This window comes from Micromonospora sp. CA-248089 (assembly GCF_050948515.1).
GTDB lineage: Bacteria > Actinomycetota > Actinomycetes > Mycobacteriales > Micromonosporaceae > Micromonospora.
This window is the reverse complement of record NZ_CP192016.1, coordinates 4,711,999-4,768,426: the sequence shown is the minus strand read 5'-3', so window position 1 is coordinate 4,768,426 and position 56,428 is coordinate 4,711,999. Positions and strand designations below refer to the sequence as shown.

Annotated in this window: 54 protein-coding genes (2 of these 54 running past the window's edge); 30 read left to right on the top strand and 24 right to left on the bottom strand. The window is 73.7% G+C overall.

What is annotated here, in order from left to right; all coding sequences use genetic code 11:
* Positions 1-1,035: the 5' portion of a WG repeat-containing protein gene (locus ACQP26_RS22255; protein WP_433493892.1), read on the bottom strand. Its footprint begins 885 nt before the window's first position; the window shows 1,035 of its 1,920 coding nt (coding positions 1-1,035); it begins with the start codon at positions 1,033-1,035; its stop codon lies off the left edge, out of view.
* 19 nt (positions 1,036-1,054) lie between these two features.
* Here ACQP26_RS22255 and ACQP26_RS22250 point away from each other — a divergent pair, with 19 nt between their 5' ends.
* The 5 genes from ACQP26_RS22250 to ACQP26_RS22230 all read left to right on the top strand — a co-directional run bounded on the left by ACQP26_RS22250 (position 1,055) and on the right by ACQP26_RS22230 (position 7,608).
* Positions 1,055-1,741, top strand: a complete 687-nt coding sequence (locus ACQP26_RS22250; RefSeq protein WP_433493891.1) for a hypothetical protein — start codon at positions 1,055-1,057, stop codon at positions 1,739-1,741.
* Between the two features lie 888 nt (positions 1,742-2,629).
* Entirely contained in the window at positions 2,630-2,905 is a 276-nt protein-coding gene (locus ACQP26_RS22245; RefSeq protein ID WP_433493890.1) for a hypothetical protein, read from the top strand.
* Positions 2,906-4,971: 2,066 nt separating this feature from the next.
* Positions 4,972-5,823 carry an ABC transporter permease gene (locus ACQP26_RS22240; protein ID WP_269704811.1) on the top strand — a complete coding sequence of 284 codons (852 nt, stop codon included), beginning with the start codon at positions 4,972-4,974 and terminating at the stop codon, positions 5,821-5,823.
* 1 nt (position 5,824) lies between these two features.
* Positions 5,825-6,625 carry an ABC transporter permease gene (locus ACQP26_RS22235; protein ID WP_433496181.1) on the top strand — a complete coding sequence of 267 codons (801 nt, stop codon included), beginning with the start codon at positions 5,825-5,827 and terminating at the stop codon, positions 6,623-6,625.
* Positions 6,622-7,608 carry an ABC transporter ATP-binding protein gene (locus ACQP26_RS22230; protein ID WP_433493889.1) on the top strand — a complete coding sequence of 329 codons (987 nt, stop codon included), beginning with the start codon at positions 6,622-6,624 and terminating at the stop codon, positions 7,606-7,608. The genes ACQP26_RS22235 and ACQP26_RS22230 overlap by 4 nt, the downstream gene beginning before the upstream one ends.
* Here the strand turns inward: ACQP26_RS22230 and ACQP26_RS22225 are convergent.
* Positions 7,592-8,152 carry a helix-turn-helix domain-containing protein gene (locus ACQP26_RS22225; RefSeq protein WP_269704813.1) on the bottom strand — a complete coding sequence of 187 codons (561 nt, stop codon included), beginning with the start codon at positions 8,150-8,152 and terminating at the stop codon, positions 7,592-7,594. The two genes, ACQP26_RS22230 and ACQP26_RS22225, sit on opposite strands and share 17 nt — an antisense overlap.
* A gap of 67 nt (positions 8,153-8,219) precedes the next feature.
* Here ACQP26_RS22225 and ACQP26_RS22220 point away from each other — a divergent pair, with 67 nt between their 5' ends.
* Positions 8,220-9,065 carry an AzlC family ABC transporter permease gene (locus ACQP26_RS22220; RefSeq protein ID WP_433493888.1) on the top strand — a complete coding sequence of 282 codons (846 nt, stop codon included), beginning with the start codon at positions 8,220-8,222 and terminating at the stop codon, positions 9,063-9,065.
* The gene (locus ACQP26_RS22215) at positions 9,059-9,367 is read left to right on the top strand and encodes an AzlD domain-containing protein (RefSeq protein WP_269704815.1); all 309 of its coding nucleotides are present in this window, start codon (positions 9,059-9,061) and stop codon (positions 9,365-9,367) included. Before ACQP26_RS22220 ends, ACQP26_RS22215 begins: the two co-directional genes overlap by 7 nt.
* Before the next feature lie 68 nt (positions 9,368-9,435).
* On the opposite strand, the gene ACQP26_RS22210 is transcribed toward ACQP26_RS22215, so the two are convergent.
* The 3 genes from ACQP26_RS22210 to nadA all read right to left on the bottom strand — a co-directional run bounded on the left by ACQP26_RS22210 (position 9,436) and on the right by nadA (position 12,869).
* Entirely contained in the window at positions 9,436-10,044 is a 609-nt protein-coding gene (locus ACQP26_RS22210; protein ID WP_269704816.1) for a DUF3043 domain-containing protein, read from the bottom strand.
* Positions 10,045-10,123: 79 nt separating this feature from the next.
* The gene (murA, locus tag ACQP26_RS22205; protein ID WP_332367314.1) at positions 10,124-11,479 is read right to left on the bottom strand and encodes a UDP-N-acetylglucosamine 1-carboxyvinyltransferase; all 1,356 of its coding nucleotides are present in this window, start codon (positions 11,477-11,479) and stop codon (positions 10,124-10,126) included.
* Between the two features lie 214 nt (positions 11,480-11,693).
* The gene (nadA, locus tag ACQP26_RS22200) at positions 11,694-12,869 is read right to left on the bottom strand and encodes a quinolinate synthase NadA (protein ID WP_269704818.1); all 1,176 of its coding nucleotides are present in this window, start codon (positions 12,867-12,869) and stop codon (positions 11,694-11,696) included.
* Positions 12,870-12,912: 43 nt separating this feature from the next.
* On the opposite strand from nadA, the gene ACQP26_RS22195 reads away from it, so the two are divergent.
* From ACQP26_RS22195 to ACQP26_RS22180, 4 genes are all read left to right on the top strand, one after another.
* Positions 12,913-14,073 (top strand): glycerate kinase family protein, encoded by a 1,161-nt coding sequence (locus ACQP26_RS22195; protein WP_433493887.1) that lies wholly within the window; start codon positions 12,913-12,915, stop codon positions 14,071-14,073.
* Between the two features lie 140 nt (positions 14,074-14,213).
* Positions 14,214-14,582 carry an iron-sulfur cluster insertion protein ErpA gene (gene erpA / locus ACQP26_RS22190; protein WP_269704820.1) on the top strand — a complete coding sequence of 123 codons (369 nt, stop codon included), beginning with the start codon at positions 14,214-14,216 and terminating at the stop codon, positions 14,580-14,582.
* A 177-nt stretch (positions 14,583-14,759) separates the two neighbouring features.
* Positions 14,760-15,734: a carbohydrate kinase family protein gene (locus ACQP26_RS22185; protein ID WP_269704821.1), complete on the top strand. Its 975-nt coding sequence runs from the start codon at positions 14,760-14,762 to the stop codon at positions 15,732-15,734.
* Positions 15,731-16,273 (top strand): AAA family ATPase, encoded by a 543-nt coding sequence (locus ACQP26_RS22180; protein ID WP_269704822.1) that lies wholly within the window; start codon positions 15,731-15,733, stop codon positions 16,271-16,273. The genes ACQP26_RS22185 and ACQP26_RS22180 overlap by 4 nt, the downstream gene beginning before the upstream one ends.
* A 59-nt stretch (positions 16,274-16,332) precedes the next feature.
* On the opposite strand, the gene ACQP26_RS22175 is transcribed toward ACQP26_RS22180, so the two are convergent.
* Both ACQP26_RS22175 and ACQP26_RS22170 read right to left on the bottom strand, forming a co-directional pair.
* On the bottom strand, positions 16,333-16,560 hold the full coding sequence (locus ACQP26_RS22175; protein ID WP_318334996.1) for a sulfurtransferase TusA family protein: 228 nt from the start codon (positions 16,558-16,560) through the stop codon (positions 16,333-16,335).
* A complete protein-coding gene (locus ACQP26_RS22170) occupies positions 16,557-17,708 on the bottom strand; it encodes a cysteine desulfurase family protein (protein ID WP_433493886.1) in 1,152 nt (383 codons plus the stop codon). Before ACQP26_RS22170 ends, ACQP26_RS22175 begins: the two co-directional genes overlap by 4 nt.
* Before the next feature lie 171 nt (positions 17,709-17,879).
* On the opposite strand from ACQP26_RS22170, the gene ctaC reads away from it, so the two are divergent.
* The 3 genes from ctaC (at position 17,880) to ACQP26_RS22155 (ending at position 20,879) form a co-directional block, all read left to right on the top strand.
* Complete coding sequence (gene ctaC, locus ACQP26_RS22165) at positions 17,880-18,851, top strand: aa3-type cytochrome oxidase subunit II (RefSeq protein WP_269704825.1); 972 nt, start codon at positions 17,880-17,882, stop codon at positions 18,849-18,851.
* A 10-nt stretch (positions 18,852-18,861) separates the two neighbouring features.
* The gene (locus ACQP26_RS22160; protein WP_433493885.1) at positions 18,862-19,290 is read left to right on the top strand and encodes a cytochrome c oxidase subunit 4; all 429 of its coding nucleotides are present in this window, start codon (positions 18,862-18,864) and stop codon (positions 19,288-19,290) included.
* A 404-nt stretch (positions 19,291-19,694) separates the two neighbouring features.
* A complete protein-coding gene (locus ACQP26_RS22155; protein ID WP_433493339.1) occupies positions 19,695-20,879 on the top strand; it encodes a DDE-type integrase/transposase/recombinase in 1,185 nt (394 codons plus the stop codon).
* 411 nt (positions 20,880-21,290) lie between these two features.
* Here ACQP26_RS22155 and ACQP26_RS22150 read toward each other — a convergent pair whose 3' ends face one another.
* From ACQP26_RS22150 to ACQP26_RS22135, 4 genes are all read right to left on the bottom strand, one after another.
* Complete coding sequence (locus ACQP26_RS22150; RefSeq protein WP_269704826.1) at positions 21,291-21,500, bottom strand: hypothetical protein; 210 nt, start codon at positions 21,498-21,500, stop codon at positions 21,291-21,293.
* Positions 21,501-21,654: 154 nt separating this feature from the next.
* Positions 21,655-22,701, bottom strand: coding sequence for an anthranilate phosphoribosyltransferase (trpD, locus tag ACQP26_RS22145; RefSeq protein WP_433493884.1), 1,047 nt, complete (start codon positions 22,699-22,701; stop codon positions 21,655-21,657).
* A gap of 80 nt (positions 22,702-22,781) precedes the next feature.
* Positions 22,782-23,180 carry a hypothetical protein gene (locus ACQP26_RS22140; protein ID WP_091421042.1) on the bottom strand — a complete coding sequence of 133 codons (399 nt, stop codon included), beginning with the start codon at positions 23,178-23,180 and terminating at the stop codon, positions 22,782-22,784.
* Positions 23,181-23,284: 104 nt separating this feature from the next.
* Complete coding sequence (locus tag ACQP26_RS22135; RefSeq protein ID WP_433493883.1) at positions 23,285-24,238, bottom strand: cytochrome c oxidase assembly protein; 954 nt, start codon at positions 24,236-24,238, stop codon at positions 23,285-23,287.
* Positions 24,239-24,346: 108 nt separating this feature from the next.
* Here ACQP26_RS22135 and ctaE point away from each other — a divergent pair, with 108 nt between their 5' ends.
* From ctaE to ACQP26_RS22110, 5 genes are all read left to right on the top strand, one after another.
* Entirely contained in the window at positions 24,347-24,946 is a 600-nt protein-coding gene (gene ctaE / locus ACQP26_RS22130) for an aa3-type cytochrome oxidase subunit III (protein WP_269704828.1), read from the top strand.
* Positions 24,947-25,018: 72 nt separating this feature from the next.
* On the top strand, positions 25,019-25,852 hold the full coding sequence (gene qcrC, locus ACQP26_RS22125; RefSeq protein ID WP_269704829.1) for a cytochrome bc1 complex diheme cytochrome c subunit: 834 nt from the start codon (positions 25,019-25,021) through the stop codon (positions 25,850-25,852).
* A 67-nt stretch (positions 25,853-25,919) separates the two neighbouring features.
* A complete protein-coding gene (gene qcrA / locus ACQP26_RS22120) occupies positions 25,920-27,008 on the top strand; it encodes a cytochrome bc1 complex Rieske iron-sulfur subunit (protein ID WP_269704830.1) in 1,089 nt (362 codons plus the stop codon).
* Entirely contained in the window at positions 27,005-28,636 is a 1,632-nt protein-coding gene (gene qcrB / locus ACQP26_RS22115; RefSeq protein WP_281577148.1) for a cytochrome bc1 complex cytochrome b subunit, read from the top strand. The genes qcrA and qcrB overlap by 4 nt, the downstream gene beginning before the upstream one ends.
* Before the next feature lie 210 nt (positions 28,637-28,846).
* Positions 28,847-29,515, top strand: a complete 669-nt coding sequence (locus ACQP26_RS22110; RefSeq protein WP_433493882.1) for a DUF4142 domain-containing protein — start codon at positions 28,847-28,849, stop codon at positions 29,513-29,515.
* A gap of 61 nt (positions 29,516-29,576) precedes the next feature.
* Here ACQP26_RS22110 and ACQP26_RS22105 read toward each other — a convergent pair whose 3' ends face one another.
* The 5 genes from ACQP26_RS22105 to ACQP26_RS22085 form a co-directional block, all read right to left on the bottom strand.
* Complete coding sequence (locus ACQP26_RS22105; protein ID WP_269704832.1) at positions 29,577-29,864, bottom strand: Lrp/AsnC family transcriptional regulator; 288 nt, start codon at positions 29,862-29,864, stop codon at positions 29,577-29,579.
* Positions 29,865-29,916: 52 nt separating this feature from the next.
* Positions 29,917-30,792 (bottom strand): nucleotidyltransferase family protein, encoded by an 876-nt coding sequence (locus ACQP26_RS22100; protein WP_433493881.1) that lies wholly within the window; start codon positions 30,790-30,792, stop codon positions 29,917-29,919.
* Positions 30,789-31,316 carry an NUDIX hydrolase gene (locus tag ACQP26_RS22095; protein ID WP_269704834.1) on the bottom strand — a complete coding sequence of 176 codons (528 nt, stop codon included), beginning with the start codon at positions 31,314-31,316 and terminating at the stop codon, positions 30,789-30,791. Before ACQP26_RS22095 ends, ACQP26_RS22100 begins: the two co-directional genes overlap by 4 nt.
* A 39-nt stretch (positions 31,317-31,355) precedes the next feature.
* Entirely contained in the window at positions 31,356-33,143 is a 1,788-nt protein-coding gene (locus ACQP26_RS22090; protein ID WP_269707043.1) for a RelA/SpoT family protein, read from the bottom strand.
* A gap of 128 nt (positions 33,144-33,271) precedes the next feature.
* Positions 33,272-35,026, bottom strand: coding sequence for a DEDD exonuclease domain-containing protein (locus ACQP26_RS22085; RefSeq protein ID WP_433493880.1), 1,755 nt, complete (start codon positions 35,024-35,026; stop codon positions 33,272-33,274).
* A 127-nt stretch (positions 35,027-35,153) separates the two neighbouring features.
* Between ACQP26_RS22085 and ACQP26_RS22080 the strand changes: the two genes are divergently transcribed.
* From ACQP26_RS22080 to ACQP26_RS22065, 4 genes are all read left to right on the top strand, one after another.
* Positions 35,154-36,551, top strand: coding sequence for an NYN domain-containing protein (locus ACQP26_RS22080; RefSeq protein ID WP_269704836.1), 1,398 nt, complete (start codon positions 35,154-35,156; stop codon positions 36,549-36,551).
* Positions 36,552-36,756: 205 nt separating this feature from the next.
* On the top strand, positions 36,757-36,987 hold the full coding sequence (locus tag ACQP26_RS22075; RefSeq protein WP_269704837.1) for a hypothetical protein: 231 nt from the start codon (positions 36,757-36,759) through the stop codon (positions 36,985-36,987).
* Positions 36,988-37,239: 252 nt separating this feature from the next.
* Positions 37,240-38,499, top strand: coding sequence for a M48 family metallopeptidase (locus tag ACQP26_RS22070; protein WP_433493879.1), 1,260 nt, complete (start codon positions 37,240-37,242; stop codon positions 38,497-38,499).
* Positions 38,496-39,620 carry a glycosyltransferase family 4 protein gene (locus ACQP26_RS22065; RefSeq protein WP_269704839.1) on the top strand — a complete coding sequence of 375 codons (1,125 nt, stop codon included), beginning with the start codon at positions 38,496-38,498 and terminating at the stop codon, positions 39,618-39,620. Before ACQP26_RS22070 ends, ACQP26_RS22065 begins: the two co-directional genes overlap by 4 nt.
* A 58-nt stretch (positions 39,621-39,678) precedes the next feature.
* Here ACQP26_RS22065 and ACQP26_RS22060 read toward each other — a convergent pair whose 3' ends face one another.
* The 5 genes from ACQP26_RS22060 to ACQP26_RS22040 all read right to left on the bottom strand — a co-directional run bounded on the left by ACQP26_RS22060 (position 39,679) and on the right by ACQP26_RS22040 (position 46,629).
* Entirely contained in the window at positions 39,679-41,355 is a 1,677-nt protein-coding gene (locus ACQP26_RS22060; protein ID WP_269707044.1) for a putative bifunctional diguanylate cyclase/phosphodiesterase, read from the bottom strand.
* 76 nt (positions 41,356-41,431) lie between these two features.
* A complete protein-coding gene (locus ACQP26_RS22055) occupies positions 41,432-42,244 on the bottom strand; it encodes an SAM-dependent methyltransferase (protein WP_269707045.1) in 813 nt (270 codons plus the stop codon).
* A gap of 197 nt (positions 42,245-42,441) precedes the next feature.
* A complete protein-coding gene (locus tag ACQP26_RS22050; protein ID WP_013287678.1) occupies positions 42,442-43,110 on the bottom strand; it encodes a response regulator transcription factor in 669 nt (222 codons plus the stop codon).
* 7 nt (positions 43,111-43,117) lie between these two features.
* Positions 43,118-44,812 carry a sensor histidine kinase gene (locus ACQP26_RS22045; RefSeq protein ID WP_281577154.1) on the bottom strand — a complete coding sequence of 565 codons (1,695 nt, stop codon included), beginning with the start codon at positions 44,810-44,812 and terminating at the stop codon, positions 43,118-43,120.
* 14 nt (positions 44,813-44,826) lie between these two features.
* Positions 44,827-46,629, bottom strand: a complete 1,803-nt coding sequence (locus ACQP26_RS22040) for an AMP-dependent synthetase/ligase (protein ID WP_269704841.1) — start codon at positions 46,627-46,629, stop codon at positions 44,827-44,829.
* A gap of 166 nt (positions 46,630-46,795) precedes the next feature.
* Here ACQP26_RS22040 and ACQP26_RS22035 point away from each other — a divergent pair, with 166 nt between their 5' ends.
* The 6 genes from ACQP26_RS22035 (at position 46,796) to ACQP26_RS22010 (ending at position 52,259) form a co-directional block, all read left to right on the top strand.
* Entirely contained in the window at positions 46,796-47,263 is a 468-nt protein-coding gene (locus tag ACQP26_RS22035; protein ID WP_433493878.1) for an SRPBCC family protein, read from the top strand.
* Between the two features lie 30 nt (positions 47,264-47,293).
* Positions 47,294-47,929, top strand: a complete 636-nt coding sequence (locus ACQP26_RS22030; protein ID WP_433493877.1) for a hypothetical protein — start codon at positions 47,294-47,296, stop codon at positions 47,927-47,929.
* Between the two features lie 73 nt (positions 47,930-48,002).
* Positions 48,003-48,950, top strand: a complete 948-nt coding sequence (locus ACQP26_RS22025; RefSeq protein ID WP_026267860.1) for an ROK family glucokinase — start codon at positions 48,003-48,005, stop codon at positions 48,948-48,950.
* 1 nt (position 48,951) lies between these two features.
* Positions 48,952-49,650: an endonuclease/exonuclease/phosphatase family protein gene (locus ACQP26_RS22020; protein ID WP_269704844.1), complete on the top strand. Its 699-nt coding sequence runs from the start codon at positions 48,952-48,954 to the stop codon at positions 49,648-49,650.
* Positions 49,651-50,028: 378 nt separating this feature from the next.
* Positions 50,029-51,435, top strand: a complete 1,407-nt coding sequence (locus tag ACQP26_RS22015) for a flavin-containing monooxygenase (RefSeq protein WP_269704845.1) — start codon at positions 50,029-50,031, stop codon at positions 51,433-51,435.
* On the top strand, positions 51,432-52,259 hold the full coding sequence (locus ACQP26_RS22010; protein ID WP_433493876.1) for an alpha/beta hydrolase: 828 nt from the start codon (positions 51,432-51,434) through the stop codon (positions 52,257-52,259). Before ACQP26_RS22015 ends, ACQP26_RS22010 begins: the two co-directional genes overlap by 4 nt.
* A 15-nt stretch (positions 52,260-52,274) precedes the next feature.
* Here the strand turns inward: ACQP26_RS22010 and ACQP26_RS22005 are convergent, their stop codons facing one another.
* Together ACQP26_RS22005 and ACQP26_RS22000 are read right to left on the bottom strand one after the other, a co-directional pair.
* Positions 52,275-53,693, bottom strand: coding sequence for an alpha,alpha-trehalose-phosphate synthase (UDP-forming) (locus ACQP26_RS22005; RefSeq protein WP_269704847.1), 1,419 nt, complete (start codon positions 53,691-53,693; stop codon positions 52,275-52,277).
* A gap of 174 nt (positions 53,694-53,867) precedes the next feature.
* On the bottom strand, positions 53,868-54,707 hold the full coding sequence (locus ACQP26_RS22000; protein ID WP_433493875.1) for a DUF308 domain-containing protein: 840 nt from the start codon (positions 54,705-54,707) through the stop codon (positions 53,868-53,870).
* A gap of 185 nt (positions 54,708-54,892) precedes the next feature.
* Here ACQP26_RS22000 and ACQP26_RS21995 point away from each other — a divergent pair, with 185 nt between their 5' ends.
* The gene (locus ACQP26_RS21995) at positions 54,893-55,588 is read left to right on the top strand and encodes a lysophospholipid acyltransferase family protein (RefSeq protein WP_269704849.1); all 696 of its coding nucleotides are present in this window, start codon (positions 54,893-54,895) and stop codon (positions 55,586-55,588) included.
* 3 nt (positions 55,589-55,591) lie between these two features.
* Here the strand turns inward: ACQP26_RS21995 and ACQP26_RS21990 are convergent, their stop codons facing one another.
* Positions 55,592-56,428: the 3' portion of an ATP-binding protein gene (locus ACQP26_RS21990; RefSeq protein WP_433496180.1), read on the bottom strand. It continues 2,631 nt past the right edge of the window; only the last 837 of its 3,468 coding nucleotides appear in the window; the start codon falls outside the window, past its right edge; the stop codon is at positions 55,592-55,594.

Here is a 56,428-nt window from a genome sequence, read left to right as displayed (position 1 = left end):
GCCCTGGTCGTAGCAGCACCGTCCGGCGTGCTCGTGCAGCAGCGCGCGCAGCCGGTCCGGCAGTTCCGACGAGTTCGCCTCGGCGAACATCCGGTCGGCCTCCGCGTGGTCGCCCCGCCACCGCAGCGCCTCCGCGAGGCGCGCGCGGGCCAGCGCGGTCCGCCGGAACTCGCCGGTGGCCTCGGCGTACGTGACCGCCAGCCGCGCGTCCCCGAGCGCGTCGTCCAGGTCACCGAGGATCCGGGACGCCACCGCGCGCAGGCTCAGCAGCCGGGCCCGGCTGCGATTGTCGAGTGTGGTGTCCAGTTTGCCGGTCAGCCCGTCCCGGATCACCCGCAGCTGCGCCGGGTCGGGCGCCTGCTCGCGCAGCGTACGCGGATCCAGTTCCCAGCCGACCGCGGCGAGCGCCTGCTCCGGGTCGACCGGAGGCGGCGGCTCGGCGTCCGCCGCCGGATCCGCGTCGTCGTCGGTTGCGGCTTCGGGGGTACGCCGATCCTGCGCCTCGTCAGCTTGCTCGGTGCCGGCCGGGGCGCCGTCGCCGGTGTGGGCCTGCGCCTCTTGGGCGGGCGTGGCGTCGGCCGCGGTGCCGGTCTGCTCCTCGGTGGATGGGGAGAGCCCGGCGTGGTCGGCGCCGTCGATCGTCGTCGGTTCCCCGGCCGTGTCCTCGGCGCCGGTTTCCGGTGCCGTCTCGTCTGCGGTGTCCGGTGTGGTGTGCGGTGCCGTCGCGTCGACGGTGGTTCCTGGTGTCGCGCCGGTGGTGGTTCCTGGTGTCGCGCCGCTGTGCTGCCGGGCTTCGGTGGTGGTTTCCGGCGTCGCGCCGCTGTCCTGGCGGGCTTCGAGGCAGGCTTCCGATGCCGCGCTGCTGTCCTGGCGGGCTTCGACGGCGACTTCCGGTGTCGTGTCGTCGTCCTGGCGGGCTGCGGCGGCGGTGACATCGTTCGGAGCGCGCTCCGGGCCGGGACCGGGCCGGTCGGGTGCCGTCGCCACCGCGACCTGCGGCTCGGGATCGGCGGCCGGACTGTCGGGTGCGGTCACGGGGGCGCCGGCCTCCGCCGTGGTCCGCTCGACCGTCGGGGTGATCTGCGCGTCCACGGATGCGGCCGACGAGCCGGTGGCCGCTGCGGCAACGGCGGATGCGTCCACGGTCGATGCGTCCACGGCGGACGCGGAGGCGATCGGTGCCGGCGCGGGCGGGGACGGCGCCGGTGTGGGCGATACGTCGACGGGGCTCGCGGGCCTGCCGAAGCTGCCGGGCGAGGCCGTGTTCGGGTCGGTGGCCGGGGCGGTACCGGCCTTCGGCGCGGTCGGCGTGCCGTTCGTGATGCCGTCGTCGTCGGCTTGCCGGACGGCGCCGGTTGACGGGGTGGAGTCGATTGACGGTGTGGAGCCGATTGGCGGGACCGTGCTGGTTGACGGGGTGGAGTCGACTGGCAGGGCGGCGTCGGTGGACGGAGCGGCGGGGAGCGACGAACTGGCGTCACGCGGCGCGACGGCGGGAGGTGTCGTGCTCTCCGGGGACGGTGCGGTGGCGGAGGCGCTCCCGTCCGCCGGACGTGATGCGGCGGCGGGGTGGGGCGTGGCGGGGTCGGCAGTGGACGCCGGTGCCGGACCGGCACCCGGACCGGGCACGGCCAGCACGGAGGCGCCGTCCCCCGGCACCGTGGCATCGATTCCCGGCGCCGTCGTCACGGCGTCCGGCGTCTCCGTTGCCGCTTCCGGCTCGCCGTCGTGGCCCGGCTGAGATCTTGGTACGAAATGGCCCTCAGGGGGGCCGAAATCGTCCAAGATCTCCGGCGGTTCCGGATCTCCTGCGGGCCGGGAGGGCTGGAACCATGCCTCGGCACCGGGGGAGGGCGGCGGTGTCGTCCTCGACGGGCCGCCGTTCTCCGACGGCTCGTCGGCCGGGCCGGGGGATGTGTCGGCTCCGAGGCGGTCCGCGCCCGGTGTGGGCTGCGGGTTGCGGTCGGCGCCGGGACGGGCGATGGCCGTGTCGGACGCGGCTCGGGAGCCCTCGGTATCGGGCCGGTCACCGTCCGAGCGGGACTCGGGCCGGATGCCCGCGTCGACTCTGAGGCTGCCGGTTCCCGTGGCGGGAACGTCGACACCGGCCTCGGGCCGACCGGTGTCCGCGTGCGGCGTGACCGGAGCACCCGTGCGGGGCGTCGTCTCGATGCGCGCGTCAGCACCGTGGACGTCCGTGTCCGGCGCAGGCGGGGTGCTCGCCCGGGACGCCGCCTCAGCGTCGGCCCGGGGACGGTCGGCGTCCGTGCCGGGGACGGGCCGGGTGCCCGTGCCCGCCGTGGGCCGGGCGTCCGCGTCGGCTGTTGGGCGGCCGGGCGTACCCGGCTGCGGCGCGACGACGGGCCGCTGCTCGGGCTGTGCTTCCGACGTGGCGGGGTGGCTCGACGGGCCGACCGGTGGTGGCGCGGCCGGCCGGACCGGGGCGGGGCCGGGATAGGTGGGCGGTGCCGGACGTGCCGGCGCGGCCCGGGGCGGCTGGAACGGCGGCGGACCCTGGCGTTCCTCGACCCGGCCCTGCGCCGGCGCTGGCGACGGCGTCGGGCGAGGGGGCTCCTCGCTTCGCTGCACCGGTCCGCCGACGACCGGAGCCTGTACACCGCCGCTGGATGTGCCGACCACCGGCGCGTCCGACGGCGTCCGGGGCTCGCTGGGCCGCGTCGCCCTGGACTCGTTCGGCGGCGTCGTCCGGGGCTCGTCCGGCCGCGTCGCCTTGGAGTCGTTCGGCGGCGTCGTCCTGGGTTCGGCCCGCGGCGTCGTCCTGGGTTCCGCCGGCGGCGCCACCCTGGGCTCGGCCGGTCGCGTCGCCCTGGGCTCGGCCGGCGGCGTCACCCCGGGTTCGGCCGGCCGCGCTGTCCGGTGCTCGTCCGGGTTGGCAACCGCCTGATCCGGGGCCGCCGGCCGGCGCTCGTCGGGCCGTACCGGCCAGTGCTGCGGCCGGGCCTCGGAACGCGCGGCGGCACCGTCGGGCCGGCGGCGGTCCTGCTCCGGTTGCTCCTGGCCGACCGCTGGGCGGGACGGGGCGGTGGGCGGCCGGATGGCGTGGGCACGTGGGCCTGCGGCATCGGGCTGGGTGCCCGGACCGGCCGGCCTGACGTCGCGGGCGTCCGGGCGTGCGGAGCCGTCCTGCTCGGGGCGGCGTGCCTCGGGGCGCGGGCCGTCGGCGGGCGCGGCCGGGTGCCGGGGCGGCATCGGCCGGTCCGCCGGAGGGCGGTACCGCTCGTCGGGCCGGTGCGCGTCGGGCTCGGGCCGGGGGCGGGGCTCGATGATCGGCCATTCGCCCTGGTGCGGACGGGCCCGGTCGGCAGGCGGACGCTGCCGGCGCGGGTCGGCGCCGGGACGCGGCGGGGCGACGGTGTGTGGGTCGGACGGGCGGGGTCCCTGCGCGCCGTACCGGTCGGGTTCGCTCTGCTGCGCGGGTCGCGCGTTCTCGGGCGCCCGGCGCTGGGTCTCGGAGTACGCGGCGGCCTCGCGGCCCGGCGCACGGTCGTCCCACCGTCCACCGGCCGGCTCGCGCCGGTCCGCCGGGGGACGTGGGCCGGGCTCGCGGCGGCTGTCCCGTCCGGGCTCACGCCGGCCGTCGCGGCCCGGCTCGCCCCAGCCGGTTTCACGCCGGCCGTCGTGGCCCGGCTCGCCCCAGCCGGTTTCACGCCGCCCGTCGTGGCTCGGCTCGCCCCAGCGGGGTTCACGCCGATTCGGCTCGCCCCACCCGGCCGCGGTCCGCTCCGACGGCGGCACGGCGTCGTCGCGCCGGCCGGTGCCGGGACCGCGCCGGTCCCGGCCGGGATCAATCGGTGACGGCTCCGGGAACGCACCGCGGCGGCCGTCGGGCAAGGGCTCGCGACGCCCGGCGGGGGAGTGCTGGTCCCGCCGGGCGTCGGGTGGCGTGCCCCATCGCTCGCCTGCGGCCGCCGGACGGCCGTCGACCGGGGCGCGCCTGCCGTCCTGGCGGTCGGTCCGGTGCGGGGCGGGGTGCGGGGACTCGTTCGGCTCCGGCATCCAGCCCGGCTGCGCGGTCCGGCGCGGTGCGCCGTCGGGGCGTACCCAGCGCTGGTCGAGCCGCTCCGGCGGCGGGCCGGGCCGGCGGCCGTCCGCGCCGGGGCCGTCGGAATGCCCACGCCGGTCGTCCGGCACGGCGGGGCGCTGTCCGGGCCCGGCAGGACCCGTCGGGTACGCCCCGCGTGGGGTTGCCGGGCTGGTCGGGTACGTGCCGTGCGGCCCGGCCGGGCTGACCGGGTACGCGTCCGGGCGACCGGACGGCCTGCCCCGGTGCGCCTCGTGCGGACCCGCCGGGCTGACCGGGTCCGTCCAGCGTGCACCGGCCGGGCTCGTCGGATGCGCGCTCCGTGGACCGGCCGGGCTGACCGGGTATGTGCCGTGCGGCCCGGCGGGGCTGACGGGCTCGCCGCCACGCGGCCCGGCGGGGCTGACCGGGTACGTGCCGTGGGGACCGGCCGGGCTGACCGGTTCGCCGCCACGTGGGGCGGCGGGGCTGACCGGGTACGCGTCGCGTGGGGACGCCGGGCTGACCGGGTAGGCGTCACGCGGGCCCGCCGGACTCACCGGGGGCCGGGAACCCGCGGGGCTCACCGGGTACGTGTCCACGTCGGGCGCGGGGCTGACCGGGCGCACCTCGGCGCGGCCGACCACGGCACGCGGGCGCGGCGTCAGGTTCTCGATGCCGATGTCACCCGGGTAGCGCTGCCCGGGGAACTGCGGCTGCCACTCGTGGGTGGGCTCGGCGGCCCAGGCCGGTTCGGCCGGCTCACGCCAGCTGCCCCAGCCGCTCATCGGCAACCCCTCCCGCCGCTCGCGCGGGACGGCCCCGGGGCCGGCTCGCGTCGCTCGCTCACGGCGGTGTCACCTCATTGGAAATTCTCGCGCTGGGGCGCCGGACGTGCCGGTAGAGTCGCCCGGTCCAGCACGTCGTGGCTGCGGAAGGAGGGTAACGGCGTGGGCTCGGTCACCGCCACTGTGGCACCACCCACCGGCGCACACGTTACCCCATGGTTTCGGACATTCGGCGCGATCGCGGCGGCCGGGTTCCGGCGGCACGCGACCTACCGGCAGGCCGCCGTGGCGGGGTTGTGCACCAACACCGTGTTCGGCTTCCTGCGCTGCTACATCTTCCTCGCGGCGGCGGGCGCGACGGGCGTCGTGGCCGGCTACGACCGGGCACAGCTCGCCACCTTCGTCTGGGCCGGCCAGGGGCTGCTGGCGGTGATCGCCGTCTGGGGCTGGACCGATCTGGCGGACCGGATCCGTACCGGCGAGGTGGCCGCCGACCTGCTGCGGCCGGTGCATCCGGTGACCAGCTACCTCGCCACCGACCTGGGCCGGGCCGGGTTCGCGTCGCTGGTCCGGCTGGTGCCGCCGCTGGTGATCGGCCCGTTCTTCTTCGCGGTGTACGTGCCCCGGCACTGGGCCACGGTGCCGCTGTTCCTGCTCTCCGCGCTGCTCGCGGTGGTGGTCTGCTTCGGCTGCCGCTACCTGGTCAACGCGACCGCGTACTGGCTGCAGGACGTCCGGGGCCCGATGATCCTGTGGACGCTCGGCTCCGGCGTGCTGGCCGGCCTCTACTTCCCGCTGGGCTTCCTGCCCGGCCCGCTGGAGGCGGTCCTGCGGTACGCCACCCCGTTCCCCAGCATCCTCCAGGTGCCGCTGGACGTGCTCGTCGAGCGGGAGCCGATGGCCACCGGCCTCACCCTGGTCGGCGTGCAGGCCGTCTGGGCGGTGCTGCTGCTGGCGCTGTGCCGGCTGGTGCAGAGTCGCGCCGAGCGCCGTCTGGTGGTCCAGGGTGGCTGATCTGGCTGAACTGCGCGCGTACCGGGCGTTGCTCGGTGCGCAGGCGCGCTCGCAGGCCGCGTACCGCACCTCGTTCGTGGTGGACCTGGTCGGCAACGTGGGCGCCACCGTGTTCGACGTGGTCACCGTCCTGGTGATCTTCGGCGTGACGCGGGAGCTGGGCGGGTTCACGCTGCGCGAGACGCTCGTCGTGGTCGGCCTGTCGTCGTGCGGCTTCGCCACCGCCGACCTGCTGGTCGGCAACATCGAACGGCTTCCCCGGTACGTGCGCACCGGCCTCTTCGACGCCGTGCTGGTACGCCCGCTCGGGGCGCTGCCGCAGCTGCTGCTGATGGACCTGCCGCTGCGCAAGCTGTCCCGGGCCGTGTTCGGGCTCGCCGTGCTGCTGTTCGCGCTGGCCTCGGCGGGGATCGACTGGACACCGGCCCGGGTGGCGCTGGCAGTGGTCGCCCCGCTGGCGGCAGTGGTCTTCTTCGGCTCGGTCTTCGTGCTGACCGCCACCGTGTCGTTCTACTGGGTCGACTCGGGCGAGCTGGCGAACGCGGTCACCTACGGCGGGCGGGACTTCACCTCGTACCCGGTCACCGTGTACGGCGGGTGGTTCCGCGCGCTGTTCGCGTACGGGATGGGGTTCGCCTTCGTCAGCTACCACCCGGCGCTGGCGCTGCTGGGCCGCGCCGACCCGCTCGGCCTGCCGCAGTGGGCGGGCTGGGCCGCGCCGGGCGTCGCGGTGGTCGCCGCGGCGCTGGCCGCCCTGGCCTGGCGCGTCGGGGTCCGTCACTACCGGAGTACGGGGTCATGAGCGTCATCGAGATGGACGGTCTGCGCAAGGAGTTCACGGTCCGGGTAAAGGCCGGGCCGCTGCGTCGGGAGAAGCGGACGGTGACCGCCGTCGACGGGGTGGACCTGCGGGTGGAGCGCGGCGAGATGCTCGGCTACATCGGCCCGAACGGCGCCGGGAAGTCGACCACGCTGAAGATGCTGACCGGCGTGCTGACGCCGTCGGCGGGGCGGGCCCGGGTGTGCGGGCTGCGCCCGGTGGCCGACCGGACCCGGTTGGCGCTGCGCATCGGGGTGGTGTTCGGGCAGCGCTCGCAGCTCTGGTGGGACCTGCCGCTGCGGGACTCGTTCGACCTGCTGCGGCACGTCTACCGGGTGCCGTCCGGCGAGCACGCGGCCCGGCTGGCCCGCTGCCGGGACCTGCTCGACCTGGACGGGTTCCTGGACACCCCGGTCCGGCAGCTCTCGCTGGGTCAGCGGATGCGCGGCGAGCTGACCGCGGCGCTGCTGCACGGCCCGGAGGTGCTGTTCCTGGACGAGCCGACGATCGGCCTGGACGTGGTCAGCAAGCAGGCGGTACGCGGCTTCCTGGCCGAGCTGGGCCGGGCCGGGGACACCACGCTCGTGCTCACCACGCACGACCTGGCCGACATCGAGCGGTTGTGCCGGCGGCTCGTGGTGATCGACCACGGGCGGGTGGTGCACGACGGGTCGATCGCGGAGCTGCACCGCCGGTACGGCTCGCGCCGGATGGTGGTCGCCGAGCTGGACGCGGCGCTGCCCGAGCCGCCGGTGCTGCCCGGCGCGCCGGTGCAGCGGGTGGAGGCGGACGGGCGGCGGCTGGTCTTCGCGCTGGAACGGGCGAGCGTGGCCGAGGTGGTGGCCGGGCTGGCCGGCCTGACCACGCTGCGGGACATCTCGATCGTGGAGCCGGACATCGAGGAGGTGGTGACGCGGCTCTACCGCGCCCCGGCCGGGCCGTCCGCCGTCACGGGTGCTCCATGACGAGTACGGCGAACGTGCCCGGGGCCAGCGCCTCGTAGCGGTGCGGGGTGTCGCCCGGGAAGGTGGCGTAGTCGCCCGGTTCCAGCTCGACCAGGTCGGTCTCGGGGCCGACGCGCATCCGGCCGGCGGCGACGACGACGTGCTCGACGCTGCGCGGGGTGTGCGCCTCGGCGGTCCGTACCGCGCCGGGTTCCAGCTCCATCACGTAGACGTCCCGCCGGGCGTGCGGCGCTCCGGCGGCGAGCAGGGTGGCGGAGAAGTCGGCGTGCTCGGACCGGATCCGCGGCCCCTGCCCGGCCCGTACCACCCGGACGGCGGCGGTGGGCGGTTCGACCAGGCGGCTGAACGGTACGTCGAGCGCCACGCCGAGCGCCCAGAGCGTCTCGACGCTGGGGTTGCCGGACCCGGACTCCAGCTGGGACAGGGTGGACTTGGCGATCCCGGCGCGGCGGGCCAGCTCGGTGAGCGACAGGCCCGCCCGTTCGCGCTCGCGGCGCAGCGCGGCGGCGATGGTGGCGAGTGGGGGAGCGGGGTCGATCGCCATGTGTTCGCTCCATCGGTCGTTTTGTTCGGTTTGACGAACCAGCGGGCTCCCGTTCAGGATAATGGACATGCGTACGGCATACCGAACGGGCGACGCCCGGGTGCTCCGCGACGTCGCCGCCATCGGCGCGGCGATGCTCGCCGTGGGCGCGTCGTTCGGTGCCGTGGCGGTGGCCGCCGGCCTACCCGTCTGGGCCACGCTCGCCATGTCCGCGGTCGTCTACGCCGGTGGCGCCCAGTTCATGGCCGTGGGCCTCGTCGCGGTCGGCAGCCCGCTCGCGGCGGTCTTCGCCGGCCTGCTCCTCAACGCCCGGCACCTGCCGTTCGGCTTGGCCCTCGGTGGCGCGCTCGGCACCCGCCGCTGGCAGCGGCTGCTCGGCAGCCACCTGATGACCGACGAGGCGACCGCGTTCGCGCTGGCCCGCCCGGCCGGTCCGCAGCGGCGGCGGGCGTTCTGGCTGGCCGGGGTGCTGCTGTTCCTGGCCTGGAACGCCGGTACCGCGCTCGGCGTGCTGGCCGGCGGCGCGGCCGGTGACCCGGCCGCACTGGGACTCGACGCCGCCTTTCCGGCCGGGCTGGCCGCCCTGCTGCTGCCCAGCCTGCGCGACCGGGAGACGCGCCGGGTGGCGCTCCTCGGCGCCGGCCTCGCCGTGCTGGCGACACCGCTGCTGCCGGCCGGGCTGCCGGTGCTGCTCGCGCTCGCCGCGCTGGCCCTGCCGCTGCTGGCCCGCCGCCGCTCACCCATCCCGCCGGGCGACCCGGACGCCGCGCCGGATGGTGACCCCGGCCGCGTGCGCGACGGCGGCTCGGTCGCCGTGCCGGCCGGTTCCGGCGCTGCGCCGGACGGCATCGGCGGACCGATGGACGCCGGTGGGGCGAGGCGTCAGGTGAGCGCCGGGGAGGGCTCGTGCTGATCGCCGTGATCCTCGCCCTGGCCGCCGGCACCTACGGCTTCCGGGTCGCCGGGGTGCTGCTGCGGGACCGGCTGGACCTGCCCGAGTGGGCCCGGCACCTGTTGCCGGTCGGCGCCGCCACGCTGCTGGCCGCGCTCGCCGCCACCGCGGCGCTCACCGAGGCCGGTGGCTTCGCCGGTTACGCCCGGCCCGCCGGGGTGCTGGTCGGCCTGGTGCTCGCCTGGCGGCGGGCGCCGTTCGTGCTGGTCGTGGTCGCGGCGGCGGCCACCACCGCGGTGCTGCGCCTGCTCGGCGTGGCCTGACACCGGCCCGGCACGAGAGCGGCCCCGCACCGCCGGGGCGGGGAGGGGCCGTTTCGGAGCCGGTCCGGTCAGACCTTGTCGCCGATGTTCACGCGGGGCGCGGGAGCGCGCATCCGGCGGAACGTGATCGACCGCATGATCGCGTAGAAGTAGAGCGAGCCGAGCTTCTCGGTGCTCTTCGGGAAGCGCTCGCGGACCAGCCGCTTGATCTTCCGGGAGATCAGGATCGAGTCGATCAGCACACCGAGGGCCAGCGCGCCCCAGAGCACGTTCGACAGCAGCCGCACGATCGGCGGCATGGCCTGGTTGGAGCCGAACAGCACGATCAGCGCGCCACCGAAGAACCAGGTGCCGATCGTCCGCCGGGAGTCGACCACGTTACGGGCCAGCAGCCGCTCGGGGCCCCGGTCACGCGGGCCGCCCTCGCGGCGGAACTCGGCGGCGGCCTCGGCGCGCGCGGCGCGGCGCTGCGCGCGGGCCTCCTCCTTGGTCAGCGGCTTGGCCGGCGCGGTCGGCCGGCGGCCGGCGACCGGGCGCTTCGGCGTGACCTGCCCGAGTTCCTTCTTGCTGGGCGTGTAGCCCCGGGGGCGGGCGGCGGCGGACTCCTCGTCGGTCGTCACCGTGGTGACGGACTCCTCGACGAGGTCGGCGGACTTGCGGCGAAACAGCGACGGCACGCGGCAAGGGTAGCCAACCGGCCGCGCCCGGTGCACATCACGGGTGCACCGGGCGCGGACGGTCGGCTGAACGGGACGGTCAGGGACGCTCGACGTGCGCGCCGAGGTCGGCCAGCTTGGCCTCGAAGTCCTCGTAGCCGCGGTTGATCAGGTCCACGCCGTACACCCGGGAGGTGCCCTCGGCGGCGAGCGCCGCGATCAGGTGGCTGAACCCGGCCCGCAGGTCCGGGATGACCAGGTCGGCCGCGTGCAGCTTGCTCGGCCCGGCGATGACCGCGGAGTGCTTGAAGTTGCGCCGGCCGAAGCGGCACGGGGTGCCGCCGAGGCAGTCCCGGTAGACCTGGATGTTGGCGCCCATCGTGTTCAGCGCCTCGGTGTAGCCCAGCCGCTGCTCGTAGACCGTCTCGTGGACGATCGACAGGCCCCGGGCCTGGGTGAGCGCGACCACCAGCGGCTGCTGCCAGTCGGTCATGAAACCGGGGTGCACGTCGGTCTCCAGCGCGACCGCGTTCAGCTCGCCGCCCGGGTGCCAGAACCGGATGCCGCCCTCCTGGCCCGGGCTGCCGCCGCGCGGCGGACGCAGGTCGGTGACCTCGTACTCGCCGCCGACCGACCGGAAGATGTTCAGGAAGGTCATCATGTCGGCCTGCTGGGCGCCCAGCACCTCGACGTGCCCGCGGGTGGCCAGCGCCGCCGCCGCCCAGCTGGCCGCCTCGATCCGGTCCGGGATCGGCCGGTGGGTGTAGCCGTGCAGCTTCTTGACGCCCTGGATCTCGATCACCCGGTCGGTGTGGACCTTGATGATCGCGCCCATCTTCTGCAGCACGCAGATGAGGTCGATGATCTCCGGCTCGACGGCCGCGTTGCGCAGCTCGGTGACGCCCTCGGCCATCACCGCGGTGAGCAGCACCTGCTCGGTGGCGCCCACGCTCGGGTACGGCAGCGCGAACTTCGTGCCGTGCAGCCCGTTCGGCGCGGACAGGTGCAGACCCTCCGGGGTCTTCTCGACGGTGGCGCCGAACTCGCGCAGCGCCTGGAGGTGGAAGTCGATCGGGCGCGGGCCGATGTGGCAGCCGCCCAGGTCGGGGATGAAGGCGTGGCCGAGCCGGTGCAGCAGCGGGCCGCAGAACAGGATCGGGATCCGGCTGGACCCGGCGTGCACGTTGATCTGGTCGGTGCTGGCGCTCTCGACGTTCGACGGGTCGAAGACGAGCTCGCCCTCCTCGTCGCCGTCGCTGACCTTGACGCCGTGCAGGCCGAGCAGACCGCGGACCACCTCGACGTCACGGATACGCGGCACGTCGAACAACCGGCTGGGTGTGTCGCCCAGCAGGGCGGCCACCATCGCCTTGGACACCAGGTTCTTCGCGCCGCGCACGCGGATCCGCCCTTCAAGCGGAGTGCCTCCGTGTACGACCAGGACGTCGTCGGTCAACGCAACCTCCAGCGCGTTGGGTGCTGCCGTGTCTAGTGATGGGTGCACGAAGTTCATCGCTACCCGGAACGCGGTCATGGGAAAACGGGCCGCGTGTGTCGTCGCCCCGGCAGCATAGCCCTCCGTGACGGGAATGGAATCGGTCACATCGCCAGCGAGGGCACGAACCGGGGTGTCAGGCGCGTTTCCGTGCCAGCGGCGTCACCGACGGTGATCAAGCTCCCGGAAGGGCGAGCATCTGGTCCAGCGCCGACCGGGCGTGTCGGGCGGTCTCCGGATCGACGGTGATCTGGTTGACCACGCGGCCCGCGACCAGCTCCTCCAGCGCCCAGACCAGGTGCGGCAGGTCGATCCGGTTCATCGTCGAGCAGTAGCAGACCGCCCGGTCGAGGAACATGATCTGCTTGTCCGGGTGGGCCAGGGCGAGCCGGCGTACCAGGTTCAGCTCGGTGCCCACCGCCCACGCCGAGCCGGCCGGTGCCGCCTCGATGGTCCTGATGATGAACTCGGTCGAGCCGACCAGGTCGGCGGCGTTCACCACCTCGTGGCGGCACTCCGGGTGCACCAGCACGTTCACGCCCGGCACCCGCTCGCGGACGTCGTTGACGCTCTCGAGCGTGAAGCGGCCGTGCACCGAGCAGTGGCCGCGCCACAGGATCATCTTCGCGTCCCGCAGCTGCTCCGCGGTCAGCCCGCCGTTCGGCTTGTGCGGGTCGTAGAGCACGCAGTCGTCGAGCGAGAAGCCCATCTCCAGCACCGCGGTGTTGCGGCCGAGGTGCTGGTCGGGCAGGAACAGCACCTTGCGGCCCTGCTCGAAGGCCCAGTCCAGGGCCCGCTTGGCGTTCGACGAGGTGCAGACCACGCCGCCGTTGCGGCCGACGAAGCCCTTGATGTCGGCCGAGGAGTTCATGTACGTCACCGGCACGGTCTCGGCCGCGATGCCCAGGTCGGTGAGCGTGTCCCACGCGGCCTCGACCTGCGACAGCACCGCCATGTCGGCCATCGAGCAGCCGGCGGCGAGGTCGGGCAGGATCACCTTCTGCGCGTCCGAGGTGAGGATGTCCGCGCTCTCGGCCATGAAGTGCACGCCGCAGAAGACGATGTACTCCGCGTCCGGGCGGGCCGCCGCCTCCCGGGCCAGCTTGAACGAGTCGCCCGTCACGTCGGCGAACTGGATCACCTCGTCGCGCTGGTAGTGGTGGCCCAGGACGAACACCTTCGTGCCGAGCGCGGCCTTCGCGGCGGCGGCGCGGGCCACCAGGTCGGGGTCGCTCGGCGCGGGGAGATCACCCGGACACTCCACGCCACGTTCGGTGGCGGGGTCGCTGCCGCGGCCGAGGAGCAGCAGCGCCGTGGCGGTGTTGGACGGCTCAACCCAGGTCGAAGTCACGACCCCATGGTCCCACAGCGCGACCACCGCGCAGCCGTCCCCGATGTGGCCTGCCACACTGCTGCGCATGCGCGTGCTGCTCTGCCCGGACAAGTTCGCCGGCACGCTGTCGGCCCCCGACGTGGCCGCCGCCGTGGCCGACGGCTGGCGTGACGTCGCCCCCGACGACGACCTGCTGGTCCGGCCACTCGCCGACGGCGGACCGGGGTTCGTCGAGGTGCTCGCCGGGGCACTCGGCGGGCGCCGGGTGCCGGTACCCACAGTCGACCCGCTGGGCCGCCCGGCCGCCGGTGAGATCCTGCTCACCGACGACGGCACGGCGTACCTGGAGAGCGCCCAGGCGTGCGGCCTGCACCTGCTCACCGCCGCCGAACGCGACCCGAAGGCCACCACCTCGTACGGGCTGGGGCTGCTCGTCGCCGCCGCGGTCGAGGCGGGCGCGCGCACGGTGGTGGTGGGGCTGGGCGGCTCGGCCACCAACGACGGCGGCGCCGGGATGCTCGTCCCGCTCGGCGTCACGCCGCTGGACGGCGCCGGCCGGGCCCTGCCGTACGGCGGCGCGGCGCTGGCCGAGGTGGCCGCGCTCGACGGCGAGCCCCGGCTGCGCGGCGCCACACTCGTCGCCGCCACCGACGTGGACAACCCGCTGCTCGGCCTGCACGGCGCGAGCAGCGTCTTCGGCCCGCAGAAGGGCGCCGACCGGGCCGACGTGCTGCTGCTGGACGCCGCGCTGACCCGCTGGGCGGAGGTGCTGACCGACCGGCTGCCGGGCTGCCCACCCGGCCTGGGCGCGCTTCCCGGCGGCGGCGCGGCCGGTGGCCTCGGCGCCGCGGTGCTGGCGCTCGGCGGCCGGTGCGAGTCCGGCATCGGCCTGGTCACCCGCGCGGTCCGGCTGGACGCCGCGCTCGACGACGCCGACCTGGTGATCACCGGTGAGGGCTCGTTCGACCACCAGTCCCTGCGCGGCAAGGTGGTCGCCGGCGTGGCCGGGGCCGCCCGGGACCGGGGCGTGCCCTGCGTGGTGCTGGCGGGACGGGTGAGCACCGGACGGCGGGAGGCCGCCGCGGCCGGCGTGACCGAGGCGCACAGCCTGGTCGAGCACTTCGGCGGCGAGGAGCACGGGGGAGTGGACGCGGCGATGACCCGCCCGGCCGAGGGGCTGCGCGCGCTCGGCGCCCGCCTGGCGCGGCAGTGGAGCCGCTGACCGGTTCCGCTGGTCACGCCGCCGGGTGGTGACGCCGGAGGCGGCGTACGATCGAAAGACGGACCACACCGGGAATCACTGGCGGACGTGCGGCGTTGGCCAGGACGTCCGGACCTCATACCGCGCAGGGAGACTTCCACGTGACCACGCCAGCGCAGACCGAGTCGACCGAGGCCAAGGCCCCCAGCACCGTCGTCCTCACCGACGTCGCGGCGCAGAAGGTCAAGGCCCTGATCGAGCAGGAGGGCCGCGACGACCTGCGGCTCCGGGTCGCCGTGCAGCCGGGTGGCTGCTCCGGCCTGCGGTACCAGCTGTTCTTCGACGAGCGCTCGCTCGACGGTGACGTCGTCACCGACTACGACGGTGTCGAGGTCGTCGTCGACCGGATGAGCGCCCCCTACCTGACCGGCGCCACCATCGACTTCGCCGACCGGATCGACGCCCAGGGCTTCACCATCGACAACCCGAACGCGGGCAACTCCTGCGCCTGCGGCGACTCCTTCAGCTGAGTCGACGGACGACCGAAAGCGGCGGGCCGCCCCGATTGGGGCGGCCCGCCGCTTGTCGTACCCCGTGGGTGTGACGCCCGGTTGTGCGCTGATCGACCGGTTGGCCACCGACCGTCGTCCGTACGGCCCGGCGGCCGGTAGGCTGACCGCGCCGTGCTCCCGACCCCGAGGGCTGACATGAAGATCGCCGTGACCGGCTCGATCGCGACCGACCATCTGATGAGCTTCCCCGGCCGGTTCGCCGACCAACTCATCGCTGACCAGCTCGACAAGGTCTCGTTGTCCTTCCTCGTCGACGAGCTGGTGCTCCGGCGCGGCGGCACCGCGGCGAACATCGCCTTCGGCATGGCCCAGCTCGGGCTGCGCCCGGTGCTGCTGGGCGCGGTCGGCGCCGACTTCGCCGACTACCGCTCCTGGCTGGAGCGCCACGGCGTCGACTGCGACTCGGTACACGTCAGCGAGGTCGCGCACACGGCCCGCTTCGTCTGCACCACCGACACCGACATGTGTCAGATCGCCTCCTTCTACGCCGGGGCGATGAGCGAGGCCCGCAACATCGAGCTGGCCCCGGTGGCGCAGCGCCTCGGCGGGCTGGACCTGGTCCTGGTCAGCGCCAACGACCCGGCCGCGATGATCAGGCACTCCGGCGAGTGCCGGGACCGCGGCTACTCCTTCGTCGCCGACCCGTCGCAGCAGCTCGCCCGGATGGACGGCGCGGACGTGCTCGGCCTGGTCGAGGGCGCCGACTACCTGATGACGAACGAGTACGAGAAGTCGCTGCTGCAGAGCAAGGCCGGCCTGACCGACGAGCAGCTGCTGGACCAGGTCAAGGTGCGGGTCACCACGCTGGGCAAGGACGGTGTGGAGATCGCGGGCCGGGACGTCGGCACGATCCGGGTGCCGATCGCGCGGGAGATCGAGGCGGTCGACCCGACAGGTGTCGGCGACGGCTTCCGGGCCGGCTTCTTCGCCGCGCTCGACTGGGGCGTCGGCCTGGAGCGCGCGGCCCAGGTCGGCTGCCTGCTGGCCACGCTGGTGCTGGAGAACTTCGGCGGCCAGGAGTACGAGGTCCGCCGGGACCTGTTCGTGAAGCGACTCGCCGAGTCGTACGGTGACGCGGCCGCCGAGGACGTCCGGCCGCACCTGCTGTGACCGCCCCGGCCGGCGGGGTGGACCCGGAGGTCCGCCCCGGCTCCGGCGGGCCCGTGCTGGTCGCGTTCGCCGGGCTGCCGGGCGTGGGCAAGACCACGCTCGCCGCCCGGGTCGGCGCCGCGCTACGCGCCCCGGTCCTGCCGGTCGATCCGGTCGAGCGGGCCCTGCACCGCTACGGCCTGACCGGCGACGTACCCGGGATGGCCGCGTACGGCGCGGTCGCCGGGCTGGCCGAGGTGCAGCTCGGGCTCGGGCTCAGCGTGGTGGTCGACGCGGTGAACCCGGTCGCCAGCGCCCGAGGCCTCTGGCACGACGTGGCCGAACGGGCCGGCGTGCCGCTGCGGGTGATCGAGGTGCACTGCGGTGACGAGGAAGAGCACCGCCGCCGGGTCGAGGCACGCCCGCCCGAGGAGCACGGCACCTGGGAGCAGACGCTGCGCCGCCGCGCCGAGTACGAGCCGCTGATCGGCCCGCGCCTGGTGGTCGACACCGCCGTGTCGGCCGACCCGCTGCCCGGCATCCTCGCGTACCTGCGCTGAGCGCTGGGTGTTAAGAAGGGCCCCTTCCTCTACCTCAGGCGTTAACAAGGGGCCCTTCCTTACACCCGGACGTCGTAGGCGGGGCCCTCGTGCGCGGCGAGGAACTCGTGGCCGCGCATCCGGCACCACGCCGGGATGTCGACAGCCGCCGCCGGGTCGTCGGCCAGCACCCGCACCACCGCACCGGCCGGCAGACCGGGCACCAGCCGGGCGAGATTGATCACTGGTAGCGGGCAGCGCTGCCCCCGGCAGTCCAGCACCTCGTCCGGCTCGCTCCTCGCGCTCACAGGTCCGTCACCCCCGCCTCCGCCCGCAGGTCCGCCACGATCCCGGGCAGCTCGTCCAGGAACCGTTCCACGTCCGCCTCGGTGGTCTCCCGGTGCAGAGACACCCGCACGTTGCCGTGCGACAGCACCCCCATCGCCTCCAGCACGTGTGACGGGCGCAACGTCGACGACGTGCACGACGAGCCGGAGGACACCGCGAACCCGCGCCGGTCCAGCGCGTGCAGCAGCGCCTCGCCGTCGACGTACAGGCAGGAGAACGTCACCAGGTGCGGCAACCGGTCCACCGGGTCGCCGACCACCTCCACGTCCGGCACCTCGGCCGCGACCCGGGCCCGGATCCGGTCCACCAGCGGCCCCAGCCGGGCCGCCTCCGCCGCCGCGTCGGCCGCCGCCGCGCGCAGGCTCGCCGCCGCCGCGACCACCGCCGGCAGGTTCACCACCCCCGGGGTACGCCCCGACTCCCGCTCGTCGGCCGGGTACGGCGACTCCCACCGGGTGCCCTTGCGCACCACGAGCAGCCCGACGCCGGGCGGCCCGCCCCACTTGTGCGCGCTGGCGGTCAGCACAGACCAGCCCGACGGCAGCGGCGACCGGCCGGCCAGTTGCGCCGCGTCCACGTACAGCGGCACGCCCGCCTCGGCGCACAGCTGGGCCGCCGCGGGCACCGGCTGCACCGTGCCCACCTCGTGACTGGCCCCGATCAGTGCGGCGAGAGCCACGCCGGGCGCGGTCACCGCCGCCGCCCAGGCGTCCAGGTCCAGCCGGCCGAACCGGTCCACGGGTACGGACACCGCCGCGCCGCCTGAGGCCGTGTGCCGCTGCGCGGCGTGCAGCACCGCCGAGTGCTCGATCGCCGAGTGCACCAGCGTCGCCCCGGCCCGCCGCCGCCCGGCCAGGCCACCGAGCACGGCGGCGTGCGCTGCCGCCGTACCGCTGGGGGTGAAGGACAACTCGTCGGCGCGGACGCCGAGCGTCTGCGCGGCGGCCTCCCGCGCGGCGTCGAGGAGCTGACGGGCCCGGCGGGCCGGCGCGTACAGCCGGGCCGGGTCGGCCCAGCCGTCGTCCAGGGCGGCCAGCATCGCCTGCCGCGCGACCGGATGCAGCGGCGCCGCGCTGGCGGCGTCCAGGTAGACCGGGGAGACGCTCATGACGCTCCACGCTATCGCCCGGTTACGCCCAAGATCCCCCCGATGGGGGTGGACAGCGACCCCAAGACGGCCTGGCCGGTCATGGTCGAGTAATCTGCGACCGTCGGTGACGCCTTTGCCGTCGGTGTCAAAAGGAACAACCGCCGCGGCGCGCTAGGGAGGCAGGACCAGGTGGTCGCAAGGAGTTCGGAGGTACGGCGCTCGGCCGTACGGCACAGCGCTTCCCCGGGGGCCGGTGGACGCCGGCGGCGTGGTGCTGGTCGAATCGCCGGGCTCGGTCTCGGCGCGGCGGCGCTGCTTGTCTCGCTCACCGGCTGTGACGTCGGCAAGACGTTCGGCGGGTTCGGCTGGCCGCAGGGCGGCATCACGCCCGAGTCGCACCGCATGTATGACCTGTGGATCGCGTCCTGCATCGCGGCGCTCGCGGTCGGCGTGTTCGTGTGGGGCCTGATCTTCTGGTGCGTGGTCCGCTACCGCAAGCGCGGCAACGAGCTGCCGGTGCAGACCCGCTACAACCTGCCGATGGAGTTCCTCTACACCATCGCGCCGATCCTCGTGGTCTCCGTGCTCTTCTACTACACGGCGGTCGTGCAGACCGACGTGAACAAGGAGTCGAAGAACCCGGACGTCACCGTCGAGGTCGTCGCGTTCAAGTGGAACTGGCAGTTCAACTACCGCGACGGTCAGGGCCCGGAGGCCAACACCGTCGCCTCGGTGCTCGGCACCAGCGAGGTCATCCCGGTGCTGGTGCTGCCCAGCGGCCGCTCGATCCGCTTCGAGGAGACCAGCCGCGACGTCATCCACTCGTTCTGGGTGCCGGAGCTGCTGTTCAAGCGGGACGTCATGCCGGGCAACGTGCGCAACACGTTCGAGGTCTCCAGCATCGACCAGGAGGGCGCGTTCGTCGGCCGCTGCGCCGAGCTGTGCGGCAGCTACCACGCCTTCATGAACTTCGAGCTGCGGGTCGTGTCGCCGGAGAAGTACGACCAGTTCCTGGCGGCCAAGAAGGCCGGCAAGTCGACCCAGGAGGCGCTCGGCGCGATCGGTGAGGAAGAGTACGCCACCGAGACGAAGCCGTTCGACACCCGGCGCGACGTGAACAACTTCAACCCGTCCGACGCGTCGGCCGGCGCGGGAAGCTGAGGGGTTCGGCATGAAGACCGAGTGGAAGATCTTCCTGACCATCGCCACGTTCCTCCTCGGCGCGACGATCCTCTACGGCGCCTGGACGTACGGCGACAGCGGCGGTCACGTGGAGTGGATCGGCACTGTGGCGCTGCTGCTGTCCTTCCTGCTCTGCGCGATGTGCGGTGGCTTCTTCTGGTTCGTCTCCCGCCGTATCGACCTGCGCCCCGAGGACCGGCCGGACGGCGAGATCGCCGACGGCGCCGGTGAGGTCGGCTTCTTCAGCCCGGGCAGCTACTGGCCGTTCGGTCTGGCGCTGGCCGCCGCGATCGCCGGTCTCGGCCTGGTGTTCTGGCAGTTCTGGCTGCTGGGACTGGGCCTGGTGGCGGTCGTCTTCGCCACCTGCGGGCTGCTGTTCGAGTACTACTCGGGCACCCGCCGTACCGCCGAGCACTGACCCGAAGCACCGTCGCAGGCCCGCACCCCTCCCGGGGTAGCGGGCCTGCCGCGTTCCCTGCGCCTGCCTGCGGCCCCCCGCGCGCCCTCCCCTGCGCCTGCCTGCGTCGATCATGAAGTTGACGGCACCGGCGGTCCCTTTTGTCCCCGCCAACCTCATGATCACCGCCCGTCAGTTCGGCTTCTCGCTCTCCCGCTCCCCGCCGGCGCGCACCGCCCGGCTCACGCGCTCTCAGCTGTTCCATTCATCGAGAGCGCCGTTCCACCTGCCAGGACCACAAGAGATCTTGGTAGGAAAGTGCCCCTATGGGGGCTGTTCAGTCCCATGACATCTGTCAGCGTTGAAGTCCCGATACATGTGTCAGGTGGTAGGGATCTTGGGTCGGGTGGTATGTGCTGCCGGGCATGGCTTCTCGGCGGCATGTGATGAACCTGCTGGACGCGCTGCTGGCGGCGGGGGTTCGGGTGAACGCGGCCGAGTTCGCGCGTGAGCACGGGGTGTCGGTGCGCACGGTGTACCGGCACCGCGCACGTATCCGGGCCGAGGGTCAGTGGCAGGAACGATCCCGGCGTCCGCGTAGTAGTCCGCGGGTCACGCCGCCGGAGGTGGACGCGTGGATCTGCAAACTGCGTGTTGAACTGGGCCCGGACAACGGGGCGGACTTCATCCGAGACGCGTTGGGCGAGGTGCGCCGGCGCATCGGCGCGTCCTGGTCGGTGCCGTCACGCTCGACGGTCAACCGGGTGCTGGCCCGACATGACCTGCTCGTGGCTACTCCGGCTAAACGACCGCGTAGTTCGTGGCGGCGTTTCAGCTATGCCCGGCCCCGCGACTGCTATCAGATCGACGCCACCGAAGTGAAACTCGCCGACGGCCGCACGGTTGTCGTCTTCGACGTCCTGGACGACTGCACCCGCACCCTGGTCGCCTGCCACGCCGCCGCCGCGGAGACCGCCCGAGCCGCGATCACCGCGATCAGACAGGCGTTCACCGCCTACGGCGTGCCAGCCATCGTGCTCAGCGACAACGGCATCGCGTTCACCAGCCGCCGGACCCGACCCGGATCAATCTCCACCTTCGTGCAAACCCTGATCGACCACGGCGCCCGCCCGATCAACTCCAGCCCCTACCACCCACAAACCTGCGGCAAGGTCGAACGCCACCACCAAACCCTCAAAAAATGGCTGAGCACCCAACCCCCACCACAGACCCTCACCGCCCTGCAAACACTCCTGGACACCTACCGCCGCTACTACAACACCCAACGCCGCCACAGCGCCCTACCCCGCCGCACCACACCCGCCCACGCCTGGACCCACGCACCCACCCTCGGCGGACCCACCAGCACACCCCTGCAAACCGACGCCACCCTGCACCACTGCCCCGTGGCCAGCAACGGCGCCATCGCCATCGCCGGACACCGCACCAGCGTCGGCGCCACCCACGCCGGCACCACCGTCACCGCCATCCGCGACAACAACCACGTCACCATCTACCACCCCGACGGCCAACCCATCGGCCATCTCCACCTCGACCCCGACAAGAACTACATCCCCCTCACCCCCACCCCCACGATCCACAACCCATGACACATCTATCGGGACTTCCCATTGACACATGTCCCGGGACATGACAGCCCCTATGGGGGCCATTTCCTACCAAGATCTCGCGCACCGCCTGGCTCGTCCCCGTAGCGCTCGCCCTCCACGCCCGACTCCTGAGGCCTCGCGCCCACCGCCCAGCGCGCCGGCCACTGCGCGCTCCCGCGCCCGGCCGGCCCCGTTGATCAAGGAGTTCGAGGCACTTTCGCGCATCGCCGGTGACACAAACCCCTTGATCACTGCTTTAGGCGGGGAGCATGCACCACCTGACGACCCCAGGCGGTGATCAAGGAGTTTGTGTCCGCTTGGACGACCGTGGGGGACACAAACTCCTTGATCACGAGCGGCGAGCGGGTGGGCTGTCGGGCGGGGAGGGGAAGGAGGGGAGGGGAGTGGTGGTCAGGCGGCCTGGGGGTGGGACGGCCGGCGGGGTGCGCGGCGGCCGGACAGGCGCGTCGGGCGGAACGCGAACGTGGCGATCACCACTGCCGCGCCGCAACCGGTGCAGATCAGCTCCGGGCAGTCGGCGCCGTGCCCGTCACCGCACGGCGGCGCCTCGAACAGCACGACGCCCTCGCAGGTGTCACAGTGCAGCTCGCGGTCAGACACGGGTGGCTCCTCTCGCTCCGGGCACCGGTCGGGGCGGGGAGGCGCCGGCCGGTGGACCGAAAACGGATAGACCGAAAACGGATAGACCGAAGACGGAAAACAACTCCCGTGTAGTTTGGCACCCGGGTACGACAACACCCGCGCCAGGCTGCGGTCAGGCGGCCCGCGCCACCTCGAGCCAGCGCTCCAGCGCTGCCGCTGCGGCGCCCGAGTCGACCGCCTCGGCGGCCCGGTCCAGGTTGGTCCGCAGCACCGCGTACAGGTCGCCGTCGAGCGGGCCCTGGGTGGCCAGCGCGACCGCCGCGTTCACCAGCACCGCGTCGCGCACCGGGCCGGTCTCACCGGCGAGCAGGCGGCGCACCACGTCGGCGTTGTAGACCGCGTCCCCGCCGCGCAGGTCGGCCAGGGTGGCCCGGGGCACCCCGAGTTCCGTGGCGTCCAGCACGGACTCGGTCACGGTGCCCTGCTGCGCCACCCAGACCCGGGTGGGCGCGCCGGTGCTGAACTCGTCCAGGCCGTCCTCGCCGCGTACCACGATCGCCGAGTCGCCCCGGGCCGCGAAGACGGCGGCCATGACCGGGGCCATCCGCCTGTCGAAGCAGCCGACGGCGCCCGCGCGGGGTCGCGCCGGGTTGGTCAGCGGGCCGAGGAAGTTGAACGCGGTGGGTACGCCGATCTCGCGCCGGACCGGGCCGGTGTGGCGCATGCCGGGGTGGAAGCGGGCGGCGAAGCAGAAGCCGATGCCGGCCTCGGTGACGCAGCGGGCCACCTGCTCGGGCTCCAGATCCAGCGGTACGCCGAGTTGCTCCAGCACGTCGGCGGTGCCGCAGGAGGAGGAGGCGGCCCGATTGCCGTGCTTGACCACGCGGACCCCGGCCCCGGCGATCACCAGCGCCGCCATGGTGGAGATGTTCACCGTGTGGGCGAGGTCGCCGCCGGTGCCGACCACGTCCAGCGCGCTCGCGCGGACGTCTTCGGGCAGGTGCACCGGCACCGCGCGGGTCAGCATGGTCTCGACCAGGCCGCCCAGCTCGGCGGGGGTCTCGCCCTTGGTGCGCAGCGCGACGGCGAAGCCGGCGATCTGGGCCGGGGTGGCCGAGCCGGCCATGATCTCGCCCATCGCCCACGCCGTGTCGGCGGTGGAGAGCTCCTCGCCGCGCAGCAGCGCGTTGAGCAGAAGCGGCCAGGTCCGTTCGCCCATGGCGGGCCTCCCGAGCGGCGTGAGGAAAGCGGTTGGGGCACGCCACGGCCGCGTCGCCGTGGCGCGCGAAGGCCGGGGGATCAGGCCGCGGCGTGGGTGCGGCGCAGCAGCTCCGCCACGGTGCTGCCGGCCACCACCGGGTCCAGCGGGTGGGTCAGCGTGGCGTCCACCTCGGCGTACGCGGCCAGCCAGCGGTCGGCGGCGCGGGCCAGCACCACGCAGGTCGGCGGTGCGTCGTCCCGGTCGTCCTTGATCTGGCGGGCGATGCCGATGCCGCCGCCGGGGCTCGCCTCGCCGTCGAGCAGCATCAGGTCGATCTCGTAGTCGTCGACCAGCCGGATGCAGGCGTTGTACTCGTCGGCCTCGACGAACTCGATCTCGATCCCCGGTGCCGGCCGGGTGCCCACGGCGAGCCGCATCCGGTCGCGGACCTTCGGGTCGTCGCTGTAGAGCAGGACGGTGCAAAGACGATCGCTCATCGTGACGTGGCTCCCACCTCGTAGCTGCCCGCTGATCGTAGCGGTCGTCACATCCGGGCTGTCGCCCCGCCCGGTGGGGTCGGGGCGTACCCCGGAACGGGCCGTCAGGCGCTCGCCTCCGCGGCGCGCTGGCGGGCCTCCTGGCGGTCCAGCTCGCGGTCGAGCCGGCGGGCCTCGCGCTCGGACTGCTTCACCCACTGCACGACCAGGACGGCGAGCATGGTGACGCTGACGAACTCGCCGCCGGCCCACAGGATGCCGCCCGCGACCACCTGGTCGTTCCAGGGGTCGGACCAGGACAGGTTGAGCGACGGGTACCAGTCGCCGCCGAACAGCGTGGTGCTCTGCATGATGGTCAGGCCGAGGACCGTGTGGAACGGCACCGAGAGCAGCATGAGCAGCGCGCGGCCCGGGTACGGCCAGCGGCCGGGCAGCGGGTCCAGCCCGAGCAGCGGCCAGAAGAAGACGCAGCCGGTGGCGATGAAGTGCGCGTGGACCAGTTCGTGCGCCCACTCGTGGCGCAGGGTGAACTCGTAGAGGTCGGTGAAGTACAGCGCGAACGGGTTCACCACGAAGATGGCGAACGCCACAAGCGGGAAGCTGTAGATCCGGATCACCTTGCTGTGCACGATCGCGAGCAGCCGCTTGCGGGGCCGTGCCGGCAGCGTGCGCAGCGCCAGCGTCATCGGCGCGCCGAGCGCCAGGAAGATCGGCGCGATCATCGACAGCACCATGTGCTGCACCATGTGCACCGAGAGCAGGGCGGTGTCGTACGCGCCGAGACCGGTGAGCGTGACCAGGGCGATGCCGCCGAGGCCGGGGCCGAGGAACGACACGGTACGGATGACCGGCCAGCGGTCGCCGCGCAGCCGCAGCCGGTGCACCCCGTAGAGGTAGAGGCCGGCGGCCAGGACGATGCCCAGCGTGAGCCAGCTGTCCAGCCGGGTCTCGGTGAACACCCGGGTCACGGTGAACGGCGGCGGGGCGCCCTCGCCTCCCGCCGCCAGCGTCGCCGGAACAGCCGAGGTGACGGCGAGGATCTGATCGACGTGCAGCACGCTTTTCAGGGTAGGTCAGGCGAAGCGGACCACCACGATCGGGCCACGGAAGGGCCAGGTTTGGCACCCCGCTGATCGTCGGTCCCGGTCAGGGGCAATAATGACCGCGTGACTGCGGCCCCAGCCATTGACAAGAGCCGGATCCACTCCCTGACCCGACCCAACATGGTCAGCGTCGGGACGATCGTGTGGCTCTCCAGCGAACTCATGTTCTTCGCGGCGCTGTTCGCGATGTACTTCTCCATCCGCGCGGCGGCGCCGGAGCAGTGGGAGAAGCACACCGAGGTGCTGAACATCCCGTACGCGACCACGTTCACGGTGATCCTGGTGCTCTCCTCGATCACCTGCCAGATCGGCGTGTTCGCGGCCGAGCGCGGTGACGTCCACGCTCTGCGCCGGTGGTTCACGATCACCTTCGTGATGGGTCTGATCTTCGTGCTCGGTCAGCTGAACGAGTACCGGACCCTGGTGCACGAGGGCGTGAAGATCAACGAAGACGGCTACGGGTCGATGTTCTACCTCACCACCGGCTTCCACGGTCTGCACGTGACCGGCGGTCTCATCGCCTTCGTGATCTTCATGGTCCGTACCACGATGGGCCGGTTCACCCCCGCCCAGGCGACCTCGGCGATCGTCGTGTCCTACTACTGGCACTTCGTGGACGTCGTGTGGATCGGGCTCTACGCCATGATCTACTGGCTCCAGTGATCTTGGCGCGTCACGAACCGCGCCGCTGCTCCGTCCCCTGAGACAAGGTCCAACCGGTTAAGGACACAGGTCATGACTTCTGACAACGACCGCCGACGCGGTCTGCTCGCGCGGCTGCGCGGGCGGCCCGTAGCGCGCAGCAGGGGCCGCCGCCGGCTGGGTGCCGCGGTCCGGCTGTTCGCCGCGCTGATGCTGGCCGGCGGTGCCTACACCGTCTTCGCCCCCGGCGTGCAGGCGCAGGACAACCCTCCGTTGACCGCCGCAGGCAACGAGGGTAAGGCGCTGTTCGACGTGAGCTGTGTGACCTGTCACGGTCGCAACGCCCAGGGCGTCGAGGGCCGCGGTCCGAGCCTGATCGGCGTCGGATCGGCCTCGGTGGAGTTCCAGGTCAGCAGCGGTCGCATGCCGATGGCCCGGCAGGAGGCCCAGGCCATGCGCAAGCCGCCGCAGTTCACCGACGAGCAGGTGCGCCAGCTCGGGCAGTACATCCAGGAGCTCGGCGGTGGCCCGGAGGTCCCCAACGGCGACCTGCGTGAGGGCGCCAACCTGTCCACCGGTGGTGAGCTGTTCCGGATCAACTGCTCGCAGTGCCACGCCTTCGGCGGTGGCGGCGGCGCGCTGTCCTCCGGCAAGTACGCGCCGAGCCTCGCGCCGGCCAGTGACCGGCAGATCTACGCCGCGATGCTGAGCGGCCCGCAGAACATGCCGGTGTTCGGTGACAACCAGATCACGCCCGAGGAGAAGGCGGACATCATCGCCTACATCCAGGAGACGCTGAAGCACGACGGTGACCCGGGCGGCTTCAACCTGGGCCGCTACGGCCCGTCGACCGAGGGTCTCGCGATCTTCCTGGTCGGCATCGTCGCGCTGGTCTTCGCGAGCCTGTGGATCGCGGGCAAGTCGTGACCGGACGGATCAATGCTTCCAGTGCTGTGGCGCCGACCCCCGGCGTCACCCGTAGCGAGGTGACGGCATGAGCACCCACACCGAGCACCAGGCCCCGCAGGGCCCGGAGCCGCTCGACGTGAACGACCCCCGGCTCTCCCGGTTCGACATCGTCCAGGAGGGCGCGCGGCGGGACGACATCGAGATCGTCCACTACGAGCCGCAGGTGGTCCCGGGCAGCAAGGCCGAGCGCCGGCTGACCCGTACGGTCGCCCTGATGTTCCTGCTGACCGGCGTCTTCGCCACCGCCTTCCTGGTGGTCTACATCTGGTGGCCGTGGCAGTGGGAGCCGGGTCGCGGTGGCGACAAGCTCTACACGCCGCTGCTCGGCGTGACGCTCGGCCTGGCCCTGCTGGGCATCGGTTTCGGCATCCTGACCTGGGGCAAGAAGCTGCTGCCCAAGGAGGTCTCGATCCAGGACCGGCACGACCAGGCCGACGATCCGGAGGGTCGCAAGATCACCGGTGAGACCATGCTCTACCTGGCCGACGAGATGGGCGTCCGTCGCCGGCCGCTGCTCGGCATCTCCCTGCTCGCCGGCCTGGCGCCGGTGGGCGCGGTGGCCGCGGCTCCACTGATCGGTGGCCTGATCGAGCAGCCGCACAAGAACAACCAGATGTTCACCACCGGCTTCCAGCCGGGCGAGGGCGGCAAGAAGATCCGGCTGATCCGTGAGGACGGCCGCCCGATCCGCCCGGCCGACGTCAGCGTCGGCGGCCAGCTCACCGTGTTCCCGGGCATCGACGGCGGCGTGAGCAACCTGCACGCCGACTCGCCCACCCTGCTCATCCACCTGCGGGAGGACGACGCGCAGAAGTCGCGCGCCGCGAACGAGCGCAAGGGCCACGGCGACTACATGTGGGGCAACTACGTCGCGTACTCCAAGATCTGTACGCACGCCGGCTGCCCGGCCAGCCTCTACGAGCAGCAGACCAACCGCCTGCTCTGCCCCTGCCACCAGTCCCAGTTCCTCATCACCGACAACGCCAAGCCGATCTTCGGCCCGGCGAACCGGCCGCTGCCGCAGCTGCCGATCGAGGTGGACGAGGAGGGCTTCTTCGTGGCGAAGTCCGACTACACCGAGACCATCGGTCCCGACTTCTGGGAGCGGCCATGAAGCGCCGAAAGTTTGATGCAGCAGCGCTGCCGGCCAAGAGCGCGCGGGCGGTGGACGACCGCTTCCAGGTGGCCACGCCCCTGCGCAGGCTGCTGAACAAGGTCTTCCCCGACCACTGGTCGTTCCTGCTCGGCGAGATCGCGCTGTTCTCGTTCATCGTCCTGCTGCTCACCGGCGTCTTCCTGACGTTCTTCTTCGAGCCGGCGATGACCGAGGTCATCTACAACGGCAGCTACGCCCCGCTGCGGGGCACGCCGATGTCGGCCGCCTACGCCTCCAGCCTGGACATCTCCTTCGATGTCCGCGGTGGTCTGATCATGCGGCAGATGCACCACTGGTCGGCCCTGCTGTTCATGGCCGCGATCGTGGTCCACATGCTGCGGGTCTTCTTCACCGGCGCGTTCCGCAAGCCGCGTGAGACCAACTGGATCATCGGCTCGCTGCTGTTCTGGGTCGGCTTCCTGGCCGGCTTCACCGGCTACTCGCTGCCGGACGACGGCCTGTCCGGCACCGGTCTGCGGATCGCCTCCGCGATCATCCTGTCGATCCCGGTGATCGGTTCCTGGGTCAGCTCGTCGATCTTCGGCGGTGAGTTCCCCGGCACCATCATCATCAGCCGCTTCTTCATCGCCCACGTGCTGCTCGTCCCGGGCCTGCTGGTGGCGCTCATCAGCGTCCACCTCGGCCTGGTGTTCAAGCAGAAGCACACCCAGTGGCCCGGCCCCGGCCGGACCAACTCCAACGTGGTCGGCGAGCGGATGTTCCCGCGCTACGCGCTCAAGCAGGGCGGCTTCTTCATGGTCGTCTTCGGCGTGATCGCGCTGCTGGGCGGTCTGTTCCAGATCAACCCGATCTGGCTGTTCGGCCCGTACGAGGCGTGGGTGGTCTCGGCCGCCAGCCAGCCCGACTGGTACGTCATGTTCCTCGACGGCTCGACCCGGCTCATGCCGGGCTGGGAGATCAGCATCCCGATCGGCAACGGGTACGTCATTCCACCGTTGTTCTGGCCCACTGTGGTGCTACCCGGCATCCTGGTCGGCCTGTCGACGATGTACCCGTTCCTGGAGGCGCGCCGCCTCAAGGACTACAAGCACCACAACCTGCTCCAGCGGCCCCGGGACGTTCCGGCCCGGACCGCCGTGGGCGCCATGGCGCTCGCCTTCTACATCGTGCTGACCCTCTCCGGCGCCAACGACGTCATCGCGGACAAGTTCCACATCAGCCTGAACGCGATGACCTGGGCCGGCCGGATCGGCCTGCTGATCCTCCCGCCGATCGCGTACTACATCACGTACCGGATCTGCCTGGGTCTGCAGCAGCACGACCGGGAGGTGCTGGCCCACGGCGTGGAGACCGGCATCATCAAGCGGCTGCCCGACGGCCGGTTCGTCGAGGTCCACCAGCCGCTCACCTCGGCCGAGGGCCACGACGGTCACCCGCCGGCGCTGGACTACGTCGGCTGGGTGGTGCCGAAGAAGATGAACCGGCTCGGTGCCCTCGGCCCGGCGATCCGGGGCTTCTTCTACCCGATCGAGAAGCCGGCCGAGGCGCCGGTCTCGCCGGGACACCCGCCGGTCGAGGCCCGGCCGGAGCGGGAGGAGATCGGCAGCGGCGAGAGCCGTCGCTGACCCTCCCCGGTACGACTGACAGTGGCGCCCGCCGGATCATCCGGCGGGCGCCACTGCCGTTTCCGGCCCGGTCGTCCGTTTCCCTCCGGCGCACGCCGGAAGGCCGGTGCGCCGACCGCCGTCGCCCCCGACACGGACGGGTGGAATCGCAGGAATAACCCCGGTCAGCCGGGTATCCGTGCGGTCCGACGTCTCATGGGGGAGGAACGAATGTTGGGAATCAAACGCCTGGGTCTGCTGGCCGCGCTGGTGGTCGTGGGGCTGGCGCCCGCCGCCGCGGCGCAGGCGGCGGCGCAGCCGTCGACGCAGGACACGCAGTATCTGCAGGCGGTGCACCAGGTCAACCTGTTCGAGATCACCGCCGGTAACCTGGCCCAGCAGAAGGGTCAGAACCAGCAGGTCAAGGACCTGGGCAAGATGTTCGTGACGGACCACACCCAGCTGGACCAGACGGTGCAGTCGACCGCGCAGCAGCTCAACGTGCAGTTGCCGGCCGACCCGACCGCCGACCAGCAGAAGGTCCTGGACAAGCTGAACAACCTCAGCGGGGCCGAGTTCGACAAGGCGTGGGTGACCGCGCAGCTCGCCGGCCACGTCCAGGCGATCCAGGCCACCCAGACCGAGATCTCGCAGGGCTCGGAGCAGTCGGTGGTGCAGATCGCCCAGGACGCGCTGCCGGTCCTCCAGGCGCACTACGACGCGCTTGTGGCCCTGGCGCAGACCCTGGGCGTCCCGGTGCCGCAGACCAGCGCCAGCGGCACGCCCAGCCCGGGCGGCACCACGTCCCCGGGTGGCACCGAGTCGCCGGCTCCGGGCGGCACCGAGACCGAGGAGCCCGCTCCGGGCACCACGGAGCCCCCGGTGCCCAGCCAGAGCTGACGTACCGCACGGCCGACGGTGGCCGGTCCGCCCGCGAGGGTGGGCCGGCCACCGGCTCGTGTCAGTCGGCGCCGGCGAGCCCGATGGCGAACGCCGACTCCAGGTCGTGCTGCGAGTAGGCGCGGAACGCGATGTGCGACTCGGTGTTGAGCACACCCGGCACCTTCGAGATGCTGCCGGCGATGACCTGGGCGATCTGCTCGAACTCCCGCACCCGGACCACGGCGATCAGGTCGACGTGCCCGGCCACCGAGTAGACCTCGCTGACGCCGGGCAGGTTGGCCAGAGTCTCGGCCACCTCGGGAATGGAGTCGGTGGCGCAGTCGATCAGCACGATCGCGGTGATCACGGGACGTTTCTCCGTTCGTCGGCGACGAGGCCCATGCTAGAGCCCACGGCCCTCAGCGCGCCGCCGGGACGGTCAGGTCGTCACCGGCCCGGATCACCTCACGCAGGCGTTCCCCCGCCGCCACGCTCGCGCCCGGCCACACCACCGACCGGTCCACGTCGCCGTGTACCCGCGCGCCGGCGCCGACCACCGAGGCGGTGACCCGGCCGTCCACCGTCGCGGCCGGGTCCACCAGCCCGTGGGGGCCGGCCGCGTGCAGGTTGGCGGCCAGGTAGTCGGCCGGGGTGCCGGTGTCGTAGAACGTGCCCCGGTAGGGCACCACCGTCAGCGCGCCGTCCGCCTCCGCCGGCCGCCACACCGCCCGGACCAGGTCGCCGAACGTGGCGGGCAGGTCGCGGACCAGCCGCCAGGGCAGCAGCGAGAAACCCACGAACTCGTGGCCGTCGAAGGTCCCGGGGGCGTCCGGGTCGTCGGCGGGCCGGCCGAGCAGGCGTACGCCATGCCCGTCCCACCCGTCCAGCAGCGCGGCGATGTCCGGCCCGGGCGGGGCCTGCGGATCGGACAGGTATGCGTCGGCGTTGCCGACCAGCACGCCCCGGCCGGCGATCCAGTCCCGCAGCCGGCCCACGCCCCCGGCGGTGCCCAGCGGGGCGTCCGGCTCGACCGACAGGTGTGCCCGGTCGCCGACCCGCGCGACCACCTGGTCACCCAGGTAGCAGGCGTTCACCGCGACCCGCTCCGGACCGGTCAGGCCGAGCCCGGCAAGCCGGGCCAGCGCCCGGTCCAGCAGCGGGACGTTGCCGACCGGGCAGAGCGCCTTCGGCACCCGCGCGGTGAGCGGGCGCAACCGGGTGCCCTCGCCCGCGGCCAGCACCACCGCGCACACCTCGACCCCGGGCGCCGGGGTGCCCACGTACGGGGCGCTCACGCGGCCGGTGGGTGCTCGCCGGCGCGCGGGCCGATGCCGTAGTACCCGAGCAGGTTGGCGGTGGCGCGGCTGAGCCGGGGCAGGTCGTCGAGCGGGTGGAAGGCGGCCTCGAAGACCTCGGCGCCGTCCACCTTCAGCTCGGTGGTCGACGCCGGCACCTCCGCCTCGAACACCACGTCGACCCAGCCCTTGGCGTGCACCACCGCGTTCGGCACGGCCGGGCGCAGCGCGTCGGGGGAGAGGCGGACGCCGGATTCCTCGTACAGCTCGCGGGCGGCGCCGACCACCGGGGCCTCGCCGCGCTGCAGCAGCCCGGCCGGCAGCGTCCAGCTGTAGCCGGGCGGCTGGCGCAGCAGCAGGATCCGGCCCGCGCCGCCGGCCTCCGTGTCCTTGACCAGCGTGACCGCTCCGACGACGTACTTCGGTACGGCCAGCCGGACCAGCCGCCGCCGCAGCGGGACCGGAAGCCGGTAGAAGATCTGGTAGCCGAGGGCCCGACCGGTGGCACGCGCGCGGGGGATCATGCGGTCCAGGCTAGTGGTCCCGGCGCGAACCGGCTCCGTCTACTGCCTGTGGTCGACCAGATCGATCAACTGTTCGACCACCGTGTCCGGCTCGACGGTGCGGTCGAAGACCGCCACCAGCAGCGTCTCCAGGTCGGGGTAGCCCAGTTCCTCGGACAGCCGCAGCAGCGGCAGGTCGCTGGCCAGGCCCCGGTTGTGCTTGCGCAACGCCAGGCCGATCGAGGCCCGGCCGAGCCGGACCTTGTCGGCGATCGAGATGCCCGGCTCGGTGTGCTCGGCGAACCAGCGGTTGATCTGCATCTGGGCGTGCGGGGACTTCACGAAGCCCAGCCACTCCCGGCGCGGGCCACGCGGGGCCACGTCCGCCTCGAAGCCGCTCTCCGCGTCGTTCTCGGTGAAGATCTCCACCACGTCGCCCTCCTCCAGTTCGGAGGAGAGCGGCGCGAGCCGGCCGTTGATCCGGGCGGCCAGGCAGTGGTCGCCGCGCTCGGTGCCCAGCTCGTACGCGAGGTCGACAGGGGTCGCCCCGGCCGGCAGCACCACCTGCCGCCCGTCGGCCACCACCTGGATCTGCGCCTCGGACAGGTCGCAGCGCAGCGACTCCATGAACTGGGTCGGGTCAACCGTCTCCTGCTCCCAGTCGAGCACCCGGCGCAGCCAGGCCAGCTCGTCCGCGCGGTCGGCGGCCCGGCCCGCGGCCCGGGGGAAGCGGTAGTGGGCGGCCACGCCGTACTCCGCGGAGCGGTGCATCTCGGTGGTGCGGATCAGCACCTCGACGGTGCGGTCCTGCGGGCCGCAGACACTCGTGTGCAGGGACCGGTAGAGGTTGTTCTTCGGGGAGGCGATGAAGTCCTTGAACCGGCCCGGCACCGGCCGCCACAGCCCGTGCACGGCACCCAGGGCGGCGTAACAGTCGGTCGCCGGGCCGTCCACCACGATCGCGATGCGGGGCAGGTCGAACGGGGCGGCGTGGTCGCCGGCGACCGTGTCCTTCCAGATCGAGTAGAGGTGCCGCGGGCGGGGGGACACGTCGGCGTCGACCCGGTTGCGGCGCAGCGCCACCCGGGTGCGGGCCACCACGTCGGCGAGGTAGGCGTCCCAGCCGGGCCGGTCGTGCACGAACCGCGCGATCCGCGCGTGCTCCTCCGGTCGCAGGTGCAGCAGCACCACGTCGTCCAGCTCGCGTTTCAGGGTCTGGATGCCCAGCCGGTCGCAGAGCGGGACCAGCACCTCCTGGGTCTTGCGGGCGATCCGCTCCCGGGAGGCGGCCGAGCGGACGCCGAGCGTCCGCATGTTGTGCAGCCGGTCGGCCAGCTTGATCACCAGCACCCGGACGTCCTTGCCGGCCGCCACGATCATCTTGCGGACGGTCTCCGCCTCGGCGGCCTTGCCGTAGAACGCCTTGTCGAACTTGGTCACCCCGTCGACCAGGTGGGCGACCTCGCGGCCGAAGTCCTCCTGGAGCGCCTGCAGTGTGTAGCGGGTGTCCTCCACCGTGTCGTGCAGCAGCGCGGCGACCAGCGTGATGGTGTCCATGCCGAGGTCGGCGCAGATCTGCGCCACCGCCAGCGGGTGGGTGATGTACGGCTCGCCGCTCTTGCGGAACTGGCCGCGGTGCATGTTCTCGGCGATCGTGTAGGCCCGGCGCAGCACCGAGGCGTCGGCGCTCGGGTGGATGCCCCGATGGGCCCGGACCAGTGTGGTCACCGGATCCCCGTCGGCGGTGGGCCAGGTGAGCAGGGAACGCAGGCGGCGGGTGAGCGGCAGTTCGCCCTGGGTCGGGAGCGCGCCACCCAGGGCGGCGCCGTGTCCGGCGTCGACGTCCACCTGGGACACCTCCTCACCCCGGCCCTCGGCCACCGAAACCGGCGGCCGGGAGCAGAGCCCGCGAAACGGGCAGGTCTGCACTCCTTTAACAGACTAAGGGAGCCGAGGTAGTCCGATCGGTCAGTTGGTCATGAGCGTTCGGTCGAGAGTTTGTGGGATCCGCCGTTCTCCGCCTTCGTCAGCAGGTCGCGGAAACGCCCCGCGCCGGCCACCGGAGACGCCCATCCGGCGGTCGCCTCGACCAGCCGGGTCTCCGGTCGTTCCAACCAGGACAGGATCCGCTCGGTCTCCTCGGCGGTCGCGGCCGGCACCGGACCGTGCCCGGGCAGCACGGTCTCGGCGGTGGCCCGGATCGCGGCGATGGTGGGTCGCGGGTGGACACCCGGCGGGGACACCCCGGCCCCGGCGAGCCGGCCGTGCCGCACCAGAGCCAGCTCCCAGCCGCCCCGGGCGGCCGGACGGGCGGCGGCCAGCTCGGCGATGCCGGTCAACGCGGCCAGCCGCTGCATCCGGACCGCCGCGCGCAGCACCGCCACCAGCCGGGTGCGGGCCACCGCCGCCTCCTCGTACCGCTGGGCGGCCGACAGCGCCTCGATGCGGGCGAGCAACGCGTCCACCACCACGCCGGGGTCGTCACTGGTGGCGGTGCGGAACGGCGTCGCCGCCGTGTCGTCGTACTCCTCGGGGGTGATCCGGTGCTCGCAGGGCGCCGGGCAGCGACCCAGCTCGGCCAGCGCGCAGGCCGGCATGGTGGTGCGCCGGGAGAGCCGGTGCGTGCACTGCCGCAGCGGCACCGCGTCGTGGAAACCGGCGGCGGCCAGCTCCGCCGCCTGCCGGGACCGGAACGGCCCCAGATAGGCCGTGTCGGTGGGCGTGATGCCGCGCACGATCGACAACCGGGGGTACGCCTCGTCGGTGAGCTTCAGCCACACCTGGCGCTCCGGATACTTCGACCGGCGGTTGTACGGCGGCGCGTGCGCCGCGATCAGCCGCAGCTCCCGGACCTCGGCCTCCAGCGAGTGGGCGCACTCTACCGCCTCCACCCGCTCGGCGGCGGCGAGCATCTCGGAGATCCGGGCCCGCTTCTCCGCGGCGGTGAAGTAGCTGCGGACCCGGGTGGCGATGTCGCCGGACGTGCCGACGTAGAGCGGCCGGTCGTCGGCGGCCCGGAAGATGTAGACGCCCGGCACCTTTGGCAGCCCGTCGGCGAGGTGCCGCTTGCGGCGCTGGGTGGGGGTGACCGCGCGGGCGAACTCGATCGCCTCGCCGACCGTGCCGACCCGGTGCCCGCCGAGGCGGCCGATCAGCCCGTGCAGCACGTCGACGGTGGCCTTGGCGTCGTCCAGCGCCCGGTGGGTGGGCTGGGTCGCGGTGCGGAAGTAGGCGGCGAGCGTGCCCAGCTTGCGGTTGGGCACCTCGTCGCGGGTGAGCACCCGCCGGGCCAGCGCGGCCGTGTCCAGCACCCGGGGGTTGGGCCAGCGGTAGCCGTGCTTCGCGCAGGCCGCCTTGAGGAAACCCACGTCGTACGGCGCGTTGTGGGCGACCAGCACGGCGTCGCTGACGAACTCGAGAAAACTCGGCAGCACCTGCTCGATCGGCGGGGCGGGCAGCAGCATGGCCTGGGTGATGCCGGTGAGCACGGTGATGAACGGCGGGATCGGCACGCCCGGGTTGACCAGCGTGGCGAGCACGCCCAGCTCCTCACCGCCGCGCACCTTCACCGCGCCGATCTCGGTGATCCCGCCGCCGTCGGGCGCGCCGCCGGTGGTCTCCAGGTCGACCACCACGAAGGTGGTCGCGTAGAGCGGCAGCGCCGGGTCGACACCGCTGCCCGCCGGGTCCAGGCCGGCCAGCGACTCCTGGACGTACTCCGCTCGTGTCACCCGCGGGACGCTAGCGGCACGGTCCGACACTCCTGTCACTGCGGCCCCAGGAGATACCACGGGGGTACGATGAGAGATCGGCTCACTCACCGGGCGGTGGGCCCGTTCGGGGTGGGAGACTTGCCTCATGCCCCTCATCGAGCCGCACGACGACCACTCCTCCGTGGAGGAGCCGGTGGTCGGCGTGCCCGCCGAGGAGGACGCGCCGCCCGCCGTCGAGCCCGAGCCCGTGCTGCCCGAGCCGGTCCGGCAGCGGATCGTCACGCTGACCGCCGCCGTGCTGCCCGGCCTGCCCGCCGACGAGGTGCCGGTGCCGCTGCGGCGGGTCGCCAAGTTCGCCCCCAACCGCCGGGCCCGCCTCGGCGCGCCCGCCATCGCCGCCCAGCTCACCGCCGACCCGCTGTTCCGGCAGCGGATCACCGCCCGGGTGCTCGCCGACGCCGGTGACCTCGGCGCGGCGGTGGTCGAGGGCACCGCGCCCGCCGCCGCCGACCCGGTCGAGGTGGCCGCCCTGGCCTACCTGGCCCGGCCCCGGGGCTGGCGGGAACTGATCGACGCCAGCGGCGAGGCGGTACGCGCCGAGGCGGACAGCGCGGTCGTGGCCGAGCTGGTCCGCGAGGCCGAACAGCGGGCCGCCCGCGCCGAGCACGACCGTGCGGTGGCCCGGGTCGAGGCGGAGAAGCTGCGCGACGAGCTGGCCCGGGTCCGGGAGGAACTGGGTCAGCTGCGCGAGGAGGCCCGCCAGTTGACCCGTACCCTGCGGGAGACCCAGGCCCGGGAGCGCAAGGCCACCGAGATGCTCGCCACCGAGCGGGGACGGGCGGCGCGTGCCGCCGCCGACGCGGACGCCGAGCTGCGCCGCGCCCGGGCCCGGCTGGCCGAGGCGGAGGCCGCCGCCGGGGTGGCCCGGGCCAGCGCCAAGGAGGCCCGCTCGGTCGACGACGCGCGGCTGTGGCTGCTGCTGGAGACGATCGGCCAGGCCGCCGTGGGGCTGCGCCGCGAGCTGGCGCTCGACCCGGTGGACAAGCTCCCCGCCGACTTCGTCGCCGACGCGTTCGCCGAGCAGCCGGGCGCCGCCCCGGCGGGCCCGTCGACGCGGGCCCGCGACACCGACGACCCGGCCCGCCTCGACCAGTTGCTCGCGCTCCCGCGGGCGCACCTGGTGGTGGACGGCTACAACGTGACCAAGCGCGGCTTCGGCGAGATGTCGCTGGAGCAGCAGCGCAAGCGGCTGATCACCGGGCTGGGCGGGATCGCCGCGCAGACCGGGGACGAGGTCACCGTCGTGTTCGACGGCGCCGAGCGGATCCACGGACTGCCCCCGGCGCCGCGCGGCGTGCGGGTGCTGTTCTCCCGCAAGGGGGAGACCGCCGACGAGCTGATCCGCCGGCTGGTCCGCGCCGAGCCGGCCGGGCGGCCGGTGGTGGTGGTCTCCTCCGACCGCGAGGTCGCCGACGGGGTACGCCGGCACGGCGCGTACCCGCTGGGCGCCGACTCGCTGCTGCGGCGCCTGGCCCGTTCCTGACCGCCGCCCCCGCTTGATCGACTCCAGATCGGGGGAGTGGTGGGGTCGGGCGCGTGCTGATCGCGCCACTTCGGCGTACTGGTTCTGGTTCGCGGCGGGTGCTGCCTCGTTGTCCGGTTCTGTCGTACCCCGGCGTTAGCGTTCCGGTGACCGACGGTGGTGGTTCCTTCCCCGAGCGCCACCGGCGACCCGTCAGGAGGCGTTGATGCTCATCGACTGCGACACCTGCGGCAACCGCGGCGCCGGCTGCTCCGGCTGCCTGGTGACCGCGCTGCTCGACTCGGACCCGGCCGCGGCCGACCTCGGACCGGCAGAGCAGCGGGCGATCGAGGTGTTCGCGCGGGCCGGGTTCGAGGTCGAGGTGCTGCGGCCGGCGCCTGCCGAGGCGCCGGCGCCGATGCCCCGCCGCCCCGGCCGTCGCCGCCGGGTCGCCTGACGCCGCCCGCCGCCCGCCGCCCGTCCCCGACAAGGGCCATCGATCTTGGAGTTGTGGCGCCCAGAATGCCGCTTTGGTGAGCCTTGTGAGGCGCCACAACTCCAAGATCGGCGCGCGCGGGGCGAGGGCGGGGCGGTGGGGACCGCGTGGCGGGCACGGCGGTCCCGCTTGCGCGGCCGGGCAATAGGATGGGCGGTCACGGCGGGAGGGGAGCGGCATGACGCGGACGGGGCACGACGGCGGGGTGGGTCGGTGACCCCGCGCGCCTGGGCGCTGCTGACCCTGGGCGGCCTGGTGGTCGCACTGCTCGTGACGGTCGCCGTGCTGGTGCCGTGGAGCCGGCCGCCGGCGCCCCGCGCCGACCAGCTCGCGGCCCTGCGTGACCTTCCGGCCGAGCAGGTGACCCGGGGCCGGGCGTTCCACGGCGCGCTGCGCCCGGCGGCCTGGTCGGCGCTGGCGGTCGGGCTGGTGGTGGCGGTGCTGCTCGGGCTGACCCCGCTGGGCGGGCGCCTGGTCGAACTGGTCGGCCGGCCCTTCGGCGGGCACTGGATCGCGCAGGCGGTGCTCGGCGGGCTCGCCGTCATGTTCCTCGCCGACCTGCTCACGCTGCCGTTCGCGGCCTGGCGGCGCACCGTGCTGGTCCGCTACGGGCTCAGCACCCAGAGCTGGGGTGGCTGGGCGGTCGACCTGCTCAAGTCGTACGCGGTCAGCGCCGTGATCGGCGCGCTGGTCCTGCTCGGCTTCTACACCGTGGTGCGGCTCGCCCCGCGCTGGTGGTGGGCGTTCGGCGCGGCCGGCGCGGCGGCCCTGGTGGTGGTGCTGTCGTTCGTGCTGCCGGTGCTCGTCGAGCCGGTGTTCAACCGGTTCACCCCGATGGAGCCGGGCCCGCTGCGCAGCGAGCTGACCGCGATGGCCGCCCGGGACGGCGTACCGGTGCGTGACGTGCTCGTCGCCGACGCGTCCCGGCGTACCAGTGCGGTGAACGCGTACGTCTCCGGGCTCGGCCCGACGCGGCGGGTGGTCGTCTACGACACGTTGCTGCGCGAGGCGGAACCGGCGGAGGTGACGAGCGTGGTCGCCCACGAGCTGGGCCACGCCAAGGACCGCGACGTGTGGACCGGTACGCTGCTCGGCGCGCTCGGCGCCGCCGCCGCCGTGGTGGCGCTCTACCTGGTCGGGTCCTGGACGCCGTTGCTGCGGCTCGCCGGTGTCGACTCGATCGCCCAGCCGCGGGCGTTCCCGCTGCTGATCGCGCTGGTCACGGTCGCCGGGCTGCTCGCCACCCCGGCGCAGGCGCTGGTCTCGCGCCGGATCGAGGCCCGCGCCGACGCCCACGCGCTGGCGCTCACCGGCGACCCGGCGACGTTCGAGGCGATGCAGCGCCGGCTCGCCGGGGTCAACCTGGCCGACCCCGACCCGCCGCGCTGGGAGCGCCTCTGGTCGGCGACCCACCCGTCCACAGTCGAGCGGATGGCAGCCGCCCGCGCCTACGCCAGGGAGCCGGGCCGATGAGCCGCACCTTGCTGATCACCAACGACTTCCCGCCGCGCCCCGGCGGCATCCAGTCGTTCGTGCACAACCTCGCGGTACGCCAGCCGCCCGGCTCGGTGGTGGTCTACGCGTCGAGCTGGCGCGGGGCGGAGAAGTTCGACGCCGACCAGCCGTTCGAGGTGGTCCGGGAACGGACCCGGGTGCTGCTGCCCACCCCGCTGATCGCCCGGCGGGCGGCGCGGCTGGCCCGCGCGTACGACTGCGACACCGTCTGGTTCGGCGCGGCGGCCCCGCTGGGGCTGCTCGCCGCGGGCCTGCGGCGCCGGGCCGGGATCCGCCGGGCGGTGGCGCTGACCCACGGGCACGAGGTCGGCTGGGCGGCGCTGCCCGGGGCCCGCTCGGCGCTGCGCCGGATCGGCCGGGGCGTCGACGTGACCACCTACCTCGGCGAGTACACCCGGGCGCGGCTGGCCCGCGTGCTGGACGGGCTGACCGAGTTGCGGCGCCTCGCCCCCGGTGTGGACGTGGACACCTACCACCCGGAGGTCGACGGCGGGCCGGTCCGGTCGCGGCTCGGGCTGGCCGACCGGCCGGTGGTGGTGTGCGTGTCGCGGCTGGTGCCCCGCAAGGGCCAGGACATGCTGATCCGCGCGCTGCCGGAGATCCGCCGCCGGGTGCCCGACGCCGCGCTGCTCGTGGTCGGCGGTGGCCCGTACCGCTCGACGCTGGAGAAGCTGGCCCGGCAGACCGGGCTGGAACGCGACGTGGTCTTCACCGGTTCGGTGCCCTCGGCCGAGCTGCCCGCCCACTACGCGGCCGGCGACGTGTACGCGATGCCGTGCCGCACCCGCAACCGGGGCCTGGACGTGGAGGGCCTCGGGATCGTCTACCTGGAGGCGAGCGCGACCGGGCTGCCGGTGGTGGCCGGTGACTCCGGCGGCGCCCCGGACGCGGTCCGCGAGGGGGAGACCGGGTACGTGGTCGGCGGCCGGGACGTGGCCCAGCTCGCCGACCGGGTGGCCACGCTGCTCGCCGACCGGGACCTGGCCCGGCAGTTCGGTGCCGCCGGCCGCGCCTGGGTGGAGCGGGAGTGGCGCTGGGAGACGCAGGCGCAGCGGATGGCCGCCCTGCTGGCCGGCTGACCGCGCGAGCCGGACGGGCCGAGAAACGCGGCCGGGTCGGGAGGCGCGCCGGCCCGGCTCAGGAGACCGCGTCGACGTGGGCGGGCACCCGGCCCAGGTGCGGCGCGGCCGGCCCGGGGCGGCCGAAGTGCCAGCCCTGCCCGGCGTCGCAGCCGATCGCGCGCAGCCGGTCGGCCTGGTCGGCCGTCTCCACGCCCTCGGCGGTGACGGTGAGGTCCAGCGCGTGCGCCAGCGAGACGAGCGAGGCGAGGATCCGCTCGTCGGTACGACTGCCCGGGGCGCGCAGGCCGGTCACGAACTCGCCCGCCACCTTCAGCTCGTCGACCGGCAGGTCCCGCAGGTACGCGAGGTTGCAGTAACCGGTGCCGAAGTCGTCGATGGCGACCCGGACCCCGAGGTCACCGAGCACCCGTAGCGCGCGTACCGGCTCGACCACGGTGCTCATCATGGTGCTCTCGGTGATCTCCAGTTGCAGCCGGTGCGGCGGCAGGCCGGTGCGCCCGAGCACACCGCGTACCTCGGTCACCAGGTCGGTGCGGTGCAGCTGCCGTACGGCGAGGTTGACGCTGACGAACGGCGCGTCGGCGTCCCCGCCCGGCCAGGTGCCCGCCTCGCGGCACGCCTCGGCCAGCACCCAGCTGCCGAGCCGGACGATCAACCCGGTCTCCTCGGCCAGCGGGATGAAGCTGTCCGGCCGCAGCACACCCAGCTCCGGGTGACGCCACCGCACCAGCGCCTCCATGCCGAGCACACGCCCGTCGCGCAGCGACGTCAGCGGCTGGTAGTCGAGGTAGAACTCGCCCCGGTCGAGCGCGGCGGGGATCGCCGCGGACAGCGCGTACCGGGCCAGCTCGCGGCGGTTGCGGTCGGCGTCGAACAGCGACCAGCGGGCCCCGCCGGCGGCCTTGGCCCAGTGCAGGGTGCTGTCGGCAGCGCGCATCAGGTCCATCGGCGAGGTGCCCGCGACCGGGCGCTCCACGATGCCGATGCTCGCGGACACGGTCAGCTCGTGGCCGTCGACGAGTGCCGGCTCGCGTACCGCGGCGAGCGCCGTCTCGGCGACCTTCACCGCGTCGTCGGTGCCGGCGCTGCGCTCGACCAGGATCACGAACTCGTCGCCGCCGAGCCGGGCGACCAGGTGTTCGCCGAGCGCCCCGTGCAGGCGCTGGGCCACCGTCACCAGCAGCGAGTCGCCGACCTGGTGGCCGAGGGAGTCGTTGACGACCTTGAACCGGTCCAGGTCGAGGAAGCACACGCCGATCCGGTCGGCGCCCCGCCCGGGCGCGGTGATCGCGGCGGTCAGCCGTTCGGTGAACAGGGTGCGGTTCGGCAGGCCGGTGAGCGGGTCGTGGGTGGCCTGGTGCCGGAACCGGGCCTCGCTGTCGCGCAGCGCCCGTTCCGCCTGCGCACGGGCCATCATGGCGGCCCGGCGGATGGACTCCTGCTCGTCCAGCGTGCGGTCGCGCAGGGCCCGGGCGTAGCCGGTGGCGACGGTGGCGAGCAGCCGGGCCATCCGGTCCTCGACGTCGTCGACGACCAGGTCGAGGTCGCGGACCAGGCGCAGCTGGATCACCTCGACGGTGCGACCCAGGCCCTCCGCGGAGGCGATGTGCGCCTGGACCAGCTCCGCGCCGACGTGCTGGCCGATCCGCAGGTCGAACGGTTCGGCGCGCATCGCTTGGGCCAGCCGGTCGGTGAGCCGTTGCAGGATCTCCTCCAGCTGCGACTGCGTCATCGGCAGGTAGCTGGTGCCGGACACCGCCTTGGCCCAGGCCCGGGCGAACACGCCGGGCCGGCAGCGGGTCGCGTCGTCACCCACCGAGCCGCCCGACCCCGCCCATGAAGACGGCCCGCTCGGCGTTCTCCGCCTGGTCGGGGGAGTCCGGCCGCCACTGCGGCACCCACACCACGCCCGGGTCGACCAGCTCGAAGCCGTCGAACAGCGCGGTCATCTCGGCCCGGCTGCGGATCCAGAGCTGGCTGTCGGTGCGCCGGTAGACCCGCTCCGCCTCGGCCCGCTCGCCGGTGCCGGCGCGGCCGTCCTCGCTGGCCTGGGAGAGCACCAGGTGGCTGCCGGGCGCCAGCGCCGCGCGCAGCGTCCGCAGGATCTCCTCCGGGCGGTCGGCGTCCGGGACGAAGTGCAGCACCGCCACGATCATCACGGCGACCGGCCGGCTGAAGTCGAGCAGCCGGGTGACCTCCGGGTGGGTCAGGATCGCCTCCGGGTTGCGCAGGTCCTCCTGGAGAACCGTGGCGTGCTCGTTGCCGGCCAGGATCTCCTGGCTGTGCGCCACGGCCACCGGGTCGACGTCGACGTAGACCACCCGCGACTCCCTGTCGATCCGCTGGGCGATCTCGTGCACGTTGCCGACGGTCGGGATGCCGGAGCCGATGTCGAGGAACTGCCGGATGCCGGCCTGAGCGAGGTACTGCACCGCCCGGCGCAGGAACGCGCGGTTGGCCTGTGCCATCAGCGGTGCCTCCGGCACCGCCTCCACCATCGCGCGGGCGGCCGCCCGGTCGGCGGCGAAGTTGTGCGAGCCGCCGAGATAGTAGTCGTACATGCGGGCGACGCTGGGGCGCTCGATGTCGATCGTCTCCGGTGCCCAGTCCGGCCGCTGCATGTCCTGCCCCTCGGGTGTCGGCGACACGCGGTCGTCACCGCCGCGCGGATCACCCGCGTATTCTGCCCCTCCGCCGTCGCGCTGCAAAGACCGCCGTCACTGTGCGTCCGGCCGTTCACAGTGCGCGACCATTCCGCGGCCGGGTACGCCGAGAGGCCCGCGTCCGTGGTGGACGGGGCCTCTTCCGGCGGTACGCCTCAGAACTTGGGTGCGTCCGGGGCCTCGAGCAGCCCCAGCCGCAGCGCGGTCATCAGGGCCTGCGCCCGGTTGGCGGCGCCCAGCTTCTCGTAGAGCTTGGAGATGTGGGTCTTGGCCGTCGACTCGCTGACGAACAGCTGCTTGGCGATGCCGGCCACGCTCATGCCGTCGGCGAGCAGCCGCAGCACCTGGCCCTCGCGGGGGGACAGCTGCGGGCCGGACGGCGCCAGCCGGCGCTTCATCGCCTCGGCCAGGTCGGCGGCGGTGAACGCGCTGGGGGAGGAGGCGGCGTGCCGGGCGGCGGCCACCACCTCGTCGGCCGGGGCGGTCTTCGGCACGAACGCGCTCGCGCCCGCTTCCAGGGCGCCGAAGAGCTGGTCGTCGCCGGCGTACATGGTGAGCACGACGATGCCCATGGACGCGCTGGACTTGCGCAGGGCGCGGGTGGCCTCCAGGCCGCTGCCGTCGGGCAGGCGGAGGTCCATGATCACCACGTCGGGCTGGAGCGCGCCGGCCTGGCGCACGCCCTCCGCCGCGGTGGCCGCCTCGCCCACGACCTCGAACTGGCGGTCGCGCTCGAACGCGTGACGCAGCCCCTTGCGGATGAGGTCGTGGTCGTCGACAAGGAGAACCTTGGTACGGGTGGCCGGTGTCGGACTGCTGGTCATCCTCGGGTTACTCCCCTTCTGCTGCTGCGGCGCTGCCGCGCACCTTATCGCGCCGGGGCGACGAACCGAGCACCACCGCCACAGTCGTCCCACTCGGCTGCCGCGGCCTGATCTCCAACCGGCCCCGGATACGTTCCGCCCTCTCGGCCATGATCGCAAGGCCATAGTGCCCGTCCGGGCGCTGGTCACCGATGCCGTGACCGTCATCCGACACTTCGATTCGGGTGTACGGGGGATCCACCTCGCACGTGACCCACAGGTTCGACGCGCCGGCGTGCTTGCGCGCGTTGGTCACCGCCTCCTGCGCGATGCGCAGCAACTCGGCCTCGGTGGCGGCGGGCAGCCGGGCGGTGGACTCGTCCAGCGACAGGTGCACCCGCAGGCCGCCGGACGCGCCGACGGTGCGGGCGTACTCGGCGATGGCGGCGGCCAGGCCACCGTGCCGGTCCACCTCGCTGCGCAGCTCGAACAGGCTCAGCCGCAGCTCGGTGATCACCCGGGTGACCTCCTGGCGCAGCGTCCGCAGCGAGTCGGCGGTCTCCTCGGCGTCCTCGTGCACGGTGGCCAGCGCGTTGTCGATGCCGTACCCGACCATGACCAGCTCCTGGGCGACCCCGTCGTGGATCTCCCGGGCCAGCCGCTGCCGCTCCTCGTTCGTCGCCAGCGAGCGCACCTCGTCGAAGAGCAGCGCCGCCTCCAGCCGCAGCGCCGCCGGGCCGGTCAGCGCCGTCACCCGGGACACCACCGGCGGCGGGTACGCGGCGGCGGTGTCCGCCTCGATCACCACCAGGCCGACCGTGCGTACGCCCGCCACCAGCGGGACGATCAGCGCGGAGACCTCACCGGAGTGCCGGGACCGGGCCTGCGAGCGGGCCGAGACGGTCGGCTGCTGGCTGGCCCAGGCGTCGGCGATGGCCGAGTCGGCGTCGAGCGTGGTCTCCCAGTCGACCCGGTCCGCGCCGATCTGCGCGAGCACCACCAGCCGGCCGCCGCCGCTGGCGGACAGCACCGCGCCCCGGTCGGTCTTGGCGACCACCCGCAGCTCCTCCAGCAGGTGCTCGGAGATGCCGCCCGGGTCCAGCGTGGCGCCGGGCAGCTGGCGGGCGACCGTCCGCAGCTGGGTGAGCAGGCGGGTCGCCTCGGCGTACGGCTGGGGTTTGCCCTCGCCGCGCACCCGCATGACGCGCTGCAGCGTGCCGGCGGTGTAGAGGCCGAGCCCGGCCAGGATCAGCCACTGGGCGCAGACCGCGAGGTAGCCGACCTGGCCGAGCTGCGGCCCGCCGTCGACCTGGGTGAACGCGGCGCTGGCCAGCAGCGTCGCCGCCGCCACCGCGAGCAGCGCGGCGCCCTCGCGGAAGCGGCGGCTCAGCGCGGTCACGGTGACCGGCACGGCGAGGTACGGCAGCACCGCCGAGGCGCCCAGCCCGCCGGTCACGCCGGACAGGTGGGTGTCGGCGGCGACCTGGCTGGCGGCCAGCCCGAGCACCACCACCTCGGCGAAGCGGCTGATCGGGGCGAGCAGCCGGTGTTGGGGGGCGAGCACGGCGGGCAGGCCGGCGACGCCCAGCAGCGCGATCCACCAGAGCTGGGTGGCGTCGCGGGTGGCGAACAGGGTCAGGGCGGCGACCAGCGCGAGGAGGACCGCGCGAGCCGCCGCCGCGAGGGGCTGCGTCGACGGCTGGCGGGATGTGGAGGCGGGCACGTGACGGATGGTAGTCAGCCCCGGTAGATCTCGGCGATCTCCGAGGCGTACGTCTTGTGCACGACCTGACGCTTCACCTTCAGCGACGGGGTCAGCTCGCCGGTGGTCTCGGTGAAGTCCTGCGGCAGGATCCGGAACACCTTGATCGCCTCGGCCTTGGAGACCGCCTGGTTGGCCTGGTCGATCGCGGACTGCACCTCGGCGCGCAGCGCCGCGTCCTCGCGCAGCTCGGCGATGCTCGTGGTCTCCGGGCGCCCCTGCCCGGCCAGCCACTTCGGCAGCGCCTCCTCGTCGATGGTGACCAGGGCGGCGATGAACGGCTGCCGGTCGCCGACCACCACGCACTGGCTGATCAGCGGGTGCGCCCGTACCTGGTCCTCGAGCACCGCCGGGGCGACGTTCTTGCCGCCGGCGGTCACGATGATCTCCTTCTTGCGGCCGGTGATGCTCAGGTAGCCGTCGTCGTCGAGGTGCCCGAGGTCACCGGTGCGGAACCAGCCGTCGGCGCTGATCGCCTCGGCGGTGGCCGCGTCGTTGTGCCAGTAGCCCTGGAAGACGATGTCGCCGGCGATCAGCACCTCGCCGTCGTCGTCGATCCGGATGGTGACGCCGGGCAGCGGGCGGCCGACGGTGCCGATCCGGGTGCCGGTGGGCAGGTTGGCGGCGGCGGCCGGCGAGGTCTCGGTGAGGCCGTACCCCTCGCAGATGGTCACCCCGACGCCGCGGAAGAAGTGCCCGAGCCGCGCGCCGAGCGGCGCGCCGCCGGAGATGGCGTCGCGGCACCGGCCGCCCATCGCCGCCCGCAGCTTGCGGTAGACCAGCTTGTCGAAGAGGGCGTGCTGCGCGCGCAGGCCCAGGCCGGGACCGCCCGGCAGCTCCTGCGCCTCGCTCCACGCGATGGCGACCTTCTCCGCGCGGTCGAAGATCTTGCCCTTGCCCTCGGCCTCGGCCTTCTGCCGCGCGCCGTTGTAGACCTTCTCGAAGACCCGGGGTACGGAGAGCACGAACGTCGGCTTGAAGTCCTGCAGCTCGGCGACCAGGTTCTTGGTGTCCGCGCAGTGCGCCATGGTGGCCCGGGCGTGCACCACGCCGACCTGGATGAGCCGGGCGAACGCGTGCGCGAGCGGCAGGAACAGCAGCGTCGAGGCGCCCTGGCGGAACAGGTTCGGCAGCACCGGCACGGCGTTGGCGATGTCGGTGTAGATGTTGCGGTGGGTCAGCACGCAGCCCTTGGGCCGGCCGGTGGTGCCGCTGGTGTAGATGATCGTGGCGACGTCGTCGGCCTTGAGCAGCGAGCGGCGGGTCGCCACCTCGGCCGGGTCCACCGACGCGCCGGCGGCGACCAGGTCGTCGACCGCGCCGAGGTCGATCTGCCAGACCTCGCGCAGCTCGGGCAGCCGGTCCCGGACGCCCGCGACCAGGGTGGCGTGCGCGGTGCTCTCCACCACCACGGCGACGGCGCCGGAGTCGCCGAGGATCCAGGCGGCCTGCTCGGCGCTGGAGGTCTCGTAGATCGGCACGGTGACCGCGCCGGCCGCCCAGATTGCGTAGTCGAACAGCGTCCACTCGTAGCGGGTGCGGCTCATCAGGCCGACCCGGTCGCCGGGGGAGACGCCGGCCGCGATCAGGCCCTGCGCCACCGCCACCACCTCGTCGCGGAACTGGCGGCAGGTCACCTCCTCGCGCGCGCCCGTCCCCGCGGCGGGGCGGACGAACTGCACGGTGTCCGGGGCGACCTCGGCGTTTTCCCAGACCGGGTCGGTCAGGTTGGCCGCGTCGCCGACGGTGACGATCGGCGGGACGGAGAACTCGCGCACCTGCACTCCCTCGTGCTCTACCGGCGGGGGCCGGCCTGGTCGGCTCTGTCGAAACCTACCCGCACACCCCGGGGGGTCTGCCAGGGAGGTTGCCCGCCCGGCTGGTGGGACGCCGTCCGGCGGGTGGAGCGGCACCGGCCGGGAGGCGGCCGGGTAGCCTCCCCCCATGGCGGACTCCTCCACCCAGTCGATCATCATCGGCGCGTCACCGGACCAGGTGGCGGCCGTCATCTGCGACTTCCCGAGCTATCCCGAGTGGGCCGAGGCGGTACGCGCGGCCGAGGTGATCGAGGAGTACGAGGACGGCTACGCCAGCCAGGTCCGGTTCACCCTCGACGCGGGCGTGATGGCCGACGAGTACGTGCTGGCCTACGAGTACGCGGAGGACATCTCCCGGATCGAGTGGCACCTGGTCGCCCCGTCGAAGATGCAGCGCTCCCAGCGCGGCTCGTACGACCTGGCGGGCAACCCGGACGGCACGACCACGGTGACGTACACGCTCGAGGTGGAGCTGTCCGTGGCGATGCTCGGCATGTTCCGCCGCAAGGCCGAGAAAATGATCATGGATGCGGCGTTGAAGCAGCTCAAGCGCCGGGTAGAAGCACCCGGTGCGGCGCAGGAGACCCGACCGTAGTCCCGGTAGTCACGCTGAAGGAGCCGAACCATGGGCACCACTGATCCGGGTTCGGCCCGGGAAGAGGCCGAGCGCCTCGTCGCCACCCTGCTCGCCGGCGCGAAGATGGCCGCCGCCGCGCCCGGCTCCGGCGCCTGGGGTCCGCTCGGTGGGATCCTCTCCGGTGTCCTCGGTCACACCCCACCCGGTGCCGCTTCCGCCCCGGAGACCGCCGCGCCCGCCGGTTTCGCCACCGGCTCGCCGGAATGCTGTGTCTGCCCCGTCTGTCGCGGTATCGCCGCGTTGCGCGACCCGAGTCCGGAATTCGCCGAGCGGCTCGCCACCGGCGCCGGGGACCTGGCGGCCGGGGTGGCCAGCCTGCTGCGTGCCTTCACCCCGGCCGAGCCGCAGCGAACCGCCGACGACGGGACCGCCGCGCCGGCCGGATCCGGCGACCACGTGTGGCGCGAGGCGACCCGCACCGGGCATGATTCTCAGCCGGCACCCGAGCAGGACGTGTGGTCCGCCGCCACCCGGGGGGAGGGCGCGGCCGATTCGGGTGCCACCGCCGACGCCGCCGGGCCGCCGGAGCCGGGCACGAGCCGGCCACCGGCCGGCCGTCCCGTGGTGCCCGCCTCGCGGGCGTCCGGAGAGGTGGGCGCGGACGCACCAGGCGACGGGGCCTGACCACCGGACATCCCGGGACCGTACGGCCGGTTCGGCCGGTCCCCGGGCAGCACAGCAGAGGGGAGTGGCAGCGGTGACGCTGACCATCGGAGTCGACGTCGGTGGCACGAAGGTGGCCGGCGGTGTCGTGGACGACGCCGGCACGGTACTCGTGCAGACGCGACGGGACACCCCCGCCGACGACGTGGCCAAGACCCGCGACGTCATCATCGAGGTGGTCACCGAACTGGCCGCCGGGCACGCCGTCGAGGCGGTCGGCATCGGCGCCGCCGGCTGGATCGACGCCTCCCGGTCCACCGTGCTGTTCGCCCCGAACCTGGCCTGGCGGGACGAGCCGCTGCGCACGTACGTCGGCGACGCCACCGGCCTGCCGGTGATCGTGGAGAACGACGGGAACGTGGCCGCGTGGGCGGAGTTCCGCTACGGCGCGGCCCGCGACGCCGACGACTCGATGGTCATGTTCACCATCGGCACCGGCGTCGGTGGCGGCATCGTGCTCGGCGGTGGCCTGGTCCGCGGCGCCAACGGCATCGCCGCCGAACTGGGGCACATGCTCACCGTGCCGGACGGCCACCAGTGCGGCTGCGGCCGGCTGGGCTGCATCGAGCAGTACGCCAGCGGCAGCGCCCTGGTCCGCTTCGCCCGCGCCGCCGCCCGGCAGGAGCCGCACCGCGCGACCGCGTTGCTGGAGCTGGCCGGCGGCGAGGCCGAGACGATCACCGGCCCGATGGTGACCGCCGCCGCGAAGGGCGGCGACCCGGTCTCCACCGAGGCGTTCGCCCAGGTCGGCCGCTGGCTCGGCACCAGCCTCGCCGACATGGCGCAGATCCTCGACCCGCAGGTGCTGGTGGTGGGCGGCGGCGTGATCGACGCCGGTGACCTGCTGCTCGGCCCGACCCGGCGGTCGTTCGCCGACGCGCTGGCCCAGCGCAGCCGCCTGCCCGTCGCCGAGGTGCGCCCGGCCGAGCTGGGCAACACCGCCGGTGTGATCGGCGCCGCCGACCTGGCCCGGCGGATCTGACATGACGGATTCGGGTGTGCCGCTGCGCGTCGTGTCGTACAACATCCACAGCCAGCGCGACGACACCGCCGCGCTGGCCGAGGTGGTCCGCGCGGTGGCACCGGACGTGGTGATCGTCCAGGAGGGACCGCGCCGGTTCCGGTGGCGGCAGAAGTGCGCCGCGCTGGCCGAGTCGTTCGGCATGGTGGTGGCCGCCGGTGGCCTGCCGTCGCTCGGAAACGTGCTGCTGACCAGCCTGCGGGTGCGGGTCACCGACACCAGTTGCCAGCGGTATCCGCTGACGCCGGGCCGGCACATGCGCGGCGCCGCGTACGCGCGGTGCCGGGTCGGCGGCGTCGAGGTGCTGCTGGCCGGCTCGCACCTGTCCACCGACCCGGCCGAGCGGCCGGCGCAGGCGGCGGCGTTCAAGCGTGAACTGGCCGCGTCCACGCTGCCCGTGGTGGCCGGCGCGGACCTCAACGAGGGCCCGGACGGCCCGGCCTGGCAGACCCTCGCCGAGGGGCTGACCGACACGGCGCTCGCCGCCGACCGGGCCGACCGGCACACGTACTCCTGCGCCGACCCGCGCCGCCGGATCGACGCGCTGTTCGTCGACCCCCGGATCACTGTGGTCGACTACGACGTGGTGGACACCCCGGCGGCCCGACGGGCCAGCGACCACTTCCCGGTCCTGGTCGACCTGATGCTGCCCACCGCCTGACCGGCGCGGACCGTCGGGCCGTGACGCACGGTCAGGTGCCCGGCGCCGGCCGACAACCGGGTCGCCGCCTTTGCTCTGCCGCCATATCCGCACCAGCTACCCGCCGTGACCGGCGGGCCGCGTCCCGACCGGACGGCCGCGAGACATCAGCGCAGCTCGCGGCGGTGCTGCGTCCGTGGCGGCAGAGCAAAGGGCGAACGAGGGTACGCCTCCGGCGCGGCCGGCCCACTCACGCTCGGTGACCGGCAGGTCGGTGACGCTGTGTCAGGGCAGCCGGGCGGGTGGGCGGCGGCGGAGCCGGTGGCTGGACAACGGCGGGCATTCTCGGCAGGATTTCGCTCCGACCCGGCACGCGTGCCGCACAAAGGAGAATTCCCGGTGTCCTCCTCCACCGACCCCGGCCGCCCCGATCCGGACCGGACGGACGTCCCGATCCGCGACGACCGCCCGGTCTCCGACCGGGGCGACACGGTCTGCGTCATCGGTGCCGGCGCCAGCGGCCTCACCGCCGTGAAGAACCTGCGCGAAGCCGGCTTCGGCGTCGACTGCTACGAGCGGGAGACGGGCGTCGGCGGCGCCTGGAACTGGCGGCACGACCGCAGCCCCGTGTACGGCAGCACGCACCTGATCTCGTCCCGGCCGTTCACCCAGTTCCCCGACTTCCCGATGCCGGACGACTGGCCGGACTACCCGCACCACAGCCAGCTGCTGTCCTACTTCGAGCGGTACGCCGACCACTTCGACCTGCGCCAGCACATCTGGTTCGGCACCGAGGTGGTCCGCGTCGAGCCGGTCGAGGGGGACCGCTGGGACGTGACCACGCGCAGCACCGGCGGCTACGGCCCCGAACGCACCTCGAGGTACGCCGCCGTGGTGCTCGCCAACGGCCACAACTGGTCGCCCAAGCTGCCCCGCTACGAAGGGCTGGAGGAGTTCCGGGGCGAGGTCATGCACGCCTCGTCCTACAAGGACCCGGCTCAGCTGCGGGGCAAGCGGGTGCTCGTGGTCGGCGCCGGCAACACCGGTTGCGACATCGCGGTCGAGGCGGCGCAGCAGGCGTCGCACTGCTGGCACTCCACCCGCCGCGGCTACTGGTACGCCCCGAAGTACGTCCTCGGCCGTCCCGCCGACCAGGTCAACGACACGCTGCTGGCGCTGCGGGTGCCGCTGCGGGTGCGGCAGTGGCTCTACCACTGGACGCTGCGGCTGACCGTCGGCGACCTGACCCGGTTCGGCATGCCCAAGCCGGACCACCGGGTCTACGAGACGCATCCGATCGCCAACAGCCAGCTCGTCTACTACGTCGGCCACGGCGAGATCACCCCGGTGCCGGACGTGGCCCGGTTCGACGACCGCGCGGTGGAGCTGACCGACGGCCGCCGGGTCGACCCGGAGCTTGTCGTCTTCGCCACCGGCTACCTGCCGCGCTTCGAGTTCCTCAAGGGCCAGGTGCTCGGCGACGAGGACGGCTCCGGACGCCCCCGGCTGTGGCTCAACGCGTTCACCGCCGGTCACCCCACGCTCGCCGTGGTCGGCCTGGTGCAGCCGGACTCCGGCATCTTCCCGATCTCGCACTGGCAGAGCGTGCTGTTCGCCCGGCTGCTCACGCTGCGCGCCACCCGGCCGGAGCGGGCCGCCGCGTTCGACCGCAAGGTCCGGGCCGGCCTCGGGGAGCGGTACTCGGCGAAGGTCAAGGACAGCACCCGGCACTGGTTCGAGGTCGGCCACGCCGACTACCTGCGCGCGCTCCAGCGGGCGCTGCACGAGCTGGAGGAGGGTAAATGACGACGGCCGAGCGGGTGCGGGTGGTCCGGTCCTGGGAGTGGGCCCGGCCGGAGCGGCCCGCCCGCCGCGAGGTGCTCGCCGCCGTACCGGAGCGGGAGGAGGCGAAGCCGCCGCTGCTGTTCGTGCCCGGCTTCGGGCACGGGGCGTGGGCGTTCGCCGAGCACTGGCTGGGGCACGCCGCCGGTCGCGGCTTCCCGGCGTACGCGCTGAGCCTGCGCGGGCACGGCGGCAGCGAGCCGGCGCCCGAGGCGACGCTGCGGTCGTACACCCATGACGTGACGCAGGTGGCGGCGAGCCTGCCGCGGCAGGCGGTGCTGGTGGGGCACGGCGCCGGCGCCCGGGGCGTGGCGCACGCGCTGGCCCGCTACCCGGCGCGGGCCGCGGTGCTGGTGGCGCCGGTGCTCGGCGGCTGGGCGACGTTCGGCACGGCGGTGCGGCGCAACCCGGTCGGTACGGTGCCGGCGGTCTTCGGCGCCGGGCTGCGGCTCAACCGGCGGCAGTTGTTCAGCGCGGAGCTGCCGGACGCCGACGCGCGGCGGCACCTGGCCCGGCTGGGCCGGGCCGGGCGGCGGGCGCAGTGGCAGCTGCTGACCGGCCGGTCCCCGGAGCCGGCGGTGGGCCGCCCGCCGGTGCTGGTGCTCGGCAGCCCGGACGACCGGGTGCTACCGGCGACGGCGCTGACCAGGGCCGCCCGGCGGTACGCCTCGGCGCCGCTGCTGTTCCCCGGCATGGGGCACGACCTGATGCTCGACGCGCGCTGGCGCGAGCCGATCGACGCGATCCTGGACTGGCTGGACAAGGACCCGGCGCCCGCCCTCGGGTGAGCGCCGGGGCCCGGCTCACCGGGCGGCGGGGCGGCGGCCGACGAGTGTTCCGCTCTCCTCCAGGGCGCTGAGATAGGACGCCGCCCAGGCGTGGATGTCGTTGTGGGCCAGGTGTTCGCGCATCGCACGCATCCGGGCCTCGACGTCCTCCGGGCCGGCGCGCAGCGCGGCCAGCAACCCCTGCTTGAGGCCGTCCAGGTCGTGCGGGTTGACCAGGTACGCCTGCTCCAGCTCGGAGGCGGCGCCGGCGAACTCGCTCAGCAGCAGCGCGCCGGTGCCGTCGACCCGGGCCGCCACGTACTCCTTCGCGACCAGGTTCATGCCGTCGCGCAGCGGCGTCACCGCCATCACGTCCGCGACGCGGTAGAGCGCCACCAGTTCGGCGCGGTCGAACGGCTGGGTGAGGTAGTGGATCGCGGGCTCGCCGACCCGGCCGAACTCGCCGTTGATCCGGCCGACCTGGTGCTCCACCCGGTCGCGCAGGATCTGGTACTGCGCCACCCGGTCGCGGCTGGGCACCGCCACCTGGACCAGCACGGTGTCGCGGACCTTGATGTCGCCGTTCGCGAGCAGCTCGCGGTACGCCTTGAGGCGCTGCTCGATGCCCTTCGTGTAGTCCATCCGGTCGACGCTGAGGATCACGTGCTCCGGCCGGCCGAGATCCTGCCGCAGCCGGCGGGCCCGTTCGGCGACCTCGGGGCGGGCGGCGAGCGCGGACACCTCGGCGGTGTCGATGGCGACCGGGAAGGCGCCGATGCGGACCACCCGGCCGTCCACGCCGATCCGCCGGTCGGTGGCGGGCAGGCCGAGCACCTTGGTGGCGAGCTGGGCGAAGTTGTGCGCGGCCTGGGCCCGCTGGAAACCCACCAGGTCGGCGCCGAGCATGCCGCGCAGCAGTTCGGCGCGGCGGGGCAACTGCATGAACAGTTCCGGCGGCGGGAACGGCACGTGCAGGAAGAACCCGATCCGCAGGTCGGGGCGCAACTCGCGGAGCAGGCCGGGCACCAGCTGCAGGTGGTAGTCCTGCACCCAGACCAGGCCGCCCGGCTCGGCCACCTGGGCCGCGGCCTCGGCGAACCGCTGGTTGACCCGCTGGTACGCCTCCCACCAGCGGCGGTGGTACTCCGGCTGCTCGACGGCGTCGTGGTAGAGCGGCCAGAGGGTGGCGTTGGCGAAGCCCTCGTAGTGGTCGCGGAAGTCCTCGGCGCTCAGCGGCACGGTGTGCATGCGCACGCCGTCCACGTCCGGCAGCTCGGGCGCGGGGCCGGTGCCGCCGGCCCAGCCCACCCAGGTCGCGGGTGTCTGCCGCAGCAGTGGGTGCAGGGCGCTCACCAGGCCGCCGGGGCTGCGGCGCCACTCGAAGGCGCCGTCGGGCGCCACGCTGTCGTCGATGGGGAGGCGGTTGGCCACCACCACGAGGGGGCTCTGTCGCATCTCGGGCAATCCGCTCAGCAGGGGACCGGCGACCCGGAAGGAGACGCAAGCCGGACAGCCGGTGCGGGACGTGACGTTCAGCCTATTCCTACTGACTGTAAGTTACACGCTTGTTACGTCCCGGCCCAGGGCAGGTGGTGTCCCGGCATCCGGGCAGGGCCCGGCGGCGCGGGGTCAGACGACCGCGCCGTCGTCCGGGTCGTGGTCGTCCCGGTCACCCGGACGCAGCCGCCAGATCAGCATCACGAAGCCGGCCAGGATGCCGGTGAAGCCGAGCAGGGTGACCACCGACGGGTCGACGAGCGACACCACGGTGGGGGAGAGGAACAGCAGGAAGCCGAGCACGATGCAGGCCACGCCGAGCACCGCGTACTTGGAGAAGCGGGGCAGCGGGGGCGGCGGAGGCGGGGTGTAGTGCTCCTCGTCCGAGGCCTCGTCGGGCAGGTTCGCGCCGAACGTGTCCAGGCCGTCGAGCAGCGACGGCTCGTCGTGCCGGTCGCGGCTGAGCGAGACACCGGAGACGTCGGCGGCGTACGGCAGCCGGCGCACGTCGGTGGCGGTCGGGCCGGCGGGCTCCTCGGCCCGGCTGCCGGCGGCGGTGCCCGGAGCGGGCGGGTCGTCCACGTCCTCCGCGGCGGGCCAGGGGTGGCTGCCGGCGCTCGGCGCGGTGTAGAAGCCGGCGACGATCTTCGCCCACTCCGCTTCGATGTCCGGCTCGTCGGCGCGCGGCGAGTCGCCCGCGCCCTCGTCGGCGAGCTGGGTGAGGTAGTCCCGCGCGGTGGTCAGGTGCGACCTGTCGACGTAGAGCCGGTCGACCGGGCGGGCCGGGACGGTGGTGGTGCGGGTCACCGGGTTCAGGTCGGCCGAGGGCTGCAGGTAGGCCGCGATGCCACCGGCGGCGAGCACGTCGAGCAGGTGCTCGCCGACGCGTGGATCGACGTCGCCCGCGACCGCGTACTCGGCCGCGTCGAGCCCGTTGTCCCGTCGTCCCCGACGGGGCCCGCCCCCTGACAACGGACACCCCCTTCGCCGTTCCCTGCCCGTGCCCTGAATCGTGACACGTCGGCACCCGGTTCCGGGAGTGCGTTGTGGCGTGCCGCTCGTCGTTCGTACCCTCATCCCGGACTCCGCGGCCGCCGCCGGCGCCCGCGGGGCCACGCGGCGACCCGTCCGCCGCCACCGACACGGGAAGGACGCCGGTGCTGTACTGGCTGCTGAAGTACGTCGTTCTCGGCCCGCTGCTGCGGTTGATCTTCCGCCCGCAGGTCGAAGGGCTGGAGCACGTTCCGTCCACCGGCCCGGTGATCCTGGCCAGCAACCACCTCTCCTTCTCGGATTCGATCTTCACGCCGCTGATCGTCAAGCGAAAAGTCACCTTCATCGCGAAAGCCGAATACTTCACCGGTAAGGGACTCAAGGGCCGCCTCACCAAGATGTTCTTCGTCGGCTCCGGCACCATCCCGGTCGACCGCTCCGGCGGCCGGGCCGCCCGCGCCGCCCTCGACACCCAGCTCTCGGTGCTGCGCGCCGGTGGCATCGCCGGCATCTACCCGGAGGGCACCCGCTCGCCGGACGGCCGTCTCTACCGGGGCAAGACCGGCGTGGCGCGGCTGGCCCTGGAGAGCGGCGCCCCGGTCGTCCCGATGGCGATGCTCAACTCCGACGCCATCCAGCCCACCGGCCAGATCATCCCGAACCTCGGCCGGGTGCGGATCCGCTTCGGGCCGCCGCTGGACTTCTCCCGCTACGCCGGGATGGCCGGCGACCGGTTCGTCGAACGGGCGGTCACCGACGAGATCATGTACGAGCTGATGGAGCTGTCCGGCCGCGAGTACGTCGACACGTACGCCCAGAAGGCCAAGAGCGCCGCGACGCGGCAGCCGGTCCCGGCCTGACCCTCAGCCCGCCCCGGCGATCCGCAGCAGCCCACCGGCGGTGTGCCGGCCGGCGAACTCGCGTACCCGGGCCAGCGTCGCCGCCGCGGCCGGCGGGTCCGCCTCGGTCAGCGGCCCGACCGCCAGCGCGGACGCGATCATCTGGTCGGTGACGTCGGTCATCTCCGCGTACCCCTCGGCGGCCTCGGTGAGCAACCGGCCCGCCCGCGCGGCGTCTCCGTCGCGCCGGGCCAGCGCCGCCTCGGCGGACCGGCCGGCCGCCCGCGCCCAGCGGGTCACCCGTGGCGACCGGGCCAGCAGGTCGCGCACCAGCACTGCGGCGTCGTCACCGAGCAGCGCGGCGACGTGGCCCACCGCGGGCACCCACTCGGCGAACGGGATCATCCGGGTCTGGCGCCAGTCCTCGTCCAGCTCGGTCAGCAGCGCGATCGCCTCGTCCCGGCGCCCCTGCACCGCGCGGCAGAGCGCGGCGTGCGCCAGCGTCGAGCGCAGCACCCGCTGGAAGCCGCTGCGCCGGGCCGCGACGAGCGCCTGGTCCACCAGGTCCTCGCCGGTCCCCGGGCCGGCCGGATCGTCGCCGAGCGCCCGGATCCAGCCGGACACGGCCACGACGTGCATGTCCCACTCGTCGGTCGGGCGCCGGGTCGACCCCTCGGCCATCCGCAGCGCCGCCGTCCAGTCCCCGCTGTAGTACGACCGGGTCCACTGGTCGCTGAAGCTCACCGTCAGGGCGTGCTCGCCGGCCAGGTCCAGCGACCGCTGCTCGTCGACCAGCCGGGCCGAACCGGCCAGGTCGCCCTCCTCCTGGAGCACCCAGGCCAGGTTGTGCACCGCCCGGCG

What these genes read in the sequence shown, in the direction of transcription:
- ACQP26_RS22230 (WP_433493889.1), top strand. Translation starts at nt 6,622, where the DNA reads ATGAGCGTCATCGAGATGGACGGTCTGCGCAAGGAGTTCACGGTCCGG.
- ACQP26_RS22225 (WP_269704813.1), bottom strand. Translation starts at nt 8,152, where the DNA reads ATGGCGATCGACCCCGCTCCCCCACTCGCCACCATCGCCGCCGCGCTG.
- ACQP26_RS22220 (WP_433493888.1), top strand. Translation starts at nt 8,220, where the DNA reads ATGCGTACGGCATACCGAACGGGCGACGCCCGGGTGCTCCGCGACGTC.
- ACQP26_RS22195 (WP_433493887.1), top strand. Translation starts at nt 12,913, where the DNA reads ATGTGGCCTGCCACACTGCTGCGCATGCGCGTGCTGCTCTGCCCGGAC.
- ACQP26_RS22185 (WP_269704821.1), top strand. Translation starts at nt 14,760, where the DNA reads ATGAAGATCGCCGTGACCGGCTCGATCGCGACCGACCATCTGATGAGC.
- ACQP26_RS22170 (WP_433493886.1), bottom strand. Translation starts at nt 17,708, where the DNA reads ATGAGCGTCTCCCCGGTCTACCTGGACGCCGCCAGCGCGGCGCCGCTG.
- ACQP26_RS22160 (WP_433493885.1), top strand. Translation starts at nt 18,862, where the DNA reads ATGAAGACCGAGTGGAAGATCTTCCTGACCATCGCCACGTTCCTCCTC.
- ACQP26_RS22155 (WP_433493339.1), top strand. Translation starts at nt 19,695, where the DNA reads ATGGCTTCTCGGCGGCATGTGATGAACCTGCTGGACGCGCTGCTGGCG.
- trpD (WP_433493884.1), bottom strand. Translation starts at nt 22,701, where the DNA reads ATGGGCGAACGGACCTGGCCGCTTCTGCTCAACGCGCTGCTGCGCGGC.
- ACQP26_RS22140 (WP_091421042.1), bottom strand. Translation starts at nt 23,180, where the DNA reads ATGAGCGATCGTCTTTGCACCGTCCTGCTCTACAGCGACGACCCGAAG.
- qcrC (WP_269704829.1), top strand. Translation starts at nt 25,019, where the DNA reads ATGACTTCTGACAACGACCGCCGACGCGGTCTGCTCGCGCGGCTGCGC.
- qcrA (WP_269704830.1), top strand. Translation starts at nt 25,920, where the DNA reads ATGAGCACCCACACCGAGCACCAGGCCCCGCAGGGCCCGGAGCCGCTC.
- qcrB (WP_281577148.1), top strand. Translation starts at nt 27,005, where the DNA reads ATGAAGCGCCGAAAGTTTGATGCAGCAGCGCTGCCGGCCAAGAGCGCG.
- ACQP26_RS22110 (WP_433493882.1), top strand. Translation starts at nt 28,847, where the DNA reads ATGTTGGGAATCAAACGCCTGGGTCTGCTGGCCGCGCTGGTGGTCGTG.
- ACQP26_RS22095 (WP_269704834.1), bottom strand. Translation starts at nt 31,316, where the DNA reads ATGATCCCCCGCGCGCGTGCCACCGGTCGGGCCCTCGGCTACCAGATC.
- ACQP26_RS22080 (WP_269704836.1), top strand. Translation starts at nt 35,154, where the DNA reads ATGCCCCTCATCGAGCCGCACGACGACCACTCCTCCGTGGAGGAGCCG.
- ACQP26_RS22075 (WP_269704837.1), top strand. Translation starts at nt 36,757, where the DNA reads ATGCTCATCGACTGCGACACCTGCGGCAACCGCGGCGCCGGCTGCTCC.
- ACQP26_RS22065 (WP_269704839.1), top strand. Translation starts at nt 38,496, where the DNA reads ATGAGCCGCACCTTGCTGATCACCAACGACTTCCCGCCGCGCCCCGGC.
- ACQP26_RS22060 (WP_269707044.1), bottom strand. Translation starts at nt 41,355, where the DNA reads ATGACGCAGTCGCAGCTGGAGGAGATCCTGCAACGGCTCACCGACCGG.
- ACQP26_RS22055 (WP_269707045.1), bottom strand. Translation starts at nt 42,244, where the DNA reads ATGCAGCGGCCGGACTGGGCACCGGAGACGATCGACATCGAGCGCCCC.
- ACQP26_RS22050 (WP_013287678.1), bottom strand. Translation starts at nt 43,110, where the DNA reads ATGACCAGCAGTCCGACACCGGCCACCCGTACCAAGGTTCTCCTTGTC.
- ACQP26_RS22035 (WP_433493878.1), top strand. Translation starts at nt 46,796, where the DNA reads ATGGCGGACTCCTCCACCCAGTCGATCATCATCGGCGCGTCACCGGAC.
- ACQP26_RS22030 (WP_433493877.1), top strand. Translation starts at nt 47,294, where the DNA reads ATGGGCACCACTGATCCGGGTTCGGCCCGGGAAGAGGCCGAGCGCCTC.
- ACQP26_RS22020 (WP_269704844.1), top strand. Translation starts at nt 48,952, where the DNA reads ATGACGGATTCGGGTGTGCCGCTGCGCGTCGTGTCGTACAACATCCAC.
- ACQP26_RS22010 (WP_433493876.1), top strand. Translation starts at nt 51,432, where the DNA reads ATGACGACGGCCGAGCGGGTGCGGGTGGTCCGGTCCTGGGAGTGGGCC.
- ACQP26_RS22005 (WP_269704847.1), bottom strand. Translation starts at nt 53,693, where the DNA reads ATGCGACAGAGCCCCCTCGTGGTGGTGGCCAACCGCCTCCCCATCGAC.